Origin of the sequence: Gordonia rhizosphera NBRC 16068 (genome assembly GCF_000298195.1) — a bacterium.
GTDB lineage: Bacteria > Actinomycetota > Actinomycetes > Mycobacteriales > Mycobacteriaceae > Gordonia > Gordonia rhizosphera.
Map to the genome: position 1 here is coordinate 1 of NZ_BAHC01000154.1, position 56,650 is coordinate 56,650.

At 68.2% G+C, this 56,650-nt stretch carries 54 protein-coding genes and 1 pseudogene (1 of these 55 cut by a window edge); 42 read left to right on the forward strand and 13 right to left on the reverse strand.

The genetic code is table 11. The features are described 5' to 3' along the window. The 10 genes and pseudogenes from infB to GORHZ_RS19075 form a co-directional block, all read left to right on the forward strand. A pseudogene (gene infB, locus GORHZ_RS19030) lies at positions 1-1,986 on the forward strand (translation initiation factor IF-2); the annotation flags it as partial. A gap of 235 nt (positions 1,987-2,221) precedes the next feature. Further along, a complete protein-coding gene (gene rbfA, locus GORHZ_RS19035) occupies positions 2,222-2,677 on the forward strand; it encodes a 30S ribosome-binding factor RbfA (protein ID WP_006335880.1) in 456 nt (151 codons plus the stop codon). Next, positions 2,674-3,630, forward strand: a complete 957-nt coding sequence (locus tag GORHZ_RS31775; RefSeq protein WP_006335881.1) for a DHH family phosphoesterase — start codon at positions 2,674-2,676, stop codon at positions 3,628-3,630. The genes rbfA and GORHZ_RS31775 overlap by 4 nt, the downstream gene beginning before the upstream one ends. Then, positions 3,627-5,003 (forward strand): MATE family efflux transporter, encoded by a 1,377-nt coding sequence (locus tag GORHZ_RS19045; RefSeq protein ID WP_051998995.1) that lies wholly within the window; start codon positions 3,627-3,629, stop codon positions 5,001-5,003. Before GORHZ_RS31775 ends, GORHZ_RS19045 begins: the two co-directional genes overlap by 4 nt. An 85-nt stretch (positions 5,004-5,088) precedes the next feature. Next, positions 5,089-6,078 (forward strand): metallophosphoesterase family protein, encoded by a 990-nt coding sequence (locus tag GORHZ_RS19050; RefSeq protein WP_006335883.1) that lies wholly within the window; start codon positions 5,089-5,091, stop codon positions 6,076-6,078. After that, a complete protein-coding gene (locus GORHZ_RS19055) occupies positions 6,075-6,731 on the forward strand; it encodes a 4'-phosphopantetheinyl transferase family protein (protein ID WP_006335884.1) in 657 nt (218 codons plus the stop codon). Before GORHZ_RS19050 ends, GORHZ_RS19055 begins: the two co-directional genes overlap by 4 nt. Position 6,732: 1 nt before the next feature. Continuing rightward, positions 6,733-7,635, forward strand: coding sequence for a tRNA pseudouridine(55) synthase TruB (gene truB / locus GORHZ_RS19060; protein ID WP_006335885.1), 903 nt, complete (start codon positions 6,733-6,735; stop codon positions 7,633-7,635). A gap of 145 nt (positions 7,636-7,780) precedes the next feature. Next, positions 7,781-8,722 carry an oxygenase MpaB family protein gene (locus tag GORHZ_RS19065; RefSeq protein ID WP_040532533.1) on the forward strand — a complete coding sequence of 314 codons (942 nt, stop codon included), beginning with the start codon at positions 7,781-7,783 and terminating at the stop codon, positions 8,720-8,722. 75 nt (positions 8,723-8,797) lie between these two features. Then, positions 8,798-9,025 (forward strand): hypothetical protein, encoded by a 228-nt coding sequence (locus GORHZ_RS19070; protein ID WP_006335901.1) that lies wholly within the window; start codon positions 8,798-8,800, stop codon positions 9,023-9,025. Between the two features lie 11 nt (positions 9,026-9,036). Further along, the gene (locus GORHZ_RS19075) at positions 9,037-9,228 is read left to right on the forward strand and encodes a hypothetical protein (RefSeq protein WP_040532516.1); all 192 of its coding nucleotides are present in this window, start codon (positions 9,037-9,039) and stop codon (positions 9,226-9,228) included. Between the two features lie 12 nt (positions 9,229-9,240). On the opposite strand, the gene GORHZ_RS19080 is transcribed toward GORHZ_RS19075, so the two are convergent. Next, positions 9,241-9,978: a metal-dependent transcriptional regulator gene (locus tag GORHZ_RS19080; RefSeq protein ID WP_006335903.1), complete on the reverse strand. Its 738-nt coding sequence runs from the start codon at positions 9,976-9,978 to the stop codon at positions 9,241-9,243. Positions 9,979-10,174: 196 nt separating this feature from the next. Between GORHZ_RS19080 and GORHZ_RS19085 the strand changes: the two genes are divergently transcribed. The 5 genes from GORHZ_RS19085 to GORHZ_RS19105 all read left to right on the forward strand — a co-directional run bounded on the left by GORHZ_RS19085 (position 10,175) and on the right by GORHZ_RS19105 (position 16,822). Next, entirely contained in the window at positions 10,175-11,161 is a 987-nt protein-coding gene (locus tag GORHZ_RS19085) for a bifunctional riboflavin kinase/FAD synthetase (RefSeq protein WP_083877368.1), read from the forward strand. 333 nt (positions 11,162-11,494) lie between these two features. Continuing rightward, positions 11,495-11,764, forward strand: coding sequence for a 30S ribosomal protein S15 (rpsO, locus tag GORHZ_RS19090; RefSeq protein ID WP_006335905.1), 270 nt, complete (start codon positions 11,495-11,497; stop codon positions 11,762-11,764). Positions 11,765-12,156: 392 nt separating this feature from the next. Then, entirely contained in the window at positions 12,157-14,430 is a 2,274-nt protein-coding gene (locus GORHZ_RS19095; protein WP_006335906.1) for a polyribonucleotide nucleotidyltransferase, read from the forward strand. Between the two features lie 122 nt (positions 14,431-14,552). Next, on the forward strand, positions 14,553-16,040 hold the full coding sequence (locus GORHZ_RS19100) for a putative nucleotidyltransferase substrate binding domain-containing protein (RefSeq protein ID WP_040532522.1): 1,488 nt from the start codon (positions 14,553-14,555) through the stop codon (positions 16,038-16,040). Positions 16,041-16,051: 11 nt separating this feature from the next. Then, on the forward strand, positions 16,052-16,822 hold the full coding sequence (locus tag GORHZ_RS19105) for an NRDE family protein (protein ID WP_006335911.1): 771 nt from the start codon (positions 16,052-16,054) through the stop codon (positions 16,820-16,822). A gap of 135 nt (positions 16,823-16,957) precedes the next feature. On the opposite strand, the gene ald is transcribed toward GORHZ_RS19105, so the two are convergent. Next, a complete protein-coding gene (ald, locus tag GORHZ_RS19110; protein ID WP_006335912.1) occupies positions 16,958-18,058 on the reverse strand; it encodes an alanine dehydrogenase in 1,101 nt (366 codons plus the stop codon). Between the two features lie 148 nt (positions 18,059-18,206). On the opposite strand from ald, the gene GORHZ_RS19115 reads away from it, so the two are divergent. The 3 genes from GORHZ_RS19115 to GORHZ_RS19125 are packed head-to-tail and all read left to right on the forward strand — an operon-like array spanning position 18,207 to position 19,992. Further along, positions 18,207-18,695: an Lrp/AsnC family transcriptional regulator gene (locus tag GORHZ_RS19115; RefSeq protein ID WP_006335913.1), complete on the forward strand. Its 489-nt coding sequence runs from the start codon at positions 18,207-18,209 to the stop codon at positions 18,693-18,695. A 59-nt stretch (positions 18,696-18,754) separates the two neighbouring features. After that, complete coding sequence (gene dapB, locus GORHZ_RS19120) at positions 18,755-19,507, forward strand: 4-hydroxy-tetrahydrodipicolinate reductase (protein ID WP_006335914.1); 753 nt, start codon at positions 18,755-18,757, stop codon at positions 19,505-19,507. 5 nt (positions 19,508-19,512) lie between these two features. Continuing rightward, positions 19,513-19,992 carry a hypothetical protein gene (locus GORHZ_RS19125; protein ID WP_006335915.1) on the forward strand — a complete coding sequence of 160 codons (480 nt, stop codon included), beginning with the start codon at positions 19,513-19,515 and terminating at the stop codon, positions 19,990-19,992. 15 nt (positions 19,993-20,007) lie between these two features. On the opposite strand, the gene GORHZ_RS19130 is transcribed toward GORHZ_RS19125, so the two are convergent. Beyond that, the gene (locus tag GORHZ_RS19130) at positions 20,008-20,442 is read right to left on the reverse strand and encodes an SRPBCC family protein (RefSeq protein WP_006335916.1); all 435 of its coding nucleotides are present in this window, start codon (positions 20,440-20,442) and stop codon (positions 20,008-20,010) included. 254 nt (positions 20,443-20,696) lie between these two features. Here GORHZ_RS19130 and GORHZ_RS19135 point away from each other — a divergent pair, with 254 nt between their 5' ends. Then, positions 20,697-21,149 carry a flavodoxin family protein gene (locus GORHZ_RS19135; protein WP_006335917.1) on the forward strand — a complete coding sequence of 151 codons (453 nt, stop codon included), beginning with the start codon at positions 20,697-20,699 and terminating at the stop codon, positions 21,147-21,149. 4 nt (positions 21,150-21,153) lie between these two features. On the opposite strand, the gene GORHZ_RS19140 is transcribed toward GORHZ_RS19135, so the two are convergent. Then, the gene (locus GORHZ_RS19140) at positions 21,154-23,238 is read right to left on the reverse strand and encodes a PhoX family protein (RefSeq protein ID WP_040532534.1); all 2,085 of its coding nucleotides are present in this window, start codon (positions 23,236-23,238) and stop codon (positions 21,154-21,156) included. Positions 23,239-23,506: 268 nt separating this feature from the next. Here GORHZ_RS19140 and GORHZ_RS19145 point away from each other — a divergent pair, with 268 nt between their 5' ends. The 4 genes from GORHZ_RS19145 (at position 23,507) to GORHZ_RS19160 (ending at position 28,599) form a co-directional block, all read left to right on the forward strand. Beyond that, positions 23,507-23,962: a GyrI-like domain-containing protein gene (locus GORHZ_RS19145; protein WP_006335919.1), complete on the forward strand. Its 456-nt coding sequence runs from the start codon at positions 23,507-23,509 to the stop codon at positions 23,960-23,962. A 98-nt stretch (positions 23,963-24,060) separates the two neighbouring features. Further along, positions 24,061-25,500, forward strand: a complete 1,440-nt coding sequence (locus GORHZ_RS19150; RefSeq protein WP_083877364.1) for a wax ester/triacylglycerol synthase domain-containing protein — start codon at positions 24,061-24,063, stop codon at positions 25,498-25,500. A 169-nt stretch (positions 25,501-25,669) separates the two neighbouring features. Then, on the forward strand, positions 25,670-26,800 hold the full coding sequence (locus tag GORHZ_RS19155) for a flavin-containing monooxygenase (RefSeq protein ID WP_006335925.1): 1,131 nt from the start codon (positions 25,670-25,672) through the stop codon (positions 26,798-26,800). Between the two features lie 179 nt (positions 26,801-26,979). Further along, the gene (locus GORHZ_RS19160; protein WP_006335926.1) at positions 26,980-28,599 is read left to right on the forward strand and encodes an HNH endonuclease signature motif containing protein; all 1,620 of its coding nucleotides are present in this window, start codon (positions 26,980-26,982) and stop codon (positions 28,597-28,599) included. A gap of 30 nt (positions 28,600-28,629) precedes the next feature. Here GORHZ_RS19160 and GORHZ_RS19165 read toward each other — a convergent pair whose 3' ends face one another. Together GORHZ_RS19165 and GORHZ_RS19170 are read right to left on the reverse strand one after the other, a co-directional pair. After that, positions 28,630-28,992 carry a hypothetical protein gene (locus GORHZ_RS19165; RefSeq protein ID WP_006335927.1) on the reverse strand — a complete coding sequence of 121 codons (363 nt, stop codon included), beginning with the start codon at positions 28,990-28,992 and terminating at the stop codon, positions 28,630-28,632. 264 nt (positions 28,993-29,256) lie between these two features. Further along, positions 29,257-29,736, reverse strand: coding sequence for a cupin domain-containing protein (locus tag GORHZ_RS19170; protein WP_083877365.1), 480 nt, complete (start codon positions 29,734-29,736; stop codon positions 29,257-29,259). Between the two features lie 88 nt (positions 29,737-29,824). Between GORHZ_RS19170 and GORHZ_RS19175 the strand changes: the two genes are divergently transcribed. The 4 genes from GORHZ_RS19175 to GORHZ_RS19190 are packed head-to-tail and all read left to right on the forward strand — an operon-like array spanning position 29,825 to position 33,587. Next, positions 29,825-30,985: a helix-turn-helix domain-containing protein gene (locus tag GORHZ_RS19175; RefSeq protein ID WP_040532524.1), complete on the forward strand. Its 1,161-nt coding sequence runs from the start codon at positions 29,825-29,827 to the stop codon at positions 30,983-30,985. A 10-nt stretch (positions 30,986-30,995) separates the two neighbouring features. After that, positions 30,996-31,829 (forward strand): thymidylate synthase, encoded by an 834-nt coding sequence (locus GORHZ_RS19180; RefSeq protein WP_006335931.1) that lies wholly within the window; start codon positions 30,996-30,998, stop codon positions 31,827-31,829. Continuing rightward, positions 31,829-32,353 (forward strand): dihydrofolate reductase, encoded by a 525-nt coding sequence (locus GORHZ_RS19185; protein ID WP_006335932.1) that lies wholly within the window; start codon positions 31,829-31,831, stop codon positions 32,351-32,353. The genes GORHZ_RS19180 and GORHZ_RS19185 overlap by 1 nt, the downstream gene beginning before the upstream one ends. Positions 32,354-32,363: 10 nt before the next feature. After that, positions 32,364-33,587 carry a winged helix-turn-helix domain-containing protein gene (locus GORHZ_RS19190; RefSeq protein ID WP_006335933.1) on the forward strand — a complete coding sequence of 408 codons (1,224 nt, stop codon included), beginning with the start codon at positions 32,364-32,366 and terminating at the stop codon, positions 33,585-33,587. 24 nt (positions 33,588-33,611) lie between these two features. On the opposite strand, the gene GORHZ_RS19195 is transcribed toward GORHZ_RS19190, so the two are convergent. Further along, positions 33,612-34,631 (reverse strand): NADP-dependent oxidoreductase, encoded by a 1,020-nt coding sequence (locus GORHZ_RS19195; RefSeq protein WP_006335934.1) that lies wholly within the window; start codon positions 34,629-34,631, stop codon positions 33,612-33,614. A gap of 101 nt (positions 34,632-34,732) precedes the next feature. On the opposite strand from GORHZ_RS19195, the gene GORHZ_RS19200 reads away from it, so the two are divergent. The 4 genes from GORHZ_RS19200 (at position 34,733) to GORHZ_RS19215 (ending at position 39,295) form a co-directional block, all read left to right on the forward strand. Next, positions 34,733-35,320, forward strand: coding sequence for a TetR/AcrR family transcriptional regulator (locus GORHZ_RS19200; RefSeq protein ID WP_006335935.1), 588 nt, complete (start codon positions 34,733-34,735; stop codon positions 35,318-35,320). A gap of 81 nt (positions 35,321-35,401) precedes the next feature. Continuing rightward, a complete protein-coding gene (locus tag GORHZ_RS19205; protein WP_006335936.1) occupies positions 35,402-36,178 on the forward strand; it encodes an HAD-IIB family hydrolase in 777 nt (258 codons plus the stop codon). A 9-nt stretch (positions 36,179-36,187) separates the two neighbouring features. Beyond that, positions 36,188-37,843 (forward strand): response regulator transcription factor, encoded by a 1,656-nt coding sequence (locus GORHZ_RS19210; protein WP_006335937.1) that lies wholly within the window; start codon positions 36,188-36,190, stop codon positions 37,841-37,843. 75 nt (positions 37,844-37,918) lie between these two features. Further along, positions 37,919-39,295, forward strand: a complete 1,377-nt coding sequence (locus GORHZ_RS19215) for an FAD-binding oxidoreductase (protein WP_006335938.1) — start codon at positions 37,919-37,921, stop codon at positions 39,293-39,295. A 27-nt stretch (positions 39,296-39,322) separates the two neighbouring features. Here GORHZ_RS19215 and GORHZ_RS19220 read toward each other — a convergent pair whose 3' ends face one another. Beyond that, a complete protein-coding gene (locus GORHZ_RS19220; protein ID WP_006335939.1) occupies positions 39,323-40,186 on the reverse strand; it encodes a tyrosine-protein phosphatase in 864 nt (287 codons plus the stop codon). A 65-nt stretch (positions 40,187-40,251) separates the two neighbouring features. Then, the gene (locus tag GORHZ_RS19225) at positions 40,252-42,003 is read right to left on the reverse strand and encodes an alkaline phosphatase D family protein (protein WP_006335940.1); all 1,752 of its coding nucleotides are present in this window, start codon (positions 42,001-42,003) and stop codon (positions 40,252-40,254) included. A gap of 144 nt (positions 42,004-42,147) precedes the next feature. On the opposite strand from GORHZ_RS19225, the gene GORHZ_RS19230 reads away from it, so the two are divergent. From GORHZ_RS19230 to GORHZ_RS19250, 5 genes are all read left to right on the forward strand, one after another. Next, positions 42,148-42,933, forward strand: a complete 786-nt coding sequence (locus tag GORHZ_RS19230; RefSeq protein ID WP_006335941.1) for a DUF427 domain-containing protein — start codon at positions 42,148-42,150, stop codon at positions 42,931-42,933. 69 nt (positions 42,934-43,002) lie between these two features. Beyond that, a complete protein-coding gene (gene thyX, locus GORHZ_RS19235; RefSeq protein ID WP_006335942.1) occupies positions 43,003-43,755 on the forward strand; it encodes an FAD-dependent thymidylate synthase in 753 nt (250 codons plus the stop codon). A gap of 76 nt (positions 43,756-43,831) precedes the next feature. Next, positions 43,832-44,737 (forward strand): 4-hydroxy-tetrahydrodipicolinate synthase, encoded by a 906-nt coding sequence (dapA, locus tag GORHZ_RS19240; RefSeq protein WP_040532526.1) that lies wholly within the window; start codon positions 43,832-43,834, stop codon positions 44,735-44,737. After that, positions 44,737-46,773 (forward strand): ribonuclease J, encoded by a 2,037-nt coding sequence (locus GORHZ_RS19245; protein WP_051998994.1) that lies wholly within the window; start codon positions 44,737-44,739, stop codon positions 46,771-46,773. Before dapA ends, GORHZ_RS19245 begins: the two co-directional genes overlap by 1 nt. Before the next feature lie 43 nt (positions 46,774-46,816). Further along, positions 46,817-47,449, forward strand: coding sequence for a TIGR03085 family metal-binding protein (locus GORHZ_RS19250; protein ID WP_040532541.1), 633 nt, complete (start codon positions 46,817-46,819; stop codon positions 47,447-47,449). 98 nt (positions 47,450-47,547) lie between these two features. On the opposite strand, the gene GORHZ_RS31780 is transcribed toward GORHZ_RS19250, so the two are convergent. Continuing rightward, on the reverse strand, positions 47,548-47,799 hold the full coding sequence (locus GORHZ_RS31780; protein WP_006335946.1) for a hypothetical protein: 252 nt from the start codon (positions 47,797-47,799) through the stop codon (positions 47,548-47,550). A gap of 70 nt (positions 47,800-47,869) precedes the next feature. Between GORHZ_RS31780 and GORHZ_RS19260 the strand changes: the two genes are divergently transcribed. Next, positions 47,870-50,563 carry a DNA translocase FtsK gene (locus GORHZ_RS19260; protein WP_006335947.1) on the forward strand — a complete coding sequence of 898 codons (2,694 nt, stop codon included), beginning with the start codon at positions 47,870-47,872 and terminating at the stop codon, positions 50,561-50,563. Positions 50,564-50,572: 9 nt separating this feature from the next. On the opposite strand, the gene GORHZ_RS19265 is transcribed toward GORHZ_RS19260, so the two are convergent. Then, on the reverse strand, positions 50,573-50,995 hold the full coding sequence (locus GORHZ_RS19265; protein ID WP_006335948.1) for an MmcQ/YjbR family DNA-binding protein: 423 nt from the start codon (positions 50,993-50,995) through the stop codon (positions 50,573-50,575). Positions 50,996-51,217: 222 nt separating this feature from the next. Here GORHZ_RS19265 and GORHZ_RS19270 point away from each other — a divergent pair, with 222 nt between their 5' ends. Further along, a complete protein-coding gene (locus GORHZ_RS19270) occupies positions 51,218-52,252 on the forward strand; it encodes a TerC family protein (RefSeq protein ID WP_006335949.1) in 1,035 nt (344 codons plus the stop codon). Here the strand turns inward: GORHZ_RS19270 and GORHZ_RS19275 are convergent. Next, on the reverse strand, positions 52,234-52,515 hold the full coding sequence (locus GORHZ_RS19275; RefSeq protein ID WP_006335950.1) for a YciI family protein: 282 nt from the start codon (positions 52,513-52,515) through the stop codon (positions 52,234-52,236). The genes GORHZ_RS19270 and GORHZ_RS19275 overlap by 19 nt on opposite strands. Positions 52,516-52,528: 13 nt before the next feature. Further along, entirely contained in the window at positions 52,529-53,083 is a 555-nt protein-coding gene (locus GORHZ_RS19280; RefSeq protein ID WP_006335951.1) for an amino-acid N-acetyltransferase, read from the reverse strand. Between the two features lie 168 nt (positions 53,084-53,251). Here GORHZ_RS19280 and pgsA point away from each other — a divergent pair, with 168 nt between their 5' ends. From pgsA to GORHZ_RS19300, 4 genes are all read left to right on the forward strand, one after another. After that, a complete protein-coding gene (pgsA, locus tag GORHZ_RS19285; RefSeq protein WP_006335952.1) occupies positions 53,252-53,905 on the forward strand; it encodes a CDP-diacylglycerol--glycerol-3-phosphate 3-phosphatidyltransferase in 654 nt (217 codons plus the stop codon). 280 nt (positions 53,906-54,185) lie between these two features. Further along, entirely contained in the window at positions 54,186-54,551 is a 366-nt protein-coding gene (locus GORHZ_RS19290) for a helix-turn-helix domain-containing protein (RefSeq protein WP_006335953.1), read from the forward strand. A 139-nt stretch (positions 54,552-54,690) separates the two neighbouring features. Then, positions 54,691-55,500, forward strand: a complete 810-nt coding sequence (locus GORHZ_RS19295) for a PspA/IM30 family protein (protein ID WP_006335954.1) — start codon at positions 54,691-54,693, stop codon at positions 55,498-55,500. Next, positions 55,497-56,650, forward strand: the 5' portion of a protein-coding gene (locus GORHZ_RS19300) for a glycosyltransferase (protein WP_083877367.1). 34 nt of this gene lie beyond the right edge of the window; only the first 1,154 of its 1,188 coding nucleotides appear in the window; it begins with the start codon at positions 55,497-55,499; its stop codon lies beyond the right edge, outside the window. Before GORHZ_RS19295 ends, GORHZ_RS19300 begins: the two co-directional genes overlap by 4 nt.

The following is a 56,650-nucleotide window of genomic DNA, read 5'->3' on the forward strand; positions in this document are numbered from 1 at the left end:
GGAGCTCCCGGAGGCTTCCGCGGTCGTCCCGGTGGTGGTGGCGGCGGTGGCCGTGGGTCGCGGGCGGTGCCGCGGGTGCGTTCGGTCGTCCCCGGTGGCGCCCCCCGCAAGGGCCGCAAGTCGAAGCGCGCAAAACGTGCCGAGTACGAGAACATGCAGGCACCGGCAGTCGGCGGTGTCCGGCTGCCGCGCGGCAATGGCGAGACCATCCGGCTCGCCCGCGGCGCTTCGCTGTCCGACTTCGCCGACAAGATCGACGCCAACCCGGCATCGCTGGTGCAGGCACTGTTCAACCTCGGTGAGATGGTCACGGCGACCGAGTCGGTCAACGACGAGACGCTGGAGCTGCTCGGCGGCGAGATGAACTACAACGTCCAGGTCGTCAGCCCGGAGGACGAGGACCGCGAGCTCCTCGAGAGCTTCGACCTGTCCTACGGCGAGGACGAGGGTGGCGAGGAAGACCTCGAACAGCGGCCCCCGGTGGTCACCGTCATGGGTCACGTCGACCACGGCAAGACCCGCCTGCTCGACACGATCCGCAAGGCCAATGTGCGCGAGGCCGAGGCCGGTGGCATCACCCAGCACATCGGTGCCTACCAGGTGAACACCCACCTCAACGGCGACGATCGCCTGATCACCTTCATCGACACCCCGGGTCACGAGGCGTTCACCGCCATGCGTGCCCGTGGTGCGAAGGCCACCGACATCGCGATCCTGGTGGTCGCGGCCGACGACGGCGTGATGCCGCAGACGGTCGAGGCGGTCAACCACGCGCAGGCGGCCGACGTGCCGATCGTCGTGGCGGTCAACAAGATCGACAAGGAGGGCGCCGACCCGGCGAAGATCCGTGGTCAGCTGACCGAGTACGGCCTCATCCCCGAGGAGTATGGCGGCGACGCGATGTTCGTCGACATCTCGGCCAAGCAGGGCACCAACATCGACCAGCTGCTCGAAGCGGTGCTGCTGACCGCGGACGCCGCACTCGATCTGCGCGCCAACCCGGACATGGATGCCCAGGGTGTCGCGATCGAGGCGCACCTCGACCGCGGTCGTGGACCGGTGGCGACCGTGCTCGTGCAGCGCGGCACGCTCAAGGTCGGTGACTCGGTGGTGGCCGGCGACGCCTATGGTCGTGTCCGCCGCATGGTCGACGAACACGGTGACGACGTCGAAGAGGCACTGCCGTCGCGTCCGGTCCAGGTGATCGGCTTCACCTCGGTGCCCGGCGCGGGCGACAACCTGCTCGTCGTCGAGGAGGACCGCATCGCCCGGCAGATCGCCGACCGCCGCAACGCGCGCAAGCGCAACGCACTGGCCGCGCGCAGCCGCAAGCGGATCAGCCTGGAAGACCTGGACTCGGCGCTCAAGGAGACCAGCCAGCTCAACCTGATCCTCAAGGGCGACAACTCGGGTACCGTCGAGGCCCTCGAAGAGGCGCTGCTCGGCATCGACCTGGGCGACGAGGTCTCGTTGCGGGTGATCGACCGCGGTGTCGGTGGTGTCACCGAGACCAACGTCAACCTGGCGGCGGCATCGGATGCGATCATCATCGGCTTCAACGTCCGTGCGGAGGGCAAGGCGACCGAGCTGGCCAACCGCGAGGGTGTCGACATCCGCTACTACACGGTGATCTACCAGGCCATCGACGAGATCGAGAGCGCGCTCAAGGGCATGCTCAAGCCGATCTACGAAGAGGTGGAACTCGGCCGCGCCGAGATCCGCGCCATCTTCAAGTCGTCGAAGGTCGGCAACATCGCCGGCTGTCTGGTCACCTCGGGCATCATGCGTCGCAACGCCAAGGCCCGTCTGCTGCGCGACAACGTGGTCGTTGCCGAGAACCTCACGATCTCGTCGCTGCGACGGGAGAAGGACGATGTCACCGAGGTCCGCGACGGTTACGAATGCGGTCTCACGCTGACATACAGCGACATCAAGGTCGACGATGTCATCGAGACGTACGAGCTGCAGGAGAAGCCGCGCGACTGACATCCTCGACGGACATCAAGGTCGACGATGTCATCGAGACGTACGAGCTGCAGGAGAAGCCGCGCGACTGACATCCTCGACGGACATCAAGGTCGACGATGTCATCGAGACGCAGAAGTTGCAGGAGAAGCCGCGCGACTGAGCTCGTGCCCTGACACCGATCGACTCCCCTTCCCGCTGCACCGTTACCGGTGCCGCGGGAAGGGGAGCGGTCTTCTGATGGAAAGGACCGCAGATGGTTGATTCGGCGAGAGCTGCCCGGTTGGCCAAGCGCATCTCGTCGATCGTCGCGTCGGCGATCGGCTCGGAGATCAAGGATCCCCGGCTGGCACATGTGACCATCACCGACGCGCGAGTGACGAACGATCTGCATGACGCAACGCTCTACTACACGGTGATGGGCGAATCGATCGACGCCGAGCCCGACTTCGAGGCGGCGGCGGCCGGGCTGGCGAAGGCTACCGGAATCCTGCGCTCCAAGGTCGGGGCCGGCACCGGTGTCCGTTTCACCCCGACCCTCACCTTCGTGCTCGACACCGTGCCCGACGCGGCCCGGCACATGGAGGAACTCGTCGCGCGGGCGCGCGCCAACGACGAACTCGTCGCGCGTCAGGCCCGCGAGGCGACGCCGGCCGGCGAGGCCGACCCGTACCGCACCCGCGAAGACGACGAAGACGGTTCCCGGGAGTGACCGCAGCGAGTTCCGCGGCCGTGGCGATGGCTCTCGCCGACGCCCCGGCCGTGTCCATCCTCTGCCACGTCCGTCCGGACGCGGACACGATCGGCAGCGGACTGGCCCTGGGGTTGGCCCTGGATCGGCTCGGCGCGAAGGTGGAGGTCGCCTTCCCGGACACGGTCGCGCTGCCCGACAACCTGCGCGGATTGCCGGGGTCGAAGCTGCTCGTGACCGAGCACGATCTGATCGGGCATCCGGTCGCTGTATCGGTCGATGCGGCGAGTCTGGGCCGGTTGGACGCGCTGGCCGCGGCGTTCAGCGCCGCGACCCGGACCGTGACCATCGACCATCACGTCTCCAACGACGGTTTCGGAGATCTCGATCTGATCGATCCGTCGGCGGACTGCACGGCGGTCCTGGTGCTGTCAGTTCTCGACGAACTCGGTGTCGAGATCGATGTCGACATCGCGACCTGTCTCTACGCGGGCCTGGTGACCGACACCGGCTCATTCCGGTGGGCGCGAGCCGAGTCGTTCCGGATCGCAGGACGGTTGGTCGATGCCGGTGTCGATCCGCGGACGTTGAGCCGCAGCCTCCTCGACACCCATCCGTTCGCCTGGTTCGGGATGGTGGCCACCGTGCTCGGCGGTGCGACGCTCGTGCCGGAGGCCTGCGACGGTGAGGGGCTCGTCTACGCCGTCGTCGACCACGCGACGCTGTCCGGCATGAGCTGGGAGGAATCCGAGAGCCTCATCGACCTTGTGCGGACCGCCGACGAGGCCGAGGTGGCGGCGGTCTTCAAGGAGACCGCGCCCAGCACGTGGACGGTGTCGTTGCGGTCCAAGCGGCGGGTCGACCTGGTGCCGATCGCGACCGCTCACGGCGGTGGTGGTCATCGTCATGCATCCGGTTACAGCGACACCGGGACCGTCGACCGGGTCGTCGCCCGCCTGGTGGGGTCGCTCTGAGCGCTCCGGAACCGACGGAGACCACGGCGGACGCATCGACGCACACGGCCCGCCGGATCAGCATCCTGACGCTGTCCGCGTTGGCGGTGCTCATCGCGCCGCCCCTCTATCTGCTGCTCGATCTCGCCGTCGTCGGACGCCTCGGTGGGACGCAACTGGCGGCGCTCGGGGTGGCGACGCTGGTGCTCAGCGTGATCAGCACGCAGTTGACGTTTCTGTCCTATGGCACCACGGCCCGATCGGCGCGACGATTCGGGGCGGGGGACCGGCCCGGGGCGGTGGTCGAGGGCGTACAGGCGAGCTGGATCGGTGTCCTGGTCGGGATCGTCATCGTCGCGGTGATGTATCCGTTGGCCCCCGTGATCATGCATGTCCTCGTGGGTTCGGGTTCCGCCCGGTCCGACGAGGTCGTCGCCGACGCCGCCGGATGGCTGCGCATCGCGATGTTCGGAGTGCCCCTGATTCTGCTGTCGATGGCCGGCAACGGCTGGATGCGTGGAGTGCAGGACACCCGACGCCCGGTGCTCTACGTCGTCGCGGGGTTGTCGGTGGCCGCGGTCCTCGTCGTCGGGCTGACGCACGGTGTCGGGTTCTTCCCCCGCCTCGGGATGCCCGGCAGCGCCATCGCCAACCTCATCGGGCAGGCGATCACCGGGCTGCTGTTCCTGATCCGGGTCGTCCGCGAGGCCGGTCGGTCGGGCCCCGAACACCTACGACCGGACTGGTCGATCATGCGCGCCCAACTGGTGATGGCGCGTGACCTGGTGCTGCGCAGTCTGTCGTTTCAGGTGTGCTTCCTGTCGGCGGCCGCGGTCGCGGCCCGGTTCGGAGTGTCCGCGGTCGCCGCGCATCAGGTGGTCCTGCAGCTGTGGGAGTTCATGTCGCTGTTCCTCGATTCGCTGGCCATCGCCGCGCAGGCACTCGTCGGCGCAGCCCTCGGGGCGGGCGCGGTGGGCGCCGCGGTCGGGGTCGCCCGCAAGGTGACGCTGGTGTCGGTGATCGCGGCCGGTGTGATGGCCGGAGTGTTCGCCCTCGGTGCCGGGCTGATCCCGCGCCTGTTCACCTCCGAACCCGACATCCTCGACGCGATCGTCGTGCCCTGGTGGTTCTTCGTGGCGATGCTCCCGATCGCGGGCATCGTGTTCGCGCTCGACGGTGTGCTCCTCGGCAGCGGCGACGCCCGCTTCCTGCGGACCGCGACATTGACCGCCGCCCTTGTGGGGTTCCTGCCGCTGATCTGGCTCTCGCTCGTCCTCGACTGGGGGTTGGCGGGGATCTGGTCGGGTCTGATGGTGTTCATGCTCATCCGGCTGGGCGCCGTCGGGCTGCGAGTCCGTGGCGGACAGTGGCGTCGGACCGGCGTTCCCTCCTGACCAGCGTGGGACCGCGGCCGCAGCACCGTCGGTGGCGCGGTGGCGGGGAGTCGGCCGTGGCACCACTCTGGCACGATGGATCTTCGTGGCAACTCTGTGGGCAATCAGCGATCTGCACGTCGCGCATCGCGGCAACGAGCACATCGTCGATCAGCTGCGACCCCAGAGTTCCGACGACTGGCTCATCGTCGCCGGTGACGTCGCCGAACGCACCGACGATATCGTCGACACCCTGCGCCGGCTGCGCACGCGGTTCCACACGGTGGTGTGGGTGCCCGGCAACCACGAGCTGTACACGACCGCCAAGGACCCGCTGCAGGTCTTCGGCGTGGCCCGCTACGACTATCTGGTCCAGGCCTGCCGCGACCTCGGCGTGGTGACCCCGGAGGACATCTACCCGTTGTTCGACCCGGGCAACGGCGCGCAGCCGGTGCGGGTGGTGCCGATGTTCCTGCTCTACGACTACACCTTTCGGCCCGAAGGCACCTCGACGACGCTGACCGCGCTGGCGCTGGCCCGCGAACGCAACGTCGTCGCCACCGACGAGTTCCTGCTGTCCCCGGAGCCCTATCCCACCCGCGACGCCTGGGGGCGGGCGCGCGTGGCGGCGACCAGGGCGCGACTCGACGCCCTCGACCCGACCGAACCGACGATTCTGATCAACCACTGGCCGCTGCGGCGCGAACCCACCGACGCGTTGATGTACCCCGAGTTCGCGCTGTGGTGCGGCACGGAGGAGACCGCGGACTGGCACACCCGCTACCACGCGGCCTGCTGCGTCTACGGCCATCTGCACATACCGCGGACCACCTGGTACGACCGCGTGCGATTCGAGGAGGTGTCGGTCGGTTACCCCCGCGAGTGGAAGCGACGCGGGCTGCCGGATCCGTTGCTGCGCGCGATCATTCCCGACCCCGGGCTGACCGCCGCCGACCTGCCCCAGCACGGCGTGCGATTCGAACTGCCACCCGACTACGAGCAGCGGGCGCGCGACTTCGCCCGCCGAGTCCAGGAGAGACGCGACCGTCGCGCCGGACGGTCGGGCCCATCAACCACGAGCGAGGAGCGTCGGTGATCGAACAACTCGTGCCCACGGGCGTTGCCGCGGCCGAGGCCTTCTCCGATCCACCCGGAATCGAACCGATGCCCGCCGAGCGGACACTGATCGAACGCGCTGTGGAGAAGCGGCGCCGGGAGTTCACCACCGCGCGGTACTGCGCGCGACAGGCCCTGTCCGAGCTGGGGATCGGGCCGACGGCGATCATGCGTGGCGACCGCGGGATGCCGCTGTGGCCGGACAAGGTGGTCGGCAGCCTCACGCACTGCGACGGGTACCGGGCCGCCGTCGTGGGCTACGCGCTGCAGGTCCGCTCGCTCGGCATCGACGCCGAACCCCACGCGTGCCTGCCCGACGGGGTGCTCGAGCACACCAGCCTCGCCGCCGAACGCGACGTCCTGGCGACCCGGCCGGCGGGACTGCACTGGGACCGGCTTCTGTTCTGTGCCAAGGAGGCCACCTACAAGGCATGGTTCCCGGTCACCGGGCGCTGGCTCGGGTTCGAGGACGCCCACATCAGCTTCGAGCAGACCACGCCGCGGGGAGGCACCTTCGTCTCACGCATCCTGATCGATCCCGTGGCCGCCGACGGTGGGCCACCGATCCGGGAACTGCCCGGGCGCTGGCTCATCGACCGCGGGCTGATCACGACCTCGATTGCGCTGGTCTGACATGGCCGATGCATCCATCGAGAACGCCGGGCTGGTTATCGTCGACAAGGACGCCGACATGACCAGCCACGATGTCGTATCTCGCTGCCGGAAGCTGTTCAACACCCGCCGGGTCGGGCACGCGGGAACCCTCGACCCGATGGCGACCGGAGTGTTGGTGATCGGGATCGAACGCGCCACCAAACTGCTCGGTCTGCTGTCGCTGACCACCAAGTCGTATGTCGCGACGATCCGTCTCGGCGCGAGCACCGACACCGACGACCGTGAAGGACAGATCATCTCGCGTGCGGACGCGAGCCATCTGTCTTCTGACCGGATCGCCGAGGGGGTCGCGGCCCTCACCGGCGACATCGCGCAGGTCCCGGCCAAGGTCAGCGCCATCAAGGTCGACGGCCGGCGTGCACACAAACTGGTCCGCAGCGGCGCCGAGTTCAACCTCGAGGCCCGACCGGTCACGGTCTCCCGATTCGACATCCTCGGCATCGGTGCCACCGACGACGGGTTCGTCGACGTCGACGTCGAGGTCGACTGCTCGGCCGGAACCTATATCCGTTCGCTCGCACGTGATCTCGGTGCCGGCCTCGGCGTCGGCGGACATCTGACGGCGCTGCGTCGCACCGCGGTGGGGCCCTTCACCCTCGAACACGCCCGCACACTGGCGCAGCTGCAGGAGCATCCGCAGATGTCGCTGACCATCGACGAGGCGGTCAAGATCTCGTTCCCGCACCGCGACATCGACGACGACGAGGCCGAGTCGATCAGTCAGGGTCGATGGCTGGAACCGGTGGGACGCAAGGGGATATACGTCGTGATCGATCCGGCCGGGCAGGCGATCGCGCTGGTCCAGGAGAAGGGTCGGCGCGCGAGTTCGGTCATGGTGGTTCGACCCGCGACCTTGCGGTGACAGCGCCGGACCTCATGCCCGGTCCCGTCGGATGACGGACTTTGGTCCCGAATGGTGTCGAAGATCACCGTGGCGACTTGACACGGAATGCCGCGCGGCCCATCGTATGTGACTACATCAATATTCAGATATGGGCGGGGGACGCATGACGAGCGGGGCGGCAACGAAGCGTACGCACTCGAGGTACCTACCGGATCTGGACACGACCCGACCACGACTGACCACCGCGGAAACCCGTATCCCGATCAACATCCCGCAGCGCCGACCCAACGATCCGTTGCACAAGACCGTGATCCAGGATGCGTTCGAATGGTGGGCAGGCGCCGGCTCGGCGGCCAACGTCGCGATGCAGCTGGGGTGGCCCGAGGTGGCCTACGGCGTCATGGAGTCCAAGGTCGAATCCGGCTCGCTGATGAAACATCCATGGAAGCGGCTGCGGACCACCGAGCAGTATCTGGCTGTCGCGCTGCTGGGTACCGACGAGGAGAGGATCGCTTTCCGTGAGGCGGTGAACTCCGCGCATCGCCACGTGCGTAGCACCGAGAGTTCTCCGGTCAAGTACAACGCATTCAATCGTGAGCTGCAGCTGTGGGTCGCGGCCTGCCTGTACGTCGGGTTCGAGGACACCAACATGCTGCTGCACGGTCCGATGGACGACGAACAGGCCGAGCAGTTCTATCAGGGTGCGAGACCGCTGGCGACGACGCTGCAGGTGCCGGCGGAGATGTGGCCGGCCACCCGCAAGGACTTCGATCACTACTGGAACATCGCGTGCGATCGGATCAGCTACGACGAGACGCAGAAGCAGTTCATCACCGAGCTGATCGACCTGCGGATGATCACGCCGGTGCTCGGGATATCGCTGCGCGGGCTGTTGAGATTCCTGACCATCGGGTCCCTGCCGCCACTCTTCCGCGAACGTCTGGACCTGCCGTGGCGGCCGATCGATCAACGCCGGTTCGACAACCTGTTCCTGTTCGTGGGCTTCGTCAACCGTTTCCTGCCGGCACCCCTGCGGGTCGGGCCGTTCTGGCTGATGATGGGCGACCTGCGCCGCCGGATTCGTAAGGGCAAGCCGCTCATCTGATCCGGCTGCCCGAGTTCCTCCTCACCCAGAGCCGTCACCGAATCATTTTGGGTCATAGCAGAAAGAGCCGCAACGATGTGGAACATGATCGGTCGGGTCCTCGACCACGAGATGAAGGTGTCCGAGTTCATCGGCGTCCTCATCCTCATCGGCATCCCGTACTTCGTCATCGGTGTGATCTGGACCCTCACGCACACGTCACACCTGTCGAACGTCGACAGCCCGCTCGACACGGTGATCTCCTTCCTGGGGTCGATAGTGTGCTGGCCGGTGCTGACGTTCTCGAACGTGACGATGACCTGAGGAGTCCGACGATGATGATTCTGGTTCGGCTCATCGACCTGTTCGTCGAATACGTGAAGCTACTGATCGGCACCAAGGGCTCGGTGCCGGCCCGCGTGCTGGCCTGGTTGGTACTGCTGGCGGCGGTGGTCGCCGTGATCGCAGTGGTGGCCTGGGGTGTGGCGACGATCCCGACGCTGGTCGACACCCTCAACGGCACCTGAGGGCCGCCGGCGTCAGGCGGGGACCAGGAAGATGGCGCGCGCCGCGATGTCACCGAGATCGATGCGGTGGTTGCCGTCGACAGAGATCGAGATCGTGCCCGCGAATGGCCGCTTCTCGACGACGGTCAGTCGGCAGTCGAGGGCCACGCCCACCTCGGCGAAGTACCGCAACATCTCCGGATCGTCGTCGGAAATCCTTGCCACGGTGCCGGATTCGTCGACGTCGAGATCGGATAGCAGCGTCACGTCGGGGCTCGGGACAGATCCGTCGATGGACGGGATCGGGTCGCCGTGCGGATCCCGGCTGGGGTGACCCAGCTTGGCGTCCAGGCGTGACATCAGACGGTCGGAGACGGCGTGTTCGAGGACCTCGGCCTCGTCGTGGACCTCGTCCCAGCCGTAACCGAGTTCGCGGACCAAGAACGTCTCGAGCAGCCGATGCCGGCGGACCATGAGAACCGCGGCGCTGCGGCCCTCGTCGGTGAGGGTGACCGCGCCGTAGCGCTCGTGCGCGACCAGCCCCTGGTCGGCGAGTTTGCGGATGGCCTCCGACGCCGTCGACGCCGACACCCCGAGCCGCTCGGCCAGCATCTTGGTGGTGACCTTGACGTCGGCCCATTCCTGCACGGTCCAGATCACTTTGAGGTAGTCCTGGGTGACCGTGGACAGTTCCGTCACCGGTCGGTCGGCGGGGGGCTCTGACTTACCGACCCCGGACCTGCCGGTTCCGGCCGCGCGGGACTGAGGCATGCATCGAGCTTAGCGGCACATCCCTGCGGCGGCCCGGCCACTGGCACGGCGATCCCGGCACCGGAGGTGTGCTCGCCTCGATCTGTTCGGGTGGTCGTCACGAGCCGTTCGTCTCGCGACGACCATCGCGACACGCGGGCCCCCGCAACGGTGGTGGCGGTGGTTTGGCGACGGGCCGCGCCGTAGGCTGGTGCGCGTGTTGCGTTGGCGAGGTCTCGAGGACATCCCCGCGGACTGGGGTAGGTGTGTGGTCACGATCGGCGTTTTCGACGGCGTGCACCGCGGGCACGCCCAGCTGATCCACGCCGCCACCCGGGCGGCCAAACGTCATGGGATACCGGCCGTGCTGATGACCTTCGACCCGCATCCTGCGGAGGTCGTCCGTCCGGGCACCCATCCGCCGCAACTGACCACGCTGACCCGCCGAGCCGAACTCGCCGAGGAACTCGGCATCGACGTCTTCTGTGTCATGCCGTTCACGCCGGAGCTGGCGTCACGCTCACCGAAGGATTTCGCGCACGACATCCTGGTGGAGACGCTGCACGCGGCCGACGTCGTCGTCGGGGACAACTTCACCTTCGGGAAGAAGGCGGCCGGAAACGTCGCGAAGCTCGCCGAGCTGGGGAAGATGTTCGGCTTCGAGGTGCAGGCGATCTCGTTGTTCGGGGAGCACGCGGTGACGTTCTCGTCGACCTACATCCGTTCCTGTGTCGGCGCCGGGGACGTCGAACTCGCCGCCGAGGCGCTCGGGCGTTCGCACCGCGTGGAGGGTGTCGTGGTCCGGGGCGACGGCCGAGGCCGCGAGCTCGGGTTCCCCACCGCGAATGTCGCGCCGCCGATGTACGCGGCGATCCCGGCCGACGGTGTCTACGCCGCGTGGTTCACCGTGCTCGGCGCGGGTCCGGTGGTCGGGCAGGTCGTGCCGGGGGAGCGCTACCAGGCGGCGGTGTCGGTCGGGACCAATCCGACCTTCTCGGGTCGTACTCGCACCGTCGAGGCGTTCGTCCTCGATACCAGCGCCGATCTCTACGGCCAGCACGTCGCCGTCGACTTCGTCGGCCGCATCCGCGGGATGGTCAGCTATCCGGACATCAACGACCTCATCACCGCCATCGGCGACGACGTGGAGAAGACCCGCGGGATCCTCGCCGCGGACCCGAACGCCGCCGCGACCGACCGCTGACCGGACACGCACGTTCGCGTCCCTCCGCGCCGAGCGTGCGCGTCCTGGCGTCGAACGTGCGCGTCCTGGCGTCGAACGTGCACGCCTTGGCGTCGAGCGTGCGCATCTGTGCACGCTCGACGGGGATCTGTGCACGCTCGACGGGGATCTGTGCACGCTCGACGGGGAGGGGCACTGCCGCCGAGTCGCCGATTTGGGCTGGTCGGGGCGGTGCTGGTAAATTGGTCGATCGGCGTTGCTGCGGTCCGCGGTGGCGCGCCGCCTTCCGACATCCGGGTGGATGCCGACGGAGGGTCAAAGAGAACGCGGGACTGAGAATCCAGGAGTATCTCCATGGCACTGACTGCTGCCGAGAAGAAGACCATCCTCACCGAGTACGGGTTGCACGAGACCGACACCGGTTCGCCCGAGGCCCAGGTCGCGCTGCTCACCAAGCGCATCACTGACCTCACCGAGCACCTCAAGCAGCACAAGCATGATCACCACAGCCGTCGTGGTCTGCTGCTGCTCGTCGGACGACGTCGTCGTCTGCTCAAGTACGTCGCCAAGGTCGACATCGAGCGCTACCGCTCGCTGATCGAGCGCCTCGGCCTGCGTCGCTGAGACTCGAACACCTTCATCGTCATTTCGGCCGCCTCCGCCATCGCGGGGGCGGCCGAGACGTTTCCTGGACGGTCGGCCCACGATGATAGGCTGACCAGTGATCGTTGCCGTGAAAGTCCTGCTGGACGTGAGAACGACAGATCGGTCCTCGGTAGTGGCCGCCGGAACCCCGTTCCGGCCGCTTCGATCGAAGGCCGTCTGCGCAAGAACGACGGCGCGCACTCGATTCGCGCCGCGCACGACCGGCAGTGCTCTCTCGCCACGCTCCGAGCCGACCTCGGCGGTAGGTGCCGACGTGTGCACACGTCACGCTGCCGGACGGGACCGTCGGCCCGTACCACCACCGCGATCGCCGCAGGCGGCGGTCGACATGAAGGGACCACCTGAACCACATGACCGATGTGACCACCCCGGAGCAGGATTTCGACTCCGACTATGACGACGCGATCACCGAAGCCACCGCCGTCATCGACAACGGCAGCTTCGGTACCCGCACCATCCGCTTCGAGACCGGGCGTCTGGCCCTGCAGGCCGCCGGATCGGTGACCGCCTACCTCGACGACGAGACCATGCTGCTGTCCACCACCGCGGCATCGAAGCAGCCGAAGGAGCACTTCGACTTCTTCCCGCTGACCGTCGACGTCGAGGAGCGCATGTACGCCGCGGGTCGTATCCCCGGCTCGTTCTTCCGTCGCGAGGGCCGCCCGTCCACCGACGCCATCCTCACCTGCCGGCTCATCGACCGTCCGCTGCGCCCGTCCTTCGTCGACGGCCTGCGCAACGAGATCCAGGTCGTCGTGACCGTGCTGTCGCTCGATCCGAAGGACCTCTACGACGTCGTCGCGATCAATGCGGCGTCGGCCTCCACCCAGCTCGCCGGCCTGCCGTTCTCCGGCCCGGTCGGCGGCGTGCGTGTCGCGCTGATCCCGACCGAGGAGAACAAGGCCGGTCAGTGGGTCGCGTTCCCGACCGTCGAGCAGCTCGAGGGTGCCGTGTTCGACATGGTCGTCGCCGGCCGGATTGTCTCCGGTGAGGGAGACACCGCGGACGTCGCGATCATGATGGTCGAGGCGGAGGCCACCGAGAACGTCATCGACATCATCGCCGGCGGCGCCCAGGCACCGACCGAGGCGATCGTCGCCGAGGGCCTCGAGGCCGCCAAGCCGTTCATCGCCCGCCTGTGCGAAGCGCAGAAGGTGCTGGCCGCCGCGGCGGCCAAGGAGACCGGCGAGTTCCCGCTGTTCCCGCCGTATGAGTCCGATGTCTACGACGCCGTCGCGGGTGCCGCGACCGATCGTCTGGCGCAGATCCTGACGATCGCCGGCAAGCAGGAGCGCGACGACAAGACCGACGAGCTCAAGGCCGACATCCTCGGACAGCTCGGCGAGCAGTTCGAGGGTCGCGAGAAGGAGATCGGCGCCGCCTACCGCTCGCTGACCAAGAAGCTGGTCCGCCAGCGCATCCTCACCGACCACTTCCGCATCGACGGTCGCGGGATCACCGACATCCGGTCGCTCTCAGCCGAGGTCGCGGTCATCCCGCGTGCACACGGCAGCTCGCTGTTCGAGCGTGGCGAGACCCAGATCATGGGCGTCACCACCCTCGACATGGTGAAGATGGCGCAGCAGATCGACTCGCTCGGACCCGAGACGTCCAAGCGCTACATGCACCACTACAACTTCCCGCCGTATTCGACGGGTGAGACCGGCCGTGTCGGTTCGCCGAAGCGTCGCGAGATCGGGCACGGCGCGCTGGCCGAACGTGCTCTCGTGCCGGTGATCCCGAGCGTCGACGAGTTCCCGTATGCGATCCGTCAGGTCTCGGAGGCGTTGGGCTCCAACGGTTCCACCTCGATGGGTTCGGTGTGTGCCTCGACGATGTCGCTGCTCAACGCCGGTGTGCCGCTCAAGGCGCCGGTCGCCGGCATTGCAATGGGTCTGGTGTCCGACGAGGTCGACGGGCAGACCCGCTACGTCGCGCTGACCGACATCCTCGGCGCCGAGGATGCGTTCGGCGACATGGACTTCAAGGTTGCGGGCACCAAGGACTTCGTCACCGCCCTGCAGCTCGACACCAAGCTCGACGGCATCCCGAGCCACGTGCTCGCCGGTGCGCTGAGCCAGGCGAAGGATGCGCGGCTGACCATCCTCGACGTGATGGCCGAGGCCATCGACGAGCCCGACGAGATGAGCCCGTACGCCCCGCGCATCACCACCATCAAGATCCCGGTGGACAAGATCGGTGAGCTGATCGGGCCCAAGGGCAAGACGATCAACGGCATCACCGAGGAGACCGGCGCCAACATCTCCATCGAGGACGACGGCACCGTGTTCATCGGTGCCGCCGACGGCGAGTCGGCTCAGGCCGCGATCGACAAGGTCAACGCGATCGCCAACCCGCAGCTGCCCAAGGTGGGCGAGCGGTTCCTCGGCACGGTCGTCAAGACCACCGCGTTCGGTGCGTTCGTGTCGCTGCTGCCGGGCCGCGATGGTCTGGTGCACATCTCGAAGCTCGGCAAGGGCAAGCGCGTCAACAAGGTCGAGGACGTGGTGAACGTCGGGTCCAAGTTGCGCGTGGAGATCGCCGACATCGACGAGCGCGGCAAGATCAGCCTGGTGCCGGTCGACGAGGAGTCTGAGAAGGCTCCCGAGACCGTGGACGCCTAGGCGACGGGTACGCCGAACCGCCCTCCGTGTGACCCGCCGGCATTGCGCCGGCCGAGTCTACGGAGGGCGGTTCTCGTCATGTGATCGGGAAGTGTCGTGTGACCGGGAAGGTTTCGACTAACGTGAGCGACCACGGGCGCCGCCCGCACGGCGACAAACTGACCGTTCCGCTTCGCCGTGAGCCGACCGGGTCCGGTAACTCCACCGTCGATGATCTGATCGCGACCGAACCGGTCCTCGGGTCGCCGACGATGACGGTTCGTGAGGCCGCCGCGCTGATCACCGGCCGCGGCCAGAACTACGTGTTGATCCCGTTGGGGCAGGGCCGCTTCGGCCTTGCGACCGACGCCGACTTCCGGGCCCGGGTCATCGCGGAGGGACGCACCCTCGACACCCCCGTCGGTGATCTCGTCACCGCGGAGTGCCCGACGGTTCCCCGGGGGACCGCCGCGGTCGACGCGCTCACCGAACTGCTCGACCACGATCTGGCCGTGCTGCCGGTCGTCGACCCTGCCGGTGATGTCGTGGGTGTGGTGTCCGCGGCGGACTTCGTCGCCGCGCCGTCGGGGCCCGGAATCGCGTTGCGGGGACAGGTGTCGCGGGCGACGTCGGTCGAGGCGCTCATCTCACGCGCCCGCCGGGTGCCCTACCTGATGGCGGATCTGCTGCGCCGTAACGAGTCCGTACACGAGATCACCGCGATCGCCTCGCTGATCCACGACGCGGTGGTGCGGCGTGCACTCGAACTCGTGTTGGCCGGGCACCCCGACCTCGATCCCGGCGCCGTGACGTGGCTGTCGTTGGGCAGCAACGCGCGTCGCGAGCCGGTGCTCACCTCCGACGTCGACTCGGCGGTCTCCTTCGATGATTCGGTGACCGACGATCGGATCATCGCCTACCGCGCGGCGTTCGCGGAGATCGACGAGATCCTGCGTGGCGCGGGCATGACGGTCGACACCAACGGGGCCATTGCGTCGATGCCGCTGTTCGCGCGCACCCATGCGCAGTGGCGGTCGGCCGCGCGGCAGTGGCTGGACGCGCCGCTGGAGAACAAGGGCATGATCTTCACGTCGCTGCTGCTCGACGCCCGCCCGATCTGGGGTGATCAGGGCCTGTCGGCGGTGGCAGAGGTGTTCGCCGATCTGCGGGCGCATCCCGGCACACTGGCACTGCTGCTGCACGAGTCCCTGGCGGAGAAGGCGCGACTGCGGTCGATCCGTGACGTCCTGACCGGCCGGGCCGGCACCTTCGACATCAAACACCACGCGCTGACCCCGTTGGTCAACATCGCCCGATGGGCGGCGCTCAGCGTGGAGTCGACCGAGCTCGACACCCGGTCCCGGCTGCGGGCCGCCGCCGGTTCCCCGATGCTGCCCGACGATCACGCGAGAACCCTGATCGAGGTGTTCGATGTGCTGCAACGCATTCGGCTCACCTATCAGGTCGCCCAGTTCGACCGAGGCGAACCGGTCAGCGACGAGTTGGATATGAAACGGCTGTCGCCGCTGGACCGCAGCCTTGTCGCACAGGCGGTTCGCGAGGTCGCGGGCGCGCAGCGCCGGATGGGCAACCTGAGCCACTACTTGCCGATCACCGAACAGACGAGATGAGCTGAACGGATATGTGCCTGATCTTGTTCGCGTGGGACACCCATCCGGAGCTGCGGGTCGTCGTCGCGGCAAACCGCGACGAGTTCCATCGTCGCAGGACGCTGGCTCTGTCGCGCTGGCCCGACCTACCCATCATCGCCGGCCGCGACCGGCTCGCCGGCGGTACGTGGATGGGGGTGCGCGCGGAGCGGCCGTCGCGGGTCGCGATGGTGACCAACGTCCGCGACGGACTGCGCGCCGAGGTTGCCGGACCACATTCGCGCGGGGAGCTGCCGGTGCAGTTCCTCACCGGCACCGACGATCCCGAGTCCTTCGCGCGGCGGGTCGTCGAACGGGCCGAGGACTATCAGCCCGTGAACCTGCTCGTCGGCGACGACGACGAGCTGTGGTGGGCGACCAACTGGCCGCAGCCGGTGGCGCGGCGCGTCCCGCCGGGCGTGCACGGACTGTCCAACGGTGCGCTCGACAGTGACTGGCCCAAGGTGACCGACGGTGCGTCAGCACTCACCGAACTCGTCGCCGCGGATCGTCGGGACGCCTCGGTCGAACCGTACCTGGACCTGCTGCGCGACGAGACCCGCCCCGATGCCGCATTGCTGCCCGACACCGGCGTCCCCGAGGAGCGGGAGAGCGACCTGTCACCGATCTTCGTGAACATGCCCGGCTACGGCACCCGGGCATCGACGGTGCTGCGGGTGGGATACGACGGGCACGGCGAGATCACCGAGCGTCGTTTCGGGTGGCGGGGCCGGCAGCGCGGAACCACGACGATCCGATTCTGAGCGGGTCGAGTAGTCGCCGCTTCCCAAGGTGGTCGAGTGTCGCGAGCCGTTAGGCGAGCGATGTATCGAGACCGCCTGCGGCTAGGGTGGTCTCGATACGCCGGCTCGCAGGCTCGCGCGCTACTCGACCGGCGGTTAGAACGCCGCCACCGGGATATCCAGTGCCGCACCGACTTCCGGGCAGTAGAGTGCGCCGTCGTGGGTGGACAGCCCGGCCGCCAACGACGCGTCGTCGCGGCACGCCCGTTCCCAGCCCTGGTCGGCGAGCCGCAGCACATAGGGGAGTGTCGCACCGGTGAGCGCGAGCGTCGAGGTCCGTGCGACGGTCCCCGGCATGTTCGCCACGCAGTAGAACACCGTGTCGTGCACCCGGAACGTCGGGTGGTCGTGGGTGGTGGGGTGCGAGTCCTCGAAGCATCCACCCTGATCGATCGAGATGTCGACGAGCACGGCGCCCGGCTGCATCTGCGCGACAAGGCTGTTCGACACCAGAACCGGAGCCTTCGCGCCGGGCACGAGGACCGCCCCGATGACGAGGTCGGCCTCGCGAATGGCTTCGGCGAGGGCGAGTTTGGTGCTGTAGCGGGTGTGAACACGACCGGCGAACCGGGCGTCGATCGCGCGGAGCTTGGCGATGTCGAGATCGAAGACGGTGACCTGCGCCCCCATACCGACGGCGATGGTGGCCGCGTTGACGCCGCTGACACCGGCGCCGATGACGACGACGTCGGCGGGTTCGGTGCCCGGGACACCACCCATCAGGACGCCGCGGCCGCCCTCCGAGCGCATGAGGTGATACGCGCCGACCTGCGGAGCCAGGCGCCCGGCGACCTCACTCATCGGGGCCAGTAGCGGCAGCGACCCGTCGGCCGCGCGGACCGTCTCGTAGGCGATCGACGTCGTCTTCGATGCGAGCAGCGCCTCGGTGCACGGCCGGCTGGCGGCCAGGTGCAGGTAGGTGAACAGGGTCTGCCCTTCGCGCAGCAGTGGGTACTCCGACTCGATGGGCTCCTTCACCTTGAGCAGCAGATCGGCCTGCTCCCACACCTCCTCGGCGGTGGAAAGGATCTGCGCACCGGCCTCCTTGTAGTCGTTGTCGTGCATGGCCGAGCCCTCGCCGGCACCGGCCTGGATGACGACGTCGTGGCCGCGGTGATGCAGCTCGGCGACACCGGCCGGGGTGATGGCGACGCGGTACTCGTTGTTCTTGACCTCGGTGGGGATACCGATACGCATGACGGGTGCTCCTCGATGTGGGACTGGGCGTTCGCGACGCTGCGTGTGCCATCCAGCCTGAAGGAACATCGACACAACCACAATATTGATGGAGAAGATTCTCTAGAATGGCAATCTGAATGCAGAATATTCGACAAGGAGGTCTCGGATGCCACCCCCGCCGAAGGATGTTCGGGTCCCCGAAACCGCGCTCGACGACACCGACCGCACCCTGCTGCGACTGCTGCAGACCGACGCCCGGATGCCCAACAGCGAACTGGCCGCACGCGCCGGGATCGCACCCTCGACCTGCCATGGACGCGTACGCCGTCTGGTCGAGCTCGGCGTCATCCGGGGATTCTTCGCCGACGTCGACCCGGCCGCAGTCGGGCGCCCGCTGCGCGCGATGGTGGCGGTCAGTCTGCAGTCCGAGGCCCGCGGAGAGATCCGGCACTTCGTCGGCGAGATCGAGCAGGAGGACGCGGTGATCGACGTGTTCTTTCTGGCCGGGACCGACGATTATCTCCTGCACGTGGCCGCCGCCGACACCGACGGCCTGCGGCAGTTCGTCGAGGTGCTCAACGGGCGACCGGAGGTGGCCGGCACCACGACGTCCCTCGTGTTCGAGCACCGGCGGGGCGGTGCGCCGATCTTCTGAGGAGGGTCGCCGAATAGACTCGGAACCCGGATCGAGCGACACGAAGGGACATTCTGGCGATGGCAGCTGAAATTCGGGTTGGCGTGCTCGGCAGTGCGGGCAAGGTCGGGCAGGCGATCGTCGACGCCGTCGAGGCCGCCGAGGATCTGACGTACACCGTCGGCGTCGACAAGGGCGATTCGCTCGATGCGTTCGTCGAGTCCGACACGGCCGTCGTCGTCGACTTCACCCATCCGAGTGCGGTGATGGGCAACCTGGAGTTCCTCATCGGCAACGGGATTCACGCCGTCGTCGGCACCACCGGGTTCACCGACGAACGCCTCGCCCAGGTGCGTGCGTGGCTGGCCGACAGCCCGGGAACCGGGGTGCTGATCGCACCGAACTTCGCGATCGGCGCCGTGCTGACCATGCGGTTCGCTGCCCAGGCGGCGCGCTTCTTCGACTCGGTCGAGGTGATCGAACTCCACCATCCGCACAAGGCGGACGCCCCGTCGGGCACGGCGTATCGGACCGCCGCCCTGATCGCGGCGGCCCGGGCCGATGCCGGCGTGGGACCGAGCCCCGACGCGACCACCGACGAACTCGACGGCGCGCGCGGCGCCGTCGTCGACGGCGTGCACGTGCACGCGGTGCGGCTGGCCGGCCTGGTCGCCCATCAAGAGGTCCTGCTCGGGACCGCGGGGGAGACGCTCACCATCCGGCACGACTCCATGGACCGCACCTCGTTCGCCCCCGGCGTGCTGCTCGGCGCGCGCGAGATCGGCGGCCGGCCCGGACTCACCGTGGGCTTGGAAGAATTGATGGACCTCTGAGCGATATGGCTGCGGATCCGCAACGGCGCGACTCGCGCCCGATCGTCTGGACGATCGGGTTCTTCGTCGTCGCGCTGATCGTCTACTTCGTCCTGCTCGGGCAGCGCGGCATCGATCTGATCTCGTCGGGCACCGTCGCGGGGATCGGCCTGGGGATCGGTGTGCTCATCCTGCCGTTCATCGGCGCCTGGATGATCATTGCGACGTTGCGGGCCGGCATCGAACACCAGCGTCTGGCGCGGATCATGGCCGAGGAGGGGCGCGAACTCGACGTGTCGTCGCTGCCCCGGCGGCCATCGGGGCGCATCGAACGCGAGGCCGCCGACGAACTGTTCGCCCAGGTCAAGCAGGAGTGGGAAGCCGATCCGTCCGATTGGCACAACACCTACCGGATCGCGCGGGCCTACGACTACGCCGGTGACCGAAGCCGGGCCCGCGAGATGATGAAGCGGGCCGTCGCGCAGTTCCACGGGAAGTCGTCGTGAGTGGGTCGCCGGCGGTCAGAGGCCGTTGAGCACCTCGGTCATCTGCCGCGGCACGGACTCCGCGAGCCGGTTGAACGCGAGTTGTGCGATCGGGTTGACCGCTCGTGCCACGCCGTTGAACCGCACCTGCGCGTGGTAGGTCACCGAGGTGCGGTTGTCGGGCAGCACCCGGACCGACAGGTCGTCCGATGTGGTCGCCGTCTTGTTGGCGCCGACGAACACGAGACGGTCGGGATCGTCGACGGTGAGTTCATAGGTCAGCTCGGTGGTGATGCCGTAGAGCTTCGACACGTTGTGCCACCGGGTGCCGACGCCGATCGGGTCGGCACCGACCTGCTCACATCTCTGCGTGCCCGGGTCCCACTCGACGGCGTTGGCGAAGTCCCGCAGGTAGGCGACGATGACGTGCGACGGCTGTTCGACGGTGAAGGTGCGTGCGACGTCGACCATGGTGTTCTCCCTCGGTGTGCGGGTTCTCGATGTCGATCGCTATTCGGGGCGTGGCTGCCCTCGGATGGGTCGCCACGGGTCAGTGCGGGACTGGTGGATTCCTCGCGTCGTCTGCGGGTGGATGACGCGACGCGTGCCATGATCGGAGACACCCGGTGTCCCGCGTCGTGACGTGCGGGGCCTGGCCGGTGCCGCGATGTCGCACCTGAATCGAAGCCCGGAGCCCGTACCGACTACTGCCGGAGGTCAGCCGCGTGAGCCGTCTCCTGATCGTCCACCACACCCCGTCGCCGTTCTGTCAGGAGATGTTCGAGGCGGTCGTCGCCGGGGCGACCGATCCCGAGATCGAGGGTGTGGAGGTGGTGCGGCGGGCGGCGCTGTCGGTGTCACCGGCCGACATGCTCGCCGCCGACGGCTACCTCCTCGGCAGCCCCGCCAACCTCGGGTACATCAGCGGGGCCCTCAAGCACGCCTTCGACGTCTGCTACTACCCGATCCTCGACTCGACGAAGGGCCGCCCGTTCGGGCTGTACGTCCATGGCAACCAGGGGACCGAAGGTGCCGAGAAGGCCGTCGATGCCATCACGACCGGGCTGGGCTGGGTGAAGGCCGCCGAGTACGTGACGGTCTCGGCCAAACCGACCAAGGCCGACCTCGAGGCCTGTTGGGAACTCGGCGCGACGATCGCCGCCCAGCTCATGGGCTAGCCGCTCAGACGCCGATCGGGCCGCCGCCCTCGGGCCACACGGCGACCACCGACGGACGCGGCTGCGCGTCACCGCCGTCGGGCCAGTGCGAGTACGGGTTGGCCGCCGAGTGATCGTCCTGCTCGCCGGGGTGTTGCACACACACGATGACCCGGTCGGTGCCGATGATCGGACCGCAGGTCTCCGCGCCGCGGGGCACCGTCAGGAACTGCCTGGTCTGACCCCGGTTCGCGCCGTCGAGTGCAACCGCGAACAGGCCGTCGTTGCTGTCCAGCGCGTTGCCGTCGGTGGACACCCAGAGATTGCCGTGCGGATCGAAGGCCACGTTATCGGGGCAGGACATCGCGCTGACGGCGGTCTTGTCGAAGCCACCGTAGTAGGTGTCTGCCTCGGCCGGGTCACCGCAGACAAGAAGCAGATCCCAGGTGAAGTCGGTGCCGAGATGGTTGTCGGAGATCTCGATGATCTGGCCGTTCGTGTTCTCGTTGCGCGGGTTGGCCTCGTCGGCGGCCGCCTTGCCGTCGGTGCCGCGCTTGCTGTTGTTGGTCAGCGCGCAGTAGACCTTGCCGCTGCGCGGGTTGGCCTCGATGTCCTCGGGCCGATCCATCTTGGTGGCGCCGGCGGTGTCGGCGGCGGTGCGGGTGAACACCGCGACCTGGGCGGGGGACATCCCGCCGACATGCGAGGTGGCATTTCCGTCGGCGGCGACGGTGAGCAGCGGGGTCCAGGTGCCGGTGCCGGAGAAACTCCCGTTCGGCGGGAGGGTGCCACTGCCGTCGATGGCGTCCGGGTCGTTGCCGGTGAAGGTCGCCACGTACAGTGTGCCCTCGTCGAGGATGCCGGTGTTGTGGGCCCGCGCGGTCGCCGAGACCCCGGTCTTCATCTTCCGGCTGGAGACGAACTTGTAGATGTACTCGAAACGCTCATCGTCGCCGCTGTAGGCCACGACGGTGCCGGCGCCCGGGCCGGATCCGACGACGTGGATGGTCGCGGACTCGTGCTTGAGCCGGCCGAGCGCGCTGTGCTTGATCGGCGTCGACGTCGGATCGTGCGGGTCGACCTCGACGACGTAGCCGAACCGGTTGGCCTCGTTGGGTTCCTTCGCCAGGTCGAAGCGGGGGTCATAGAGACCCCACTGGTGGTAGTCGCCGTCGTCTTCGAAACCGTAGCGCTCGAGGTGCTCGACCGCTGCAGTTCCGGTGACGGCCGAGGCGTTGGAGAAGTAGCCGTTGAAGTTTTCCTCGCCCGACAGCATCGTGCCCCACGGGGTGATACCACCCGAGCAGTTCGCGATGGTGCCGGCCACGGTCATACCGGCGGGGTCCGCCGTGGTGCGCACATACTCCGACCCGGCGGCCGGCCCGGTCAGCCGGAACGGGGTGTCGGCGGTGATGCGGCGATTGCGGGGACCGACCACGGCGGTGAGTTCACCGCTGCCCGGCGTCGCGGTCACCTCGAGCACGGTGATGCCGTGGGCGGCCTTGGAGATGAGGGCCTGCTGCTCGGTGGGTTGTTTCTCGACGTAGTCGGTGAACATGAACGCCTCGGAGGTGTACTCCTGGTTGACCACCATGTAGTAGTGGTTCGACACGCCCTCGATCGGGATCAGTCCCGCGAAGTCGTTGTTGAAGCCGAACTGACCGGCCTGTGCCTCGGGCGTCTGGTTGTCGAAGTCGAACTCCGGGGCGCCGGGGATCACCGGGTCGCCCCAGCGGATCACCACCTGCTGGGTGTAGCCCTCCGGGATCACCAGCGCGTCCTCGGTGTTCGCGGCGACCGGCGTGAAGTCCATGCCCTGCGGGGGCGTCGGGGCGGCGCTCGACGACGTGAGGGCGGCCGGGTCGTCGGAGCCGCACGCGGCGAGCAGCGACGTGGCGCCGATCGCCACCGCAGCACCGGCCGACGACCGCAACACCGCGCGGCGGGAGACGTCCGCGCGCAGGACATCCCGGAAATACGGGTTGTCGCTGGTGTTCCCCGGTTCGTGCCGGCAGGCCTCGCCGCACTTGTACTGGCAGGTCACGCGCGCGCGGCCGGAGCCGCCGGGGGTGGCGTCGGACGAGGTGAACAGCGGAAGCGGGATACGCACGGTGAGGTCCCCCAAAGGTCGGTGGTCGGCCCCGTGTTATCGAGACCTCCGCTCACGCTAGGTCTCGCTCGGAACGGGCGGGCGATCGCCACGTGAACTGGCGACAAACACCACGGCCTCGTCCGCCCGCGGCTGACCGTGGCGTGACGGTCGCCGCGCAGATGATGGAAGGCTGACGCCGACCACGCCGCCCGCGATACCGTGACATCGGCTGATCAGGGAACCAACCGATCAGGACACACCAGCCGAAACCACGGCAGGAGCCGCGATGTCAGATCTCAAACCTTGCATCCACACCCTGCCGGCGTGGACCGCGGCGGGTATTCGGGCGGTCGTCCCGATGTCCGAACTGCCGACCGTGTTCCCGGAAACCTTCGACAAGGTCGCCCGGCTGGTCACCGCGGCGGGAGGAATGGTGGTCGGGCCGGCCTACGCCCGGTACTTCGGGATGCCCACCGACGTCGTCGACATGGAGATCGGCTTCGGTATCGCGGCGCCGGTGGAGTCCGAAGAACTCGTGGTCACTGCGCATCCCACCCGCCGCGCGGTGATCGCGACTCACATCGGCCCCTACGACACTCTCGCGGAGAGCTACGAGAAGCTGATGCCGTGGCTTGAGAGTCAGGATCTCGATCTGGACGACTCCATGTTCGAGTTCTACGACACCGGCCCGGAAGTCCCGCCGGCGGACACGGTGACCCGCCTGGTCTTCCCGCTGGATTGAGTCGACGGGGTCGGGATGCGCGCCGACTCCCGCACCGCGCCCCGCAATTCCGTTGGTCTGGCCTATGCGGAGACCCGCGCCGTCGTAGCGTGTCCGGCATGGCTAATGACGACGCGGGGACGTTTGCGACCGACCGGGAACGGATCCGTGCGATGGATGCCGTCTTCCTCGACGTCGAGGAGCCGGGACCCTCGGTCGCCATCGGGTCGGCCATCGTGGCCGACGGGCCGGCACCCACTTTGCAGGAGACACGCGATTTCGTCGCGTCCCGGATCGCTCTGACCCCGCGACTGCAACAGCGAATCGTGCCGTCGTCATTGCGAATCAGGCGGCCGGTGTGGGAGCACGTGGAGGCCGACCTGACCCATCACATCCGGGAGATCGACATGGGCGGCGACGGCAGTGATGCCGCGCTCGAGCAGGTGGTTTCGCGCATCATGGAGATCCCGCTGGACTTCGATCGCCCGCTGTGGGACATGCATCTGCTCACCGGGTTGGGCGACGGCTTCGGGATGGTCACCAGGATCCATCATGTGGTGGCCGATGGGCAGGGCTCGGTGTTGGTGCTCGGTCACCTGCTCGATACCGATGCCGACGGAACGACCACACTCACCGATGCCCTCCTCGCCGCGGGCAACAGATCGCCGGCGAGGTCCGGCACGGAGGGCTCGGCTCGGGACCATCTGATCGCATCCGTCGCCGACGGCGGAGACCGGTTGATGCGCGCGCTGCGCACGTCGCTCCACCCGGGCGAGGCTGCCACGGCGATGGTCGACGCTGGACGCAAAGCCGGGGAACAGTTCGTCAGCACCGCCGAAGCGGTTCGTACGTGGACCACGCCGCGGTTCGGCTCGCTGATCGGCGGTTCGCCCGGGGTGCGGCGCCACTGGCATATGGCGCAGGTGCCGATAGCCGATGTGAAGGCGCTCAAGAACGCGTTCGACTGCACGCTCAACGATGTCGTCATGGCGCTGGTATCCGGCGGCTACGCACTGATGATGCAGCGCCGGGACCAACCGACCGACGGCAAGTACCTCAAGGTCGTCATCCCGGTCTCGGTCCGGGCGCCGCTCGATGTGACCTCGAACAACCAGGTGTCCGGACTGCTCACCCAACTACCGGTGAGCGGGACGGCGGTCGAACGACTGACCTGGATCAAGGGTCATATCAACAAGGTGAAGCATTCCGGTGAGGCCGAGTCGATCAAGGCCATCACGGATATGTTCAACGTCGCTCCGGCCGCCATCCAGACGGTGGCCGTCCGTCACCGTGGACCGCTACCGGAGTGGATGGTCGACACCCTCGTCACCAACGTCCCCGGTCCGCCCTTCCCGATCTACTACCAGGGCAGACGTGTGCGGCAGATGTTGCCGACCGTCGCCCTCGGCCGCCCGTTGTGGTGCCTCGTCGCCGTCATCTCGTTCGGCGAAGAGCTGAGCTTCGGCATCTCGACCGGGGAAGGCGGTGAGCAGGCCGGTCGAGACATCCGCGAGGGCATCCTGCAGACCTTGTCGGAGCTGCAGGAGGCTTCGAGCTGAGGAGTCGCGGAAGTCATCGCGACCGGCCGGCGACCGGGCGTCCGAAGGTGGTGTGAACGCCGCAGTACGCGTGTTGTCGAAGTTGGGTTGTTCGCTCGATGACCGAAGGATTGCGACGTCCTAGCGTGATGGTCACCGGCATCCGATCGAGCCGACGGAGGTGTGGACAATGGCCGGCACAACCACTCAAGAGTTCGAGACCCTGGTGATCGGGGGTGGCCAGGCGGGGCTTGCCATGGCATACCACCTCGTACGTCGAGGTCGTTGCTGTCTGGTCGTCGACAAGAACGATCGAGTGGGTGACGTCTGGCGTAAGCGCTGGGATTCACTGCAACTGTTCACGTCGAACCGCTACAACGGGCTGCCAGGTATGCCCTTCCCGGGTTCTCGATGGTCCTACCCGCACAAGGACGACGTGGCCGACTACCTGGAGGAATACGCGGCGCGATTCGCACTGCCGATTCGGACCCGGGTGGCCGTGGAACACCTCACGCGCCGCGAGCAGCGATTCGAGGCCGTGGCCGGCGATCAGGTGTTCCTCGCCGACGCCGTCGTCGTGGCCACCGGCGCTTATCACACGCCGCGAGTGCCCGACTTCGCATCCGAACTCGCCGACGACATCACACAACTGCACTCCAGCCGCTACCGAAATCCGTCCCGACTTCGACCCGGCGGTGTGCTGGTGGTGGGCGCGGGCAATTCGGGTGCCGAGATCGCCCTCGAGTTGTCGCACGGCCATCACGTGTGGCTGTCGGGACGTGACACCGGCCATGAACCCACGAGTAGGGGCACCGTCCCCGATCGAATCCTGATGCCGCTGATGTGGTTTGCCGCTTCGCACGTACTCACCGTCGGGTCGCCGATCGGTCGCCGGGCGCGCGACCATTTCCTACACCCTCCACGCGGCATACCCCTGGGTGGGGTACGCCCCCGCGGCCTGGTCAAGGCCGGCATCGAGCGTGTCCCGCGGGTGGCCGGCGTGCGCGACGGACGGCCGGTTCTCGACGACGGGACGGTGCTCGACGTCGCGAACGTCGTGTGGTGTACCGGCTTCGACCCCGACCTGTCGTGGATCGATCTGTCCCTGATTCTCGAGGACGGCTATCCGAGGAACGATCGAGGATCGATCACGACCGAGCCGGGCCTGTACTTCATCGGGCTGCCATTCATCCGATCGCTCGGCTCCGCGCTTCTCGGTGGGGTCGGGCGTGACGCCGCCGACCTCGCGGCTCGGATCGACGACCGACTGGAATCGGCGCAGGCCACCGCGCAAACTGATCTGACACACGGCTTCCGATGATCGTCCGCGCGATTGCGGCACCGAACGTTGTCGGTGCCGTGTCCTAGTCTCGGAGCCAACGCAGGATGAGTTGAGCTTCAGACCACCTCAGAGACAAGGCCCACGTGGGCCGACGATGACGACGAGTAGCGATTTCGGATAGATCCTGCGGCCGTATCCGTCGCGCCGGAAGGCTTGTCGTGTCGTCTGTGTTGGCCTCGCCCTCGCCGTGGCCCGAGCTCCCGCTCGGGTTTCTCGGCGACGTCGAACCCGACTACCCCGACGAGACACCGCTCAACGACATCCTGCTGGCGATGGCCGAGCTCGACCGGGGCCAGGCTTTTCTCGCCTACGCCGACTACCGGTTCGCGGCGGTCACCTACGACCGCCTCGTCGCCGCCCGGGAAGAGACGGACGGCTATGTGGTCGACGGATTCGCCGATTGCGCGGCGCGCATCGCGAAGCTGCGCGGGATGACCCGCCACGCCGCGGAAGTGTTGCTCAACGACGGTGTCGCGCTGCGTGACCGGCTGCCGTCGGTGCTGGAGTGCTTGCGCGACGGGATCATCGGGCCGTGGCATGCCAAAGCCGCGGTGGCGCGCACCGACCTGCTCGCCGATTCCGCCGCCGCGCCGCTGGTGGACGCCGAGATCGCGGCGGTGCTGCGCGGCCGGAAGGGGACATGGTCGCGCTCGCGGTTCCGCGACATGATCGACCGCATCGTGTTCCGCCACGACCCCGACGCGGTGCGGAAGCGCCGCAGGCGCGCGCTCGACGACCGCGGCATGTGGACCACGCCGCGCGAGGACGGCACCGCCGAGATCACCGGACTGATGTCGGCGGAAAACGTGCGGATCGCCGCGGCCGCGGTCACCGCGCTCGCCGACTCGGCCTGCGACCACGACGGCCGCACCAGACCGCAACGCGCCTCGGACGCAATGTTCGCGCTGTTGTCGGGCACCCCCTTCGAATGTCAGTGCGGGCGCGACGACTGCAAGGCCCAGATCCCCGAACCCGGCACCCTGCCGCCCACAGACGCCAAGATCGTGCTGCACGTCGTCTGTGACGAGGGCACGCTGAACGGGACCGCGGCGAACGCCGGGTTCATGGACGGGCACGGGGTGATCTCCGACGAGCATGTACGTGACATCGCCGCCCGCGCGGATACGGTCATCAAACCGCTCGTACCGCGCGGCACCGCCGAGAACGCCGACGGCACGTTCACCCTGCCGGCCCACCTGCCGTCGGACCCCTACCGGCCGTCGGCGGCGCTGGACACCCTGGTGCGGGTGCGCGACGGCTACTGCGTCGACCCGGGCTGCACGAAGTCCGCGTGGGAATGCGACCTCGACCATGTCAGCGAATTCGACCACGACGACCCTGCGCGGGGTGGGCAGACGACCTCCGAGGACATGAACGCGAAATGTCGCGCCGATCATCTGCTCAAGACCTTCGGGGACTGGCTCGACGACCAGGGCCGCGATGCCGACGGGCGGTTGTTCACCGAGTACATCACCCCCGAGGGCCTGGTCATCCCGGGTGAGGCCGAGACCAACGAGGACCTCTTCCCCGGACTGCGACGGATCCGGCTCGCCGCGCCACCCCAAGCGCCGCCACGGACCCCGCGGATGCCACCGACCCCGCCGACGCCACCGACCCCACCGAACTCGCCGACCCCACCGAACTCGCCGACACCACCGACAGCCGCTGACCGTCCGACCCGCGCGAACACCCGTCGGGCGAACAAGCACGCCCGACGGCGATCGGAACGGGCTCGCAACCGCCGACGCCGCAACGACGACCCGCCGCCTCCCTTCTGACGTGCGGTGGCTGCACGAGCGCGGGGTGAGTCAGCGCAGGGGATCGCCGACCGAGACCGCCACCTCGGGGCACAATCCGGTGTTGAGGACGCGGGCGGCGTCGCGGGCGATCGCGGCGTCGTAGAACCCCACCACACGACGGTGGTCGTCGGCCGTGCGCACTTCGTAGTAGCGCTCTGACGTGCTGTCCTCCACCGTGATGACACGGTAGTGATCGAGGCGCAGTTCGCTCAGCGCTTGGGTCCGGTCGCCGTCGACGGCGGCGCTGATCGCCCGCTCGGGGAGTTGGGCGAAATGCGCCAGGTGGACGAGTTCGGATGCACGCGCGGGAGCCGTGGTGCTTGCGTACGCGATCTCGGTGAGGAGTGCGGTCGCGAGTGCGGTGTCGTTCATTTCGAGTCAAGCTTTCTATCGGGTTATTCGATGTGCGGGCACCATTGACCGTCATATCCACGGTAGGCCCCGGCGTTGAGAAAACCCGCTGAACAAAATGCACTTCACAGCCACTTCGTGGCGGTGTCGCACAACACAATTGGGGCCCAGAGGTGCTCGGCGGCGGCCGTCCGACTCCATCCACGCACATCCGCCACATGATTGTGGATCGACCTGGAGACCGCGGGAGATGACCGTCACACGGACGAACCGGCCCTCGAGGCCTCACCCGAACGTCAGGCCGTACTTCTCGATCAACGGACTGGTCTGTTCCAGATCGACCTCACAACCGTGTGAGGCCACCAGTCTGTCGAACTCGGTATCGGAGACACCGCGGTCGATCCTGCGGAACAGGTCCTCGAGCCCGCCCGGGGTGATCAGCTCGATCAGCCGGGCTGGAGTGCCGTCGGCATTCCAGAAGGTGTGCCACTCACCGCGCGGCTTGAGAACCAGGTCACCGGGTTCGGCGATCACCTCGACGCCGTCGAAGATCGCGCCGATACGGCCCTCGAGGACGAAGCTGTACTCATCTTCGTTCCGGTGTCGGTGCACAGGTGCGGCGATCGCGCGCGGGGCCAGGAGATGTTCGACGACGGCGAGTCTTCCGTCTGTCTGCGTGGAGTCGAGGAGGAACCGGTCGCGGACACCATCGATCGGACCGAGAAGCTCGCCCTGCGCGGGGCGGATGAAGCGTGAGGTGGTCATACCCGATACAGTGCTCGTCCGGCCGCCGATCACGACATTCCACAAATCTGGCATTTACGCCCTGGCGCTACTCTGGCACGCTGTCATTATGTCCGCTGACCTGCTCGAACGCAGCGCGGCCAAGATCATTCGACTCGCCGCGAGCGGGCTCGACGTCGCAACGTTCTGGCGCGAATGCAGTGATGTGATCACGCGGGTGGTCCCGGGCTACTCGCAGCCGTGCTGGTTCACGTTCGATCCGGCATCGCTCTTGGTGACAAGCCACTTCGACCCCGCCGTGCCGGAACTCTCGCCGGACTATCTCGCATACGAATACGGCCACGACGACATCTGGAACATGGCGGCTGTCGCCCGCTCCGGCCGCCGCACGGCAACCGTCCACGAGCTGACCGACGGTGATCCGCGGAATAGCGAGTGCTGGCGCTCGTTCGTCGCTGCGTACGGCGCCGACCAGGAGTTGATGGTGCCACTGCGCAACCGCGGCGGGGTCGTGTGGGGCACCGTGTCGGTCTTTCGTGAATCCGGGCGGCCGGTGTTCTCGGCGACCGAACGAGGCTTCCTCGCCGATGTCGCGGGTGCGCTCGCGGAGGGTGCGCGGAGAGGCTTGCTGATCGGCGAATCGACCGACCGTGAGAACCACCTGGCACCGAGCCTGATCGTGCTCGACGAGGATCTGACGGTGCAATCGATGACCCCTGGCTCTGCCGAGCTTCTCGAAAGCCTTCCGGGTTGCTCGGCCTCGCAGTTGCCGAGCGTCGTCACCTCGGTCGCCGCCCGGACTCTGTCCACGAGTCGGTCCGAGTCGAATCCCGGCGAGGTGTCCGTGGCTCGTGTCCGAGACGAGACCGGTCGATGGCTGACGATTCACGGTGCACCCATGCTGACCGACGGGATGAGTCGGGTCGCGATCATCGTCGAGCAGACCGACCCGGATCGCCTGGCGCCGCTGCTGATGGACCTCTACGACCTCACCGAACGTGAGAAGGACGTGACTCGGATTGTGCTGCAAGGATTCTCGACGAGCGAGATCGCCGCCGACCTCCTCGTTTCCCCACACACCGTGCAGCAGCACCTGAAGAGCATCTTCGACAAGACCGGAGTGAGCAGCCGCCGCGAACTCGTCGGCAAGATCTTCTTCGCCCACTACGAGCCGCGCCTTCGTGACAACGAACGCCGCACGGCGCGGACGAAGCCGATTCGAGGGGGACTGGTCGCGCCGCGTGCCTGCCGGCCCGGCGCTCGCCCGTAGAATCGTCCTCGTGAGCACGGCCATCCGAGACATCACGCCGCCGGGCGTCATCCCCACGCCCTACGAGGACCTGTTGCGGCTGGTCCTCGAGGAGGGCACGCCCAAGGCGGACCGCACCGGCACCGGGACGCGGAGCCTGTTCGGTCGCCAGCTGCGCTACGACCTGGCCGAGGGCTTCCCGCTGATCACCACCAAGAAGGTGCACCTCAAATCGATCGTCTACGAACTGCTGTGGTTCCTGCGCGGCGACTCCAACGTGCGGTGGCTGCAAGAGCGCGGGGTGACGATCTGGGACGAGTGGGCCGACGACGACGGGGAACTGGGCCCCGTCTACGGCGTGCAGTGGCGCAACTGGCCGACACCGTCGGGCGAGCACATCGACCAGATCTCGGCGGCTTTGGATCTGCTCAAGACGAACCCCGATTCCCGCCGCAACATCGTCTCCGCATGGAACGTCGGGGAGATCCCGCAGATGGCGTTGCCGCCCTGCCACGCCTTCTTCCAGTTCTACGTCGCCGACGGCAGGCTGTCGTGTCAGCTGTATCAGCGCAGCGCCGACCTGTTCCTCGGCGTGCCGTTCAACATCGCGTCGTATGCGCTGCTGACCCACATGATGGCGCAGCAGGCCGGCCTCGACGTCGGAGAGTTCGTCTGGACCGGCGGCGACTGCCACATCTACGACAACCACGTCGAGCAGGTGCGGTTGCAGTTGTCCCGTGAGCCCTACCCCTACCCGACGCTCGATCTCCGCAAGCGGGAGTCGATCTTCGACTACGACTTCGACGACGTGACGGTCGTCGGCTACCGGGCACACCCGGGTATCAAGGCACCGGTGGCGGTCTGATGGCCACCACGATCACGCTTCTCTGGGCGCAGGACCGCGTCGGCGCAATCGGTCGCGCCAACACCATCCCGTGGCGGGTCCCCGAGGACATGCGCCGGTTCCGGGAGCTGACCGGCGCGCACCCCGTCGTCATGGGACGCCGAACCTGGGAGTCGTTACCGACGCGGGTCCGCCCGCTGCCCGGACGGCGCAACGTCGTCATCAGCAGGTCGGTGGGATTCACCGCCGAGGGCGCCGACGTCGTGCACTCGATCTCCGAAGCGCTCGATCTCGTCGAGGGGCCGGTCACCGTGATCGGCGGCGGCCAGATCTACGAGGCGTCGATGGCCTTGGCGACCCATCTGCGGATCACCGAGATCGACATGCTGGTCGAGGGCGCCGACGCGTTCGCACCCGAGATCGATCCCTTCGCGTGGGAGGTCGGCGAGACCGGGGAGTGGCAGTCGTCGAGCACCGGCGTGCGCTACCGCTTCGTCGATTATCTCCGGCACCGGGCGGGCGTGTCGGGTCGACGGGAATCCTGACGCGGGGCGTATGGGACGCACCGATCTCTCTGCCGCCCAGGCGCGGCGGATCGCCCTCGCGGCACAGGGATTCACCGATCGGCGGCCGTCGGGCAAGCCGACACTCGCGCATCTGCGCCGAGTGCTGTCGCGGATCGGGCTGTTCCAGATGGACTCGGTCAACATCGCGGCACGCGCCCACTACCTGCCGATGTTCAGCCGGTCGGGACCCTACGACCGTGCGATCCTGGACCGCGCCGCGTGGCGACCCGGGCGGGGCGAGCGCCTCCTCGTCGAGTACTGGGCGCATGAGGCGGCGCTCATCCCGGTCACCGACTGGCCGCTGTTCGGTTGGCGCCGAGAGGAATTCCGCGACGGCCGCTATCGGCACACCCGAGACATCATGCGCCGTAACCGAGATCTGGCGCGCGACGTGCACGCGGTCATCGTCGACGCCGGGGCAAGCACACCTCGACAGATCGAGGACCATCTGGGCATCGATCGTTCCCCCGGGGTGCGCGGCGGGTGGTGGCACCGCGGCGAGGTCAAACATCTGTGTGAGGCGCTCTTCGCGGCCGGCGAACTCTCCGCGATCCGCGACGAGAACTTCACGCGGCATTACGATCTCACCGGGCGGATAGTCGCACCCGAACTCGTCGAGGACACCGTCGACAGGGCCGAGGCACACCGACGGCTGACCGCCCGGGCTGCGCGATCGCTCGGCGTCGCGACGATCGCGGACCTCGCCGACTACTACCGCACCAAGCCCGCCGAGGTCCGCGGTGCCGTCGCCGACCTCGTCGACACCGGAGAACTTGCCCCGGTCGGCGTCGAGGGCTGGCGCGATCCCGCCTACCTGCGTCCCGAAGCCGCGATCCCGCGACGGGTCGACCGCTCTGCGATCCTCTCACCCTTCGACCCGCTGGTGTTCTTCCGTCCACGCGCGGAACGTCTGTTCGACTTCCGCTACCGCATCGAGATCTACGTGCCCGAACACAAACGGGTGCACGGCTATTACGTGCTGCCCTATCTGATGGGCTCCGACATCGTCGCCCGGGTCGACCTCAAGGCCGACCGCAAGGGTTCGACGCTGCTGGTCCTGGCGGCCTTCGTCGAACCTGGACGGTCGAAAGATGCTGTCGCCGAGAGTCTCACCGCGGACCTGGCGTCGATGGCGCGCTGGCTGGGTCTGGGCCGCGTCTCGATCGGTGACCGAGGCGACCTGGTCGATTCGCTACGCCGCGTGTCGGGTTGAACGCCGCGCCACCGACCGCGACGATCAGGACCCGGTGCGCACCACCATCTTTCCGACGTTTTCCCCGCGCATGAGTCCCAGGAAGGCATCCACCGAGTTCTCGATGCCGTCGACGACGGTCTCGTCGTGCACGACCTTCCCGTCGGCGAACCACTGGCCCATCTCGCCCCGGAAGGCCGGCGCCTGGTCGAAGTAGTGGCCGATGGTGAACCCGGTCAGCGTGAGGCCGCGGGTGATGATGTTGGCCATGTTCGACGGTCCCGGGGTGCGGGTGGTGCTGTTGTATTGCGCAATCGCCCCGCACAGCGCGGCCCGGCCGCCGTCGTTGAACGAGTCCAGCGCGGCCTCGAGGTGCTCGCCGCCGACGTTGTCGAAGTAGACGTCGATGCCGTCGGGGGCGGCATCGCGGAGCTGCTCGCGGATGGATCGATCGTCCTTGTAGTCGAACGCCGCGTCGTATCCGTAGCGCTCGGTCAGCAGCGCGACCTTCTCCGGTGTTCCGGCCGACCCGATGACCCGCTTCGCGCCCTTGAGCTGGGCGATCTGTCCGGCAGCGGTGCCGACGGCGCCGGCCGCCCCCGAGATGAACACGGTGTCACCGGGCTGCATCCGGGCGATGGTCAGCAGTCCGACGTAGGCGGTCAGGCCGGTCATACCCAGCACGCCGAGGTACACCGACGACGCCGCGTTCGCCGGCGGCTCGGGCAGCGCGCGGAAACCGTCGGCGTCCTCCTGGACGACGTCGCGCCACCCGTACTGGTGGGACACGAGCGTCCCCACCGGGAGTTCGTCGACCGTCGTCTCGACGACCCGGCCGACCGCTCCGCCCGTCATCGTCGCGTCGAGGGCGAACGGCGGGATGTAGCTGCGCGTGTCGATCATCCGGCCCCGCATATACGGGTCGACCGAGACGAACTCGTTGACCACGCGGACCTGCCCGGGCGCGAGATCTCCGTATTCGACGGTGACCGTGCGGAAGTCGTCGGCGGTCGGCCATCCCACGGGCCGGTTGACGAGCTGGATCTGGGTGCTGGTGGCGGTCATCGCCACCTCCCTTCGACATTATTGTGGACTGATCGGTTCACAATAGGGCTACACTGGTGCCGACAGCAAACAGCGAGTGAGCGCGAACCGGTTGGAGAGACATGGGTAGGACGCAGGGCTACGACACCGCCGAGGTCGTCGGGGCAGCGCGGAACCTGTTCTGGCAGAGAGGTTTCGATGCGGTCTCGGTCGCGGACGTGCAGCAGGTCACCGGGCTGTCGCGATCGAGCCTCTACCACGCGTTCGGCAGCATGCGCGGCTTGTTCGACGCCGCCGTCACCGACTATCTCGACACCGTCGTGCGCCCGCGGCTTGCGCCTCTGCGATCCCCCGACGTCGCCCCCTCCGCGCTCGTGGACTACCTGACCGGGCTGTCGGCGGCGATCAACCGACTCGGCGACGGCCCGGAGCCGACCGGTTGCCTGCTGGTCGGCACCGCCGCCACCTCCCTCGGGGACGACTCGGCGGTCCGCCAGGTCGTCGCCGCCTACCACGCAGAACTGCTCGAGGCGGTGACCGCGGGGGTGCGGGCGCGATACCCGGACATCGACGAGCTCGGTGCGGGCGCCCGGGCACGGATCGTCACCGGTTCGATCATCGCGGCGATGACCCTCGCGCGTGTCGATCGCACCGAGGCGATGCGGCTGCTCGACGCGACCGTCGGCACGCTCACCGATGATCACGCCTGACCTGTGGTGGCCCAGCGGTGCGCCGACCGTGCCGGGATGACATGCTGTGTCCTCGACAGCGAATGGATCGGAAGGGCGCTGATGACGGTTTCGTACCAGGGCAGGGACTACGCACTGGTGATGTTCGACCTCGACGACACGCTGGCACCGTCGAAGAGCCCCTTGCCCGAGGAGATGGCGGCGCTTCTGACCAGGATGCTCGACACCACGCTGGGCTGCGTGATCTCCGGTGGACGATTCGAGCAGTTCCAGACCCAGGTGGTCGAGCGGCTCGGCACCTTCGCCGGTGCGGCGAACCTGCACATGATGCCCACCTGCGGGACTCAGTACGTGCGCTGGTCGGGTACCGAGTTCGAGACCGTCTACGCGGAGTACCTGTCCGACGACGAGAAGAAGCGTGCCCTCGACGTCCTCGAGACCGGGGCCAAGGAACTCGGACTCTGGGAGACCGACACCTGGGGCCCGATCCTGGAGGACCGGGGCAGCCAGATCACCTTCAGTGCGCTCGGTCAGTCCGCACCTGTCGACGCGAAGGCCGCGTGGGACCCGGGCGGGGCGAAGAAGGAACTCCTGCGGGCCCACGCCGCCGAGCGGCTACCCGACCTCGAGGTGCGCAGCGGCGGCTCCACCTCGGTCGACGTCACGAGGAAGGGCATCGACAAGGCCTACGGTGCCCGCAAACTGATGGACATCCTCGACCTCGGGATCGACGACATCCTGTTCTTCGGTGATCGGCTCGACGAGGGCGGTAACGACCGGCCGGTCAAAGATCTCGGGATCGAGTCGATCGCGGTGCACGGCTGGCAGGACACCTACGCGAAGTTGTCGGCCATCGTCGACGGTACGGGCCGGTCGTAGTCTAGAGGTATGCCGAGTTCGGCCGCGCAGCTGGTCGAAACCGCGCAGGCGGCCGCCGACGCGGGCGACTGGCTGACGGCACGAAGCGCGTTCGAGGAGCTGGCGGCGCGACAGCCCGGTGCGGAGGCGTTCGCAGGGCTGGGTGACGTGCTGTGGTGGCTCGGGGAGACCGACGATGCGGTCCGCTATCAGGAACGCGCCTATGCGGCCTTCCGGCGCCGCGAGGACTTCGTGAACAGCGTCATGATCGCCGTCGCCCTGTACCTGATCTATCGGGTCAGTCTGGGCAACACGGCCGCCGCCCGGGGGTGGCTGTCGCGGGCAGGACATCTGGTCACCGAATCCCATCTGGTTCCGCTGGCAGGGTGGGTCGCTCTCGTTCGCGCACACGACAGCGTCGACGCGCTCGCGGCCGAACGCCTCGCGACCGAAGCACGCGAGATCGCCACCCGTTTCGGCGACCGGGATCTCGAGCTGTGCGCCCTCAGCCAATTGGGTACGGCACTGGTGGATCAAGGTCGGGGAGCGGACGGGGCGATACTGCTCGACGAGGCGATGGCGGCGTCGCTCGCCGGGGAGGCCACCCGGCCCCACACGGTCGTCTACGCGAGCTGCAACCTCATCACCGCCTGCGCCCAGAGCGCCGAGCCGGAGCACGCAATGCAGTGGATCCGGGCCGCCGATGATTTCGAACAACGGTTCGGCAACCCACACCTGTACACGACCTGCCGGGCACAGGAGGGGGCGGTGCTCTTCGCGGCCGGGGACTGGTCCGGCGCCGAACGGGAGCTCCGCGCCGCGCAAGAGATCGGGGTCTCCGCGGAGCCGGCTCTCTGCGCGGAGGCGGCCGCGCGCCTGGCAGAGCTCCGTCTCGCCCAGGGACGGGTTGAGGAGGCCGAACGACTCATCGAGGGATTCGAGGACTTCGAGACGAGCGCGGTCACGCGAGCGGCGCTCGCGGTGGCCCGCGGTGCCAATGGCGAGGCCCGCCACATCGCACTGCGTGGCGTGCACGCGGCACAGGAGATACCCGGACCCGGTTCCTACCGACCCGGACACAGTGGGGTACTGGATCAGGCCGTGCTCTGGGAGATCCTCGCGCGGGTATGCCCACCCGACGAGGCCGAGCGTGCCGTCGCACATCTGACCGAGCTCGCGTCCCGCACCGATTGCGAGCAACTGCAAGCCCGGGCGTGGCGCGCGGACGGCCGACTGCGGCGCGACACCGGATGCCTGGAACGCGCTCTCGGACTGTTCCACAGGTTGGGCCTTCCACTGCAAGCCGCGCGCACCCGGTTGCTGCTGGCAGAGCAGATGTCGGGTGATGATGCGATCGCCGAGGCGCGGGCTGCGCTGGCGGTCTTCACAAGGCTGGGCGCGGCCCGTGGCGCCGACGCAGCCGCAGCTCGGCTGCGTGAGCTCGGTGTCGTGGCGGCGCGCGGTGGTCCGGCGGGCATGGGGCAGCTCACCCGCCGGGAGCAGGAGGTTCTCGAGTTGCTGGGTGAGGGGCTCTCCAACCGCGAGCTGGCCGATCGGCTGTTCTTGTCCCGCAAGACCGTCGAGAGGCACGTGCGCAATGTGCTCTACAAGCTCGGTCTGCGGAACCGCGCCGAGGCCGCTGCGTATGTGATCCGGCACGCGACAGAGAAACGCTCCACCGATTGAGGGTTCTTCCCGATGCCCTGGGTCCGGCGGCGGGGCAGGCTGGGGCCATCGTCTTTCCGGCCGAAGGAGGAAGCCATGAGCGTTGTCGATGGTACCGGCGGACTCGGCACACGTGTCCACGGTGACGTGATCACCGCCGACGATCCGCGTTTCGACGAGGCCCGGGACATTGACAACCGCGCCGAGAAGTCCCGGCCGGCGGCGGTGGTCCGATGCCTGGATGCCCGAGACGTCGCCGAGTCGGTGAGTTTCGCGGTGGCGGAGGGACTACCGGTCGCCGTCCGCGCCGGCGGACACGGTGCCGCCGGTTACGGTTGCGTCGAGGACGGTCTCGTCATCGACCTGCGTGCCATCGACCATGTCCGGGTGGACACCGACCGGGGTGTCGTCGCCATCGGGGGAGGCGCTTGCGCCGGCAAGGTCGACACCACCACACACTCGTTCGGACTCGCCACCACCACTCCGACGGTGTCCACCGTGGGGATGGCCGGGTTCACGCTCGGCGGTGGGATCAGTTATCTCACCCGCAAACACGGGCTCGCCGTCGACAACCTGGTAGGAGCAGACGTGGTTCTCGCCGACGGCACGCTGGTCCGGGCGGGAGAAGGCGGAGACGAGGATCTGCTGTGGGGTCTCGCCGGGGGCGGTGGCAACTTGGGTGTGGTGACCGAGCTGCGGATGCGGCTGCACCCGGTATCGGTCGTGACCGGCGGGCCGATGATCTTCCCGATCGAGCACACCGAACGCCTTGTGCGGCTCTTCCGCGACTGGATTCCGCAACAGCCCGACGACATCTACGCGTTCCTCGCGCTGCTCAGCGTGCCGCCCGACGAGCAGTTCCCCGCAGAACTCCGGATGCACCCGGCGTGTGCGCTGATCTGGTGCAACACCGCCTCGGCCGATCGGTGCAACGAGGCGCTCGCCACCTTCCGTGCCGAGAGACCGGTTGTGGACGGTGTCGCGCAGGTGCCCTACCCGGCGCTGCAATCGGCGTTCGATGAAGGAGCGGCGGCAGGCAGGTACGGTTCCCTCGCCGGTGCGCTGTTCGAGGATCTGCCCGACGAGGCGGCGGCGGAGTATCAGCGTTTCGGGGCCTCTCAACCGACGCCGCTGTGTCAGAGTCACCTCTACCCCCTCGACGGTGCGGCCGCCCGCCCGGATCGTGGGGCCACGGCGTGGCCATGGCGCGACGCCGCCTTCGCGCAGATGTTCGCCGCGCTTGCTCCTGTGCCCGGTGCGGAGCCTGCGCTGCGGGCGTGGGCCAACGGGTTTCGTGACGCACTGCGCCCCTACGCGATGACCGGCTGCTACGCGAACTTCCAGATGGACGAGGGACCGGCCGCCGCGCGCGCATGCTACGGCGACAACGCCGACCGTCTCGCACGGCTCAAGGGAATCTACGACCCGACCAACGTGTTCCGACGCAACCAGAACATCGCGCCGTTGCGGTGATCTCGGAAGACACTCTTCACCGGCGGATCACCGAACCGGTACGGACGTCCCGGTCGGGTTCGGGGTCACCAGCAGGGCGTGTTTGAGCTCGGCGATGTCGGCGTCAGTGAGGCCGAGGCCCTTGTGCACGTAGTTGTCGAAGTTGCCGTAGACCTGATCGGCGGCGGCGAACGATGCCCGCAGCCACTCGATCGTCACGCCGTTGACCTTGTCGGTGGCGTCGGTTCGGCGAAAGGTGTTGCTGGCCAGGTAATCCCGTTCGACGGTGCCGCGGTCGACGCCGAGGATCGTGAGCAGAACCGCCGACGTCCAACCGGCGCGGTCCTTGCCGGCGGTGCAGTGATACAGCGTGGTGTTGCCCGCAGCGGCGGTCTTCTTGATCTCCAGCAGGGTGCGCCGGAAGGCCGACCGCGCATGGGCGTCGGTGACGAAGGCGCGGTATGCGGTGGGCAGGTCGACGAGGGTCGTGACGGGTGTCGCTCCCAGCACGTCGAAGGTCTGCAGACCGGCCCCGGGCACCGCGACGTCGGGGGCGACAGCGATTTCGATCCGGGTGCGCAGGTCGACGATCGATGTGACCCGCAGAGCGGCCAGTTTTCGCGTGTCGGCCGGCGTGAGGTCGGCGAGGTGGTCGCTGCGGATCACCCGCCCGTTGATCGCCAGGCCGGATGTGGTGCGGTAGTTGGTGAATGCGCGCGTGTTCTCGGTGCCGACGAGATCGATTGCCTCCGGTGCCGGCGCCATCGCGGTCATCCGTGCCGGGGCCGCGACCGCGGTACCGGTCGACCCGGGAGTCAGGGCCGGCGCCAGAACCGGTGCACCGATAAGCGCGACCGCGACCGCCGCGCAGGCCAGACGCCGGCGCCGAGGGGTGGTGCTCCAGGAACTCATCTGTGCCTTTCGCCGATCGCGGACCCTGCTTGGTTCTACCTCAGGGGTGACTGGTTGCTCAACTCTCAGTCGACGGGCCCGGACACCGGTGCGACCCGCTGCGTTCCGGACCTGACACGGAAGGAACGTGCGTGATAACGCCCGGTGCGCGGATCGGCCTTGTCCACCAGGAAATACCAGTCCATCTGGCTCGCCGCCGGGGTCACCGTCAACACTCCGTAGCCGTGGGCGTCGACGTCGTTCCATCGGACGTGGCGGTTGGTCGCCATGATCGCGGGCGGCACCGCGGCGCCGACGGTGTGCTCGGGCACCTTGAGGAAGTCGTCGACGTTGGCGGAGGTGACCGAGGGGACGACCAACTCGGTGGCCACCGTTCCCGCCGCCGGGTAGTGGGCGGCATCGACGGGGACATCGCAGGCCCACGAGGAATGGATGTCGCCGGTGATGAACACGACGTTGTCGACCCCGTTGGCCCGGATCGCGTTGAGGAGTCGTCGGCGGTCGGCGGTGTAGCCGTCCCACTGGTCGGCGTTGGCGGGGATACCGCCCGACGGCAGGCCGAGTACGTCGGTGACCGCGGCGGCGGTGCGCGCGTCGAGTGGTGGGATCACCAGCGGGGAGATCATCACGGGGTTGCCGACGATCCGCCAGCGCGTCGTCGAGGACACCAGCCCATTGACCAGCCACTGCATCTGTTCGGCGCCGGTGATCGTGCGCCCCGGATCGTCGACGCGTCGGGACGTCGCGGGGACCTGTCGGTCGCGGTAGGTCCGCAGATCGAGCATCGACAGTTCGAGCAGCCGGCCGAACTGGAACCGCCGGTACAGATGTCGTCCGGTCTGCGCTGCGACCGGACGCACCGGCATCCACTCGTAGTACGCCATCTCCGATGCGGCCTTGCGGGTCCGCCACGGACCTTCGGTCGCGTCGTGGTTCTCGGCACCGCCCGACCACGCGTCGTTGGCGGACTCGTGGTCGTCCCAGGTGCAGATCCAGGGCAGTCGGCGGTGGAGTTCGGCGAGGTCGGGGTCGGTCTTGTACAAGCCGTGCCGGATGCGGTAGTCCCGCAGCGTCACCGCCTCGTTGCTCGGCTCGGTGCGTCGCACCGGGCCGTACTTGCCGGTGTAGCCACCGGTCTCGTATTCGTAGAAGTAGTCGCCGAGATGCACGATCGCGGTCAGACCACGGTGTGCCCGCAGGTGACGGTAGGCGCCGAAGTAACCGGCCTCCCAGTTGGAGCACGACACCACACCGAAACGCAGACGGGAGACGTCGGCGCCGGCCGCCGGCGCGGTCCAGGTGTGGCCGACGGGGGAGACCGCGCCCGCCGCCGGGCCGCTTGTCACCGCGAAGCGGTAGAAGTAGGCGGTATCCGGCTGCAGTCCGGTGACATCGAGTTTCACCGTGTGATCGGCGTCGGCGGAGGCCACCACCGACCCCGAGGCGAACACGGTCCGCATCGCCGTGTCGCGCGCGATCTCCCAGAAGACGTCGGTGTCGGCGCCCACACCCGAACCGGGTACCGCGGCCGGTGTGGGAGTGATGCGCGTCCACAGGATCACCGCATCGGGAAGGGGATCGCCGGAGGCGACGCCGTGTGCGAACGCGCGGTGCGACAGCCCGGCGGGAGCCGCCGATGCGGGGGTCAGGGAGAACCCGGCCGTGCCGATCCCCGCCGTGCCGATCCCGGCCGCGACCGCTCCAGAGCGCAGGACGGCACGGCGGCTGATCCCGGACGCCGACGCTGCTGCCGTGGGTGCCGCCGACGATGCTGCGGCCTCTCGGCCGGGGCGTGGCTGTGCGGACACGAAACCCATCATGCGACATCGGGAGCCGACGTGCGCCCCGATCCGCATCGGTCGGCCGGTTCGTCAAGCGGGTTTGTCCGCGCGCCATCGACTGTTCATGCCCGGTTCGGCGACTCCCGTCCGCGGAGAGGAAGCGCGGGGGAGACTTCCGTCATGGCCGTCTCGATGGACGAACTGACCATGTCGCACCTCGACGCCCTGCGTTCGGCGGTGTCGCGACGCCGGGTCCGTGCCCTTCTGGCAGGTCAGCCGGTCGCGGATTCCGACGATGTCCTGCAGGTGTGGGAGCCCTATCGCGTGGTCGGGTCCTATGCGTTTGCGACCGCCGACGTCAACGCCGCCCTGGTTTCTCCCACCCCGGTGGTCCCGGCGATGCGACGACCACCCGTGCTGACCCCCGTCCACCAGTTCTCCCTGCACACCTGTGCCGGGACGAGCTGGGACATCGAAGTCACCGGCCGTGTGCTGCCCGCGGCCGCCTTCACTCCCGACGATCCCGACCTGGCCGGCCGCGTGATCCTCGATTGGACCGCCTTCGACGAATGGCGGGAGGAGGATCAGGTGGTCCTGAGCCATCCGCACAATCCCTTCCAACGGATCGACTGCCTGGTCACCAGCCGGCACGTCGTCGTCAGAATCGGCGACGTCGTCCTCGCCGACAGCCATCGTCCGACGCTGCTGCTCGAGACCCATCTGCCGCCGCGGCACTATCTACCGCGCGAGGACGTCCGGATGGACCGGCTCACCCCGAGCGAGACGCGGACCACGTGTGCCTACAAGGGCCACGCCACCTATTGGTCGGCCGTCGTCGGTGAACGGGTCGTGCCCGACGTCGCCTGGACCTACCGGCAACCGCTGCTCGACGGTCAGCCGATACGGGACATGATCTGCTTCTACGACGACCGCGTCGACGTGACGGTGACCCCGACGACGCGGTGACGGCCGGGGTGACGGCGCGGCCGGTGCCGGTCTGATGGACAATCGGTGGGTAACCCCGAAGGAGGGCCGTTGTCCGAGTTGGTGCCGTTGAAGGTCCAGATGGTGGCCGCCACCACGTTCACCCCGCCACCCGATGTCGACTGGAGCACCGACACCGACGGTGGCGAGGCGCTCGTCGAGTTCTCCGGCCGGGCCTGCTACCAGAGCTGGGACAAGCCGAATCCACGGACCGCGACCAACGCCGGCTACCTCCGGCACATTCTCGAGGTCGGCCACCTGTCGCTGCTCGAACATGCGTCGGTGACCTTTTACATCAGCGGCATTTCGCGATCCTGCACGCACGAGCTGATCCGGCACCGCCACTTCTCTTATTCGCAGCTGTCGCAGCGTTTCGTCCCCGAGCACGACTCCAACGTCGTCGCGCCGCCGGCCATCCGCGGTGACGCGGAACTCGAGGCGTTGTTCACCGAGGCGACCGATGCGAGCCGCAAGGCCTACACAGAGCTCCTCGCCGCGCTCGAGGCCAAGTTCGCCGACGTGCCGAACGCGATCCTGCGCCGCAAGCAGGCCCGGCAGGCCGCGCGGTCCGTGCTACCCAACGCCACCGAGACCAAGATCGTGGTCACCGGCAATTACCGGGCGTGGCGCCACTTCGTCGGTATGCGGGCCACCGAGCACGCCGACGTGGAGATCCGTCAGCTCGCGATCGAGTGTCTTCGTCAGCTCATGCGGGTCGCGCCGACGGTGTTCGGCGACTTCGAGATCGGCACCCTCTCCGACGGAACCGAGGTGGCCACCTCGCCCTTCGTCCTCGAGGGCTGAGACGCTGCGCACCCCCGGCGCGTCGAGCGGGGAGCGTGTGCATGGATCGTGAGGGGAGAAGGTAGCCTTGAGCACCATGAACGCAGGCGCGGACCAGCTGCAGACGCACCCCTTCGGGACCATCGGAGTGGCGATGGTGACCCCCTTCACTGCCGACGGTGCGCTGGATCTGGACAAGGCCGCCGAACTCGCCGAACATCTGGTCGCCAAGGGCTGTGACGGACTGGTGGTCTCGGGCACCACGGGTGAATCGCCGACGACGACGGTGCCGGAGAAGCTGGAGCTGTTGCGGGTCGTCCTCGATGCCGTCGGCGATCGTGCCCGGATCACGCAGGGCGCAGGTTCCTACGACACCGCCGAGAGCGTCCGGTTTGCCATCGAAGCCGAGAAGGTCGGCGCGCACGGACTTCTCGTGGTGACCCCGTACTACTCGAAGCCGCCGCAGGCCGGTGTGCTGGCACATTTCCGCGCGGTCGCGGACGCGACCGAGCTGCCTGTGATGCTCTACGACATCCCGCCGCGGTCGGTGGTGCCCATCGCCAACGAGACGATGCTGCAGCTCGCCGAGCACCCGCGGATCAAGGCGGTCAAGGACGCCAAGGGCGACCTGCACTCGGCGGCCGGACTGATCGCGTCGACCGACCTCGAATACCTGTCCGGCGAGGACGCCCTCAACCTGCCGTGGCTGTCGATCGGCGCGACCGGATTCGTCAGTGTCATCGGCCACCTCGTCGCGGATCGACTGCGCGACATGCAGATCGCCTTTGAGAAGGGCGATGTGGCGACCGCCCGGGAACTGAACCTGTCGATGCTCCCGCTGGTGAACGCGATGGGTCGGCTCGGTGGTGTGACCATGGTGAAGGCGTCGTTGCGGATCCTCGGCCTCGATGTCGGTGACCCGCGATTGCCGCAGGTGCCCGCCGACGGCCCGCAGATCGAGGCGCTCATCGCCGATCTCCGCGCCTCGGGTGTGCTCGCCTGATGACGGGGCCAGTGCGACGTCGCCGCGCCGCGAGCCGGGCGGCGGGCCCGCCGGCCCCGCCGACGGAGACGGTGTCCACGGAGAAGTCGGTGTCCACCGAGAAGTCGGCGACGACAGAGAAGTCGGCGTCCGCGGAGAAGCGGGACAAGTCGGCCGACGCACCGAAACACGCTGCGAAGCAGCAGGCGTCGCGATCGCAGGGGTCATCACAGGGATCGCAGTCCCAGGCAACGCGATCTCAGACCTCGCAGGGCCGGTCGGGCCGATCAGGTGGCCGGCACGAGCGCCACGAACGCCGGAACCGGCGTCCCGAGCGCGACCGCGGCACCTCGGATGCCTCGACCGGTTCGGCGACCGATCGGCTCGGTCGTCCGCCGCGCGCCCCGCGTGACGGACTGCGCGTCGTGGCCCTCGGCGGGATCGGCGAGATCGGCCGCAACATGACGGTCTTCGAGTACCACGGCCGGCTACTCATCATCGACTGTGGTGTCCTGTTCCCCGAGGACCAGCAGCCCGGCGTCGACCTGATCCTGCCGGACTTCACCTACATCGAAGACCGCATGGACGATGTCGACGCCATCATCCTCACCCACGGGCACGAGGACCACATCGGTGCGGTGCCCTTCCTCCTGCGGTTGCGCAGCGATATCCCGGTGATCGGGTCGACCTTCACGCTCGCACTGGTCGAGGCGAAGTGCCGGGAACACCGGTTGCGGCCGAAACTGGTCCGCGTCGTCGAGGGGGAGCGGACCACCCACGGCCCGTTCGAGTGCGAATACTTCGCGGTCAACCACTCGATCCCGGATGCGATCGCGGTGGCCATCCGGACCGGGGCGGGTGTCGCGCTGCACACCGGCGACATCAAGCTCGACCAGCTGCCGCTCGACGGTCGCCTGACCGATCTCGCCGGCTTCAGCCGCCTCGGCGACGAGGGCGTCGACCTGTTCCTGGTCGATTCGACCAATGCCGAGGTCCCCGGGTTCGTCACCCCGGAGCGCGAGATCGGCGGCGTCCTCGACCAGGTCATCGGCCGGGCGAAACAGCGGGTCATCGTGGCATCCTTCGCCAGCCACGTGCACCGCATCCAGCAGATCGTCGACGTCGCGGACGCCCACAACCGCCGCGTCACCTTCGTCGGGCGATCCATGGTCCGCAACATGCAGATCGCCCAGGACCTCGGGTACCTGTCGGTTCCGGACGGGGTGATCGTCGATCTCGACACCGCGGCCACCCTGCCCGACAACCGGCTTGTGCTGATCTCGACGGGATCGCAGGGTGAACCGCTGTCGGCGCTGTCGCGGATGGCGCGCGGTGAGCACCGGCAGATCAACATCCGCGCCGACGACCTCGTCGTACTGGCTTCCTCACTGATCCCGGGCAACGAGAACTCGGTGTTCGCCGTGGTGAACGGCCTGGCCAAACGCGGCGCGACCGTGATCACCCAGCAGAGTGCCAAGGTCCACGTGTCCGGCCATGCATCGGCGGGTGAATTGCTCTACCTCTACAACGCGATCCGACCGTCGAACGTCATGCCGGTGCACGGCGAATGGCGTCATCTGCGCGCGAATGCGGCGCTCGCGGTCGCAACCGGCGTCGCGGAGGACCGGGTGGTGCTGGCCGAGGACGGTGTCGTCGTCGACCTCGTCGACGGTCGCGCCACGATCACCGGACGGGTGCCCGTCGGACATGTCTACGTCGACGGCCTGTCGGTGGGTGACGTGGGGGAGTCGACACTCTCGGAGCGGCTCGTCCTCGGCGAAGGCGGCTTCATCTCCATCACCGTCGCCGTCGACGCGGCCACCGGTCGCGCGGTCAGCACGCCGGAGGTGTCCGGGCGCGGGTTCTCCGACGATCCCACCGCACTGAAGGCCGCGGCGGATCTGGTCGATCAGGCGCTCGATGCCCTTGCCGCCGAAGGGGTCACCGACATCCATCGGATTGCGCAGACGATCCGCCGCGCCGTCGGGCGCTGGGTGGCCGACACCTATCGTCGTCGGCCGATGATCGTGCCGACGGTGCTGGCCGTCGGGGAGTGATCCTGGGTCACACGCCCGCGCGGCACACCCTACTGTGGAGGACGTGACTCTCGCCCAAGAAGAACGTGCCGCCCTCGTCGAGTCGATGCGCGCCGTCGGACCCGACGCCCCCACCCTGTGCGAAGGATGGACGACCCGCGACCTCGCCGCGCACATCGTCGTACGCGAGCGCCGTCCGGACAGCGGCCTCGGCATCCTGATCAAACCGCTGGCCGGATACACCGAAAGTGTCCGTACCAAGGCCGCGCAGGAGCCGTGGGACGCGCTGCTGGACAAGGTGGCCTCCGGGCCACCGCTCTGGTCGCCGATGCGCCCCGTCGACCGATGGGCGAACCTCGCCGAGATGTTCGTCCACCACGAGGACGTCCTGCGCGGTGCCGCCGGCCGTGATTCGGAGTGGACACCGCGGGTTCTGTCCGACGAATTGCAGCACGCCCTGCTGGGCTCGGCGAAGATGGTCGGCCGGATGTCGCTGAAGAATGCGCCGGCCCGCACGACCCTGCGGACGCCTGACGGCCACGACGTGGTCAGCGGCGGTCAGGGCGGGGCGGTGACCATCACCGGCACCCCCGGCGAGCTGGTGCTCTTCGCGTACGGACGTGCGCCGGTAGCGCTGGAATTCGACGGCGACGAGGCGTTGGTCTCTGCGGTGAAGGACTCCGAGCGCAGCATCTGACCCGACGGCACAGACCCGCCACGACGGTGTCCGGTTACGAATTCGACACGCAACCGAGTTGCCAGTGTTGCCCATGTGACTGAGGTGACGGATGCCGACTAGTCTGTCCGCATGGCTTCGAAAGCAACCACGGGTGCGCGTAAGAGCGGTGCCCGCAAGGCACCGGCACGCGCGACCGCCGGCACCACGAAGTCGGGTACCCGGGGGACGCGCAACTCGAACACACCGAAATCGGCGGCGCGCTCCACATCCGGTGCCCGCGGTGGGTCGTCGTCGCGGGGTTCGGGCGCCTCGAGCTCGACGACGCGCAGCAGCGGGGCGTCTAGGCGGGCCGACGCGTCGGCCGACATCCACCGTCGATCCGTCGCCGCGACAGGCGCGTCCGCGGTCGGTCGGGGACTGGGCGCGGGTTGGTCTCTGATGGCACGCGGGGTCGGCAGCCTGGCCCGCGTCGGCGGTGGTCCCGACAACCCCGGCGGCAGGCGCGGATTCGTCGACGACGATGTGCGTGACGACGAGGATCTCGACGACGCGCCCGACGACGGGTTCGACCTCGACGGTCCGCTTCTCGACGACGAGCCGCGCCCGGGTGCGCGTCGCCGCGCGGCGCCTGCGCAGCGCCGCGATCTGTCCGGGCATTCCCATCACCGCGACGGAGTCGCCCTGGCGATCCTCGCGCTGTCGCTGCTGGTCGGGGCCAGCGTGTGGTTCGGAGCCGCCGGACCGGTCGGCGCCTTCATCGATGCGCTGACCCGGGCGATCGTCGGCGTGGCCGCTGCCGTCGTGCCGCCGGCGCTGGCGGCGCTGGCGATCGTCCTGATGCGTCGCCCACCGAACCCGGAGCGCCGGGCCCGCTACCTCGGTGCGGGACTGCTGCTGGTGTTGCCGATGCTCGGCCTGATCCATCTCACCGCCGGTGCCCCGGTGGAACTGCCGGAACGCTCGGCGGCCGGCGGCTTCCTCGGGTTCGCGGTCGGCACGCCGCTGACCAACGGTGTCACCGCGTGGATCTCGGTACCCATCCTGGTCCTGTGTATCGCCTTCGGTGCCCTCATCCTGTCCGGCAAGACCATCCGTGAGGTCGTCGACGGCACCTCCCGGTATCTCGGGCTCGGGCTCGGGCTCCCCGACGACGACGTCGCGCCCTGGGACGACCTCGACCCCGACGACCTCGATCCCGACGATGACGGCGATCCCGACGACGGGGCGCGCGCCGGATCGAGACGTCGCGGCGCCGACGACGAGGTCACCGAGACCATCTCGCGGCGATCCGGCTACTCCGACGATCCGTACGAGAACTACCCGCCCGACTCCGAACCGGTGCGCCGTCGGCGCACCCGCCGTCCGGTGGACCCCGACGTCGACGCGGCGGACTTCGCCGCGGCCGACACGGTCCCGTTCGATGACGAGATCACCGAGCAGATCGGCCGGCCTGCCGCCGACGACGACGAGCCGGTACCCTCGCGTCGGTCGTCGTCGGGGACCAAGACCGCGCGGAGTCGCACCAAGGCAGCATCGTCGGGGGCCACATCCTCGGGGGCGGCGGCGACGTCGGGGACCGCATCGTCGGAGCCGGGGGATGCGGACGCCGCGGACTTCGCGGGGGACCTCATCGACCGTGCCGTCGAGGGGGAGTACCGGCTGCCGCCGGCGACCCTGCTGGTCGACGGGGATCCGCCCAAGCAGGGTGGCCGGTCCAACGACGAGATGATCGATCGCATCACCGGCGTGCTCGAACAGTTCAAGATCGACGCGGCGGTCACCGGCTACACACGCGGGCCCACGGTGACCCGCTACGAGGTCGAACTCGGGCCCGGTGTGAAGGTCGAGAAGATCACCGCGCTGCAGCGCAACATCGCCTACGCGGTCGCTACCGACAACGTCCGGCTGCTCGCCCCGATCCCCGGCAAATCCGCGGTGGGCATCGAGGTGCCCAACAGCGACCGGGAGATGGTGCGGCTGGCCGACGTGCTCAAGGCGCCGAAGACCCGCAAGGACAACCATCCGCTGATCATCGGCCTCGGCAAGGACATCGAGGGCGAGTTCGTCAGCGCGAACCTCGCCAAGATGCCGCACCTGCTGGTCGCGGGTTCGACCGGCTCGGGCAAGTCCAGCTTCGTCAACTCGATGCTCGTCTCGTTGCTGACCCGCGCGACCCCCGACGACGTGCGGATGATCCTCATCGACCCGAAGATGGTGGAACTGACCCCGTATGAGGGGATTCCGCACCTGATCACGCCGATCATCACCCAGCCCAAGAAGGCGGCCGCGGCGCTCGCATGGCTGGTCGAGGAGATGGAGCAGCGCTATCAGGACATGAAGGCGTCGCGGGTGCGCCACATCGACGACTTCAACGCGAAGGTGCGCTCCGGGGAGATCACCACGCCCCTGGGCAGCGAGCGCGTGTACACGCCGTATCCCTACATCCTGGCCATCGTCGACGAGCTCGCCGACCTGATGATGACCGCCCCGCGGGACGTCGAGGACGCGATCGTGCGAATCACCCAGAAGGCGCGTGCGGCGGGTATCCACCTGGTGCTGGCCACGCAGCGACCCTCGGTCGACGTGGTGACCGGCCTGATCAAGACGAACGTGCCCTCTCGTCTGGCCTTCGCCACCTCGTCGTTGACCGACTCGCGGGTCATTCTGGATCAGCCGGGCGCGGAGAAGCTCATCGGCATGGGTGACGGTCTGTTCCTGCCGATGGGGGCGAACAAGCCGATCCGCATGCAGGGTGCGTTCATCACCGACGAGGAGATCGCCGCGGTCGTCGAGTTCACCCGCGACCAGGGCGAACCCGATTACACCGAGGGCGTGACGACCGCAAAGGCCGGCGACAAGAAGGAGATCGACGGCGACATCGGCAACGATCTCGATGATCTGCTGGCCGCGGTCGAACTCGTGGTGTCCAGTCAGTTCGGCTCGACGTCGATGCTGCAGCGCAAACTGCGCGTCGGATTCGCCAAGGCGGGTCGTCTGATGGACCTGATGGAGACCCGGGGCGTCGTCGGGCCCTCCGAGGGTTCCAAGGCCCGCGAGGTGCTGGTCAAGCCCGAGGACCTGGCCGGTGTCATCGCCTCGATCACCGGCGGTGGGGACGAGGCCCCGGAGTAGACCCGACGATCACGTCAGACCGTGCTCGTCGAGCCAGGTCCGGGCACGGCGTGCCGACGCCCGGCTCAGCCAGGCGTCCTGGATCACCTCGGCGAGCTCGTCGTAGGTCAGCTCTGAGATCCGCGAGGTGCGCAGCAGCACCGACGGGTGCCCGTTGAAATGCGGCGTGGTGAAGAACGGCGAGTCGGGGTCCTGAACGAGGGCGAGCTTGTCATCGTCGGAGGGCACCCAGAAGACGACGACGTCGTCGTAGCGCTCGCCGGTGTCCGGGTCGAACGCGTCGGGGCGGGGTGTGCGGAAGAACACGAACGACTTCCCGCCGACCTGGTAGACGGGCCGGCCGGGATGACTGCCGGCGTCTGTCACGTGCGGCATTCCGCTCGCCACGTCGTGGATGTCGGTGACCGTCGCCGGACGTTGCGCAGCCGCCATGTGCCAACCGTACGCAGACGTACTATCCTGGTCGAGATCGAAGAGGGGAGTATCCCCATCCTCGCGGCGTCTCCGTCAATACGGTCCGCCGGTTCACGGTGCCGATCATCGTGACCGCGGTGGACCCGGATTCGTCGGTCGGGTGTTCGCCATCGTCCGGGCCCGGCGGGAGAGACCTCTGGCATCGCTGGCTTGTGCTGCGCGCTGGAGGAGATCATTTCTATGGATGTGTCGACAATCACCTGGATCGTCACCTGTGTGGTGATCCTGGGTCTGTTCGTCTTCGACTTCTTTGCCCACGTCCGGGTGCCCCATGCACCCAGCATCAAGGAATCCGGCTTCTGGTCGGCGGTCTACATATCGATCGCCGTGGTGTTCGGCCTCTTCGTGTGGTGGAAGTGGGGACACGCCGCCGGCGGTGAATACTTCGCCGGCTACGTCACCGAGAAGGCGCTTTCGGTCGACAACCTCTTCGTCTTCGTCATCATCATGTCGAAGTTCGCCGTACCGCGCGAATACCAGCAGAAGGTGCTGCTGCTCGGCATCGTGATGGCGCTGGTGATGCGCGGTCTGTTCATCGCGGTCGGTGCGGCCGCGATCAACGCCTACAGCTGGGTCTTCTACCTCTTCGGCGCGTTCCTGATCTACACCGCGATCAAGCTGGTGCGCGAGAGCGACGACCCGGTCGAGCACGAGGAGGAGCGCGAGAGCCGGTTGGAGCGCTTCGTGAAGCGCGTCCTGCGCACCTCGGACGACTACGACGGCGACAAGCTGTTCACCCGGGCCAACGGCAAGCGCATGGCGACCCCGATGCTCATGGTGTTGATCGTCATCGGCTTCACCGACGTCCTGTTCGCGCTCGACTCGATCCCGGCCATCTACGGCCTGACCCAGGAGCCGTACCTGGTCTTCACCGCCAATGCGTTCGCACTCATGGGGCTGCGGCAGCTGTACTTCCTGCTCGGCGGGCTGCTCGACCGGCTCGTGTACCTGTCCTACGGGCTGTCGTTCATCCTCGCCTTCATCGGCGTGAAGCTCGTGCTGCACGCCCTGCACGAGAACACCCTGCCGTTCATCAACGGCGGCGAGCATGTGTCGGTGCCGGAGATCTCCACGGTGGCGTCGCTGGCCGTCATCATCGTCACGCTGGTGATCACCACGGTCGCAAGCCTGATCAAGTCGAACGGCGACGACGGCGGGTCCGGCACCTCGCCGGCGGTGGAATCGGGGCGGTCCGATCAGTCGAACGGACCGTAGAGCTGTCCCCATTCGACGACCCGCACCGCGTCGACCGCCTCGTGGGCGATGAACGGGTCGTTGGCGATGAACGCCTCCGCGGCCTCGAGACCCTCCGCGCGGATCACCAGGAGCGCACCGCTGCCGTCCGGGTAGGCGCCGACGAGTAGCACGTTGCCCGCCGTGTGCTCCTCATCGAGCCACTGGCGGTGCAGCGGGCGGTACTGGTCGCGTAGCGCCGCCTTGGCGCTGCCGTAGGTGTAGTGCACTGCGAACATCGACATCGTCGGCTCCTGTTCAGGTCGTTTGATCGAGGGAGGCGAGCATCCGGGTGTTGCCCAGGGTGTTCGGCTTCACGTAGCTGAGATCGAGGAACTCGGCGACACCTGTGTCGTAGGACCGGCACATCTCCTCGAAGACCTCGCGGGTCACCGGAGTCCCCTCGATCTCGGCGAACCCATGCCGGGCGAAGAAGGCGGTCTCGAAGGTGAGCACGAACACCCGCGAGAGCTGCAGCTCACGGGCCACGTCCATGAGACGACCGACCAGCCGGTGGCCGATACCGCGACCGCCGTGCGCATGGTCCACCGCGACGGTACGCACCTCGCCGAGGTCGGCCCAGAGGACGTGCAGCGCGCCGCACCCCACCACGACTCCGTCGATGTCGGCGACCCAGAACTCCTGCACGGCCTCGTAGAGGGTGACGAGATTCTTCTCGAGAAGGATGCGCCCGGCGTACTGGTCGATCAGTTCCTTGATGCGTGGCACATCCGAGGTGCGGGCCCGGCGGACGACCACGTCGGATGACCCGGTGTCAGGCGTGGGCGCCGGTTCGGGCGCGACAGGGGGCATGGCATCTCACAGTAGTCGCGCCGCGGAGCGCGATGCACGCCGTTTCCGGTGTGGCGCGCGTGGAATGACGACCTGACGGACCAGCGCCGACGGCCCTGTCGATAGTCTGGTGGACGTGCGGGAGCAGTATCGCCGGGTGGGGGCCCGGCCACGACGGGTCGGTTCGACATGACCGACCGGATTCGCCGTGCGGCGAGCGAGCACCGACTCGCGGCGACCGACCGCGGACCGGATCACATCACCGATCCGGTCGACGCGGTCCCGGTGGTCAACATCGCGAACGCGTTGACCGTCTTCCGGATTGTGCTCGTGCCCGTGTTCGTGGTCGTCCTGTTCGTCGGCGGCGGACATGACACGGGCTGGCGGATCGCCGCCGCGATCGTGTTCGTGGTGGCCGCCATCACCGACCGCTACGACGGACGGCTGGCCCGCGAACGTGGTCTCATCACCGACTTCGGCAAACTCGCCGACCCCATCGCGGACAAGGCGCTGATCGGGGCTGCGCTCGTCGGGCTGTCGATCCTCGGCGATCTGGCCTGGTGGGTCACCGTGGTGATCCTGGTCCGCGAACTGGGTGTGACGGGGCTGCGCTTCTGGGTGCTGCGTCACGGGGTGATCCCGGCGAGTCGGGGCGGCAAGCTGAAGACGTTGCTGCAGTCCGTCGCGATAGGCCTGTACCTGCTGCCGCTCGCCGGCGCATGGCATGTGGTGGCCGCGGTGGTCATGGGGGCCGCCGTCGTGGTCACGGTGATCACCGGGTTCGACTACATCTGGCAGGCGGTGGCACTGCGCCGCGGGTCCGCCGTCGCGGCGCGACGGTGAACCGCGCACGGGCGAGCACCGAGAGTGTTCGCCCTCGGCGCAACCGGGCCCGACGCGCCCGGTCCCGGGCGGCACCAGCCGGCATATTGGACTACTGTCGTCGTCACGGAAGTTAGGTGAGCCACCGGCGTCGAGCGTCGATACGTGGCCACCGACGGCCGTGATCGTTGACAGGCGAGACGTACCGACGACGCGTGATCGGCGCGGGGAACCAGAAGCGGTACCCCGTCGTTGTGGAGATGTTGTCGTGACGGATCGTCAGCAGTGAGGAGGACGCTCGATGGCAGTGCTACTGCGAGAGGCGCTTGGCGACAGCCTTCGCCGGGCACGCACGGCGCAGGGTCGGACCCTGCGCGAGGTGTCCACCGATGCCCGCGTGAGCCTCGGCTACCTGTCCGAGGTGGAGCGTGGCCAGAAGGAGGCGTCCAGCGAGCTGCTGGCCGCGATCTGTGACGCCCTCGACGTGGAGATCGCCGATCTCCTGCTCGACATCGGTCATGCGATGCGCCCGGCCGACCGCGACGACCTGGTGACCAGCCCGGAGACCGGTTTGGTCGCCGACGCGGAGATGGCCGTGCTCGACGCGAAGGTCGTCATCGCCGCGCCGGCCGGCCGCAGCGAGGCGACCGCGCTCGCCGCCGCCTGAGTCCCGGACGGACCACCGCGCGCGGTTCACCGCCGCGCGGCACCGGTCGTGCTCACGGGTGCGCCCACCCCGTCACCGCAACAACGGCTAGATTGGTTACACACCGCACCGAACCACCCGGAATGGAGTTGACGGAGGCATGGCGAATCCGTTCGTGAAGTTGTGGCGCTATCTGATGGCACTCGGCAACGCGAAGATCGACGAGAACGCGGATCCGAAGATCCAGATCCAGCAGGCGATCGAGGAGGCGCAGCGCCAGCACCAGGCCCTGTCGCAGCAGGCCGCGTCGGTCATCGGCAACCAGCGCCAGCTGGAGATGAAGCTCAACCGCCAGCTCGAAGAGGTCGAGAAGCTGCAGGCCAACACGCGCCAGGCCCTCACCCTCGCCGATCAGGCCGCCGCTGCCGGTGATGCCGGCAAGGCAGGCGAGTACACCAACGCCGCCGAGGCGTTCGCCGCCCAGCTCGTGACCGCCGAGCAGAGCGTCGAGGATCTCAAGGCGCTGCACGACCAGTCGCTGCAGGCCGCCGAACAGGCCAAGCAGGCGGTCGAACGCAACGCGATGATGCTTCAGCAGAAGCTGGCGGAGCGTTCCAAGCTGCTCAGCCAGCTCGAGCAGGCCAAGATGCAGGAGCAGGTGAGCGCGTCGCTCAACCAGATGAGCGAACTCGCGGTGCCGGGCAACACCCCGAATCTCGATCAGGTCCGCGACAAGATCGAACGCCGCTACGCCAACGCGCTCGGCCAGGCCGAACTCGCACAGAACACGGTGCAGGGCCGGATGCAGGAGGTCCAACAGGCCGGTATCCAGATGGCCGGGCACGCGCGCCTCGAACAGATCCGGGCGAGTATGGGTGGCGCGCTGCCGTCGAGCGGCACGGGCGCTGCCGCACCGGCCGCTCAGCCCGCCCAGCCGGCGGTCGAGCAGCCGCCGCAGACCGGGAACTGAGCGATCTCGCCCGCGTCGCGATCGTCGCGGGACCCGATGCGGGACATGCGTTTCCGGCGTTCTCCCTCGCCGAGCGACTGACCCGGCACGGTATCGCCGCGGTGGTGTTCACCGGTCGGCGATGGCGTGCGGTGGCCGGTGCGCGCGGCATCGTCGTCGAGGAGTTGCCCGGACTGGCCGCACAGGCCGACGACGATGACACCGATGCCGGGGCGAAGCTGAGTCATCGCGCCGCGCGGATCGCCACCGCGCTGGCTCCGAGACTCGTCGAGCGACGGATCGACCTGGTCGTCTCCGACGTGATCACCGTGGGCGGAGCGTGGGCGGCCGAACTCGCCGGCATCGCGTGGATCGAACTGTCACCGCACCCGCTGTACCTGCCGTCCAAGGGGCTGCCGCCGATCGGTGCCGGGCTCGAACCCGGGACAGGACCGGCTGGCCGCCTGCGTGATGCGATGCTGCGCACCGCGGCCCGGCGGTCGTTGCGTCAAGGGGAGAGACAACGGGAACGGGCCCGCGGCGGGATCGGGCTGCACGGACGATGCGGGCACCCCGTCGCACGTTTCGTCGCCACCCTGCCCGCCCTCGAGGTCCGGCGACCGGACTGGCCGGCCGACACCCATCTCGTCGGGCCATTGCTGTGGGAACCCACCGACGACGTGTTCGAGCGACCCACCGGCCCGGGTCCGCTGGTGCTGGTCGCACCGTCGACGGCGAGCACGGGGGCCACGGACATGGCCTCGGTGGCGTTGGCCGCACTGTCTGGGGAGGCGCTCGGAATGGCTGTGCGCGTGGTGGTTTCGGCACTCGAACGCCCCCGGGGGATCACCGGCGCCGACGGCGTGGTCATCGGGTCCGCGCGGCAGGACGAGATTCTCGCCGAGGTCGACCTCGTGGTGTGCGGTGCCGGCCACGGGATGCTCGCCAAGGCGTTGGCGGCCGGTGTGCCGGTGGTCACCGTCCCCGGCGGCGGCGATCAGTGGGAGCTGGCCAATCGGGTGCGGCGGCAGGGCAGCGGGTTGCTGGTGCGTCCGGTGGAGGCCGGGGCCCTGGCCTCCGCAGTCGCGACGGTGCTGAGCGACCCCGGTTTCGGCGAGGCGGCGAGGCGGGCGGCGGCCTCGTCGTCGGCGGTCGTGGATCCGGTGCGGAT

What these genes read in the sequence shown, in the direction of transcription:
- rbfA (WP_006335880.1), top strand. Translation starts at nt 2,222, where the DNA reads ATGGTTGATTCGGCGAGAGCTGCCCGGTTGGCCAAGCGCATCTCGTCG.
- truB (WP_006335885.1), top strand. Translation starts at nt 6,733, where the DNA reads ATGGCCGATGCATCCATCGAGAACGCCGGGCTGGTTATCGTCGACAAG.
- GORHZ_RS19065 (WP_040532533.1), top strand. Translation starts at nt 7,781, where the DNA reads ATGACGAGCGGGGCGGCAACGAAGCGTACGCACTCGAGGTACCTACCG.
- GORHZ_RS19070 (WP_006335901.1), top strand. Translation starts at nt 8,798, where the DNA reads ATGTGGAACATGATCGGTCGGGTCCTCGACCACGAGATGAAGGTGTCC.
- GORHZ_RS19075 (WP_040532516.1), top strand. Translation starts at nt 9,037, where the DNA reads ATGATGATTCTGGTTCGGCTCATCGACCTGTTCGTCGAATACGTGAAG.
- GORHZ_RS19080 (WP_006335903.1), bottom strand. Translation starts at nt 9,978, where the DNA reads ATGCCTCAGTCCCGCGCGGCCGGAACCGGCAGGTCCGGGGTCGGTAAG.
- rpsO (WP_006335905.1), top strand. Translation starts at nt 11,495, where the DNA reads ATGGCACTGACTGCTGCCGAGAAGAAGACCATCCTCACCGAGTACGGG.
- GORHZ_RS19095 (WP_006335906.1), top strand. Translation starts at nt 12,157, where the DNA reads ATGACCGATGTGACCACCCCGGAGCAGGATTTCGACTCCGACTATGAC.
- GORHZ_RS19105 (WP_006335911.1), top strand. Translation starts at nt 16,052, where the DNA reads ATGTGCCTGATCTTGTTCGCGTGGGACACCCATCCGGAGCTGCGGGTC.
- ald (WP_006335912.1), bottom strand. Translation starts at nt 18,058, where the DNA reads ATGCGTATCGGTATCCCCACCGAGGTCAAGAACAACGAGTACCGCGTC.
- GORHZ_RS19115 (WP_006335913.1), top strand. Translation starts at nt 18,207, where the DNA reads ATGCCACCCCCGCCGAAGGATGTTCGGGTCCCCGAAACCGCGCTCGAC.
- dapB (WP_006335914.1), top strand. Translation starts at nt 18,755, where the DNA reads ATGGCAGCTGAAATTCGGGTTGGCGTGCTCGGCAGTGCGGGCAAGGTC.
- GORHZ_RS19125 (WP_006335915.1), top strand. Translation starts at nt 19,513, where the DNA reads ATGGCTGCGGATCCGCAACGGCGCGACTCGCGCCCGATCGTCTGGACG.
- GORHZ_RS19130 (WP_006335916.1), bottom strand. Translation starts at nt 20,442, where the DNA reads ATGGTCGACGTCGCACGCACCTTCACCGTCGAACAGCCGTCGCACGTC.
- GORHZ_RS19145 (WP_006335919.1), top strand. Translation starts at nt 23,507, where the DNA reads ATGTCAGATCTCAAACCTTGCATCCACACCCTGCCGGCGTGGACCGCG.
- GORHZ_RS19150 (WP_083877364.1), top strand. Translation starts at nt 24,061, where the DNA reads ATGGCTAATGACGACGCGGGGACGTTTGCGACCGACCGGGAACGGATC.
- GORHZ_RS19155 (WP_006335925.1), top strand. Translation starts at nt 25,670, where the DNA reads ATGGCCGGCACAACCACTCAAGAGTTCGAGACCCTGGTGATCGGGGGT.
- GORHZ_RS19165 (WP_006335927.1), bottom strand. Translation starts at nt 28,992, where the DNA reads ATGAACGACACCGCACTCGCGACCGCACTCCTCACCGAGATCGCGTAC.
- GORHZ_RS19170 (WP_083877365.1), bottom strand. Translation starts at nt 29,736, where the DNA reads ATGACCACCTCACGCTTCATCCGCCCCGCGCAGGGCGAGCTTCTCGGT.
- GORHZ_RS19175 (WP_040532524.1), top strand. Translation starts at nt 29,825, where the DNA reads ATGTCCGCTGACCTGCTCGAACGCAGCGCGGCCAAGATCATTCGACTC.
- GORHZ_RS19185 (WP_006335932.1), top strand. Translation starts at nt 31,829, where the DNA reads ATGGCCACCACGATCACGCTTCTCTGGGCGCAGGACCGCGTCGGCGCA.
- GORHZ_RS19190 (WP_006335933.1), top strand. Translation starts at nt 32,364, where the DNA reads ATGGGACGCACCGATCTCTCTGCCGCCCAGGCGCGGCGGATCGCCCTC.
- GORHZ_RS19195 (WP_006335934.1), bottom strand. Translation starts at nt 34,631, where the DNA reads ATGACCGCCACCAGCACCCAGATCCAGCTCGTCAACCGGCCCGTGGGA.
- GORHZ_RS19200 (WP_006335935.1), top strand. Translation starts at nt 34,733, where the DNA reads ATGGGTAGGACGCAGGGCTACGACACCGCCGAGGTCGTCGGGGCAGCG.
- GORHZ_RS19205 (WP_006335936.1), top strand. Translation starts at nt 35,402, where the DNA reads ATGACGGTTTCGTACCAGGGCAGGGACTACGCACTGGTGATGTTCGAC.
- GORHZ_RS19210 (WP_006335937.1), top strand. Translation starts at nt 36,188, where the DNA reads ATGCCGAGTTCGGCCGCGCAGCTGGTCGAAACCGCGCAGGCGGCCGCC.
- GORHZ_RS19215 (WP_006335938.1), top strand. Translation starts at nt 37,919, where the DNA reads ATGAGCGTTGTCGATGGTACCGGCGGACTCGGCACACGTGTCCACGGT.
- GORHZ_RS19220 (WP_006335939.1), bottom strand. Translation starts at nt 40,186, where the DNA reads ATGAGTTCCTGGAGCACCACCCCTCGGCGCCGGCGTCTGGCCTGCGCG.
- GORHZ_RS19225 (WP_006335940.1), bottom strand. Translation starts at nt 42,003, where the DNA reads ATGGGTTTCGTGTCCGCACAGCCACGCCCCGGCCGAGAGGCCGCAGCA.
- GORHZ_RS19230 (WP_006335941.1), top strand. Translation starts at nt 42,148, where the DNA reads ATGGCCGTCTCGATGGACGAACTGACCATGTCGCACCTCGACGCCCTG.
- dapA (WP_040532526.1), top strand. Translation starts at nt 43,832, where the DNA reads ATGAACGCAGGCGCGGACCAGCTGCAGACGCACCCCTTCGGGACCATC.
- GORHZ_RS19245 (WP_051998994.1), top strand. Translation starts at nt 44,737, where the DNA reads ATGACGGGGCCAGTGCGACGTCGCCGCGCCGCGAGCCGGGCGGCGGGC.
- GORHZ_RS31780 (WP_006335946.1), bottom strand. Translation starts at nt 47,799, where the DNA reads ATGTCGGCCGACGCGTCGGCCCGCCTAGACGCCCCGCTGCTGCGCGTC.
- GORHZ_RS19260 (WP_006335947.1), top strand. Translation starts at nt 47,870, where the DNA reads ATGGCACGCGGGGTCGGCAGCCTGGCCCGCGTCGGCGGTGGTCCCGAC.
- GORHZ_RS19265 (WP_006335948.1), bottom strand. Translation starts at nt 50,995, where the DNA reads ATGGCGGCTGCGCAACGTCCGGCGACGGTCACCGACATCCACGACGTG.
- GORHZ_RS19270 (WP_006335949.1), top strand. Translation starts at nt 51,218, where the DNA reads ATGGATGTGTCGACAATCACCTGGATCGTCACCTGTGTGGTGATCCTG.
- GORHZ_RS19275 (WP_006335950.1), bottom strand. Translation starts at nt 52,515, where the DNA reads ATGTCGATGTTCGCAGTGCACTACACCTACGGCAGCGCCAAGGCGGCG.
- GORHZ_RS19280 (WP_006335951.1), bottom strand. Translation starts at nt 53,083, where the DNA reads ATGCCCCCTGTCGCGCCCGAACCGGCGCCCACGCCTGACACCGGGTCA.
- pgsA (WP_006335952.1), top strand. Translation starts at nt 53,252, where the DNA reads ATGACCGACCGGATTCGCCGTGCGGCGAGCGAGCACCGACTCGCGGCG.
- GORHZ_RS19290 (WP_006335953.1), top strand. Translation starts at nt 54,186, where the DNA reads ATGGCAGTGCTACTGCGAGAGGCGCTTGGCGACAGCCTTCGCCGGGCA.
- GORHZ_RS19295 (WP_006335954.1), top strand. Translation starts at nt 54,691, where the DNA reads ATGGCGAATCCGTTCGTGAAGTTGTGGCGCTATCTGATGGCACTCGGC.